Source organism: uncultured Thiodictyon sp., assembly GCA_903837595.1.
Lineage (GTDB): Bacteria > Pseudomonadota > Gammaproteobacteria > Chromatiales > Chromatiaceae > Thiodictyon.
In genome coordinates this window covers 1-56,512 of the sequence record CAILVI010000349.1, presented here as the reverse complement: position 1 = coordinate 56,512, position 56,512 = coordinate 1, and the positions used below count along the sequence as shown (strand labels likewise).

The 56,512-nt window shown below is 65.1% G+C and carries 47 protein-coding genes and 1 tRNA gene; 34 read left to right on the top strand and 14 right to left on the bottom strand.

What is annotated here, in order from left to right; all coding sequences use genetic code 11:
- A partial coding sequence (locus QZY44_RS20085) for a hypothetical protein (RefSeq protein WP_295450768.1) occupies positions 1-494 on the bottom strand: 494 nt, incomplete at its 3' end.
- A gap of 256 nt (positions 495-750) precedes the next feature.
- Between QZY44_RS20085 and QZY44_RS20080 the strand changes: the two genes are divergently transcribed.
- The 3 genes from QZY44_RS20080 (at position 751) to QZY44_RS20070 (ending at position 4,867) form a co-directional block, all read left to right on the top strand.
- Positions 751-1,662 carry a hypothetical protein gene (locus tag QZY44_RS20080; RefSeq protein WP_295450762.1) on the top strand — a complete coding sequence of 304 codons (912 nt, stop codon included), beginning with the start codon at positions 751-753 and terminating at the stop codon, positions 1,660-1,662.
- A gap of 80 nt (positions 1,663-1,742) precedes the next feature.
- The gene (locus tag QZY44_RS20075; protein WP_295450760.1) at positions 1,743-3,650 is read left to right on the top strand and encodes a caspase family protein; all 1,908 of its coding nucleotides are present in this window, start codon (positions 1,743-1,745) and stop codon (positions 3,648-3,650) included.
- Entirely contained in the window at positions 3,647-4,867 is a 1,221-nt protein-coding gene (locus QZY44_RS20070) for a tetratricopeptide repeat protein (protein ID WP_295450758.1), read from the top strand. Before QZY44_RS20075 ends, QZY44_RS20070 begins: the two co-directional genes overlap by 4 nt.
- Before the next feature lie 58 nt (positions 4,868-4,925).
- Here the strand turns inward: QZY44_RS20070 and QZY44_RS20065 are convergent, their stop codons facing one another.
- The 3 genes from QZY44_RS20065 to QZY44_RS20055 all read right to left on the bottom strand — a co-directional run bounded on the left by QZY44_RS20065 (position 4,926) and on the right by QZY44_RS20055 (position 10,375).
- The gene (locus QZY44_RS20065) at positions 4,926-5,807 is read right to left on the bottom strand and encodes a DUF2887 domain-containing protein (RefSeq protein ID WP_295450757.1); all 882 of its coding nucleotides are present in this window, start codon (positions 5,805-5,807) and stop codon (positions 4,926-4,928) included.
- Positions 5,808-6,012: 205 nt separating this feature from the next.
- A complete protein-coding gene (locus QZY44_RS20060; protein WP_295450755.1) occupies positions 6,013-9,165 on the bottom strand; it encodes an efflux RND transporter permease subunit in 3,153 nt (1,050 codons plus the stop codon).
- A 22-nt stretch (positions 9,166-9,187) separates the two neighbouring features.
- On the bottom strand, positions 9,188-10,375 hold the full coding sequence (locus QZY44_RS20055) for an efflux RND transporter periplasmic adaptor subunit (protein WP_295450753.1): 1,188 nt from the start codon (positions 10,373-10,375) through the stop codon (positions 9,188-9,190).
- Positions 10,376-10,491: 116 nt separating this feature from the next.
- Between QZY44_RS20055 and QZY44_RS20050 the strand changes: the two genes are divergently transcribed.
- The 6 genes from QZY44_RS20050 (at position 10,492) to QZY44_RS20025 (ending at position 17,545) form a co-directional block, all read left to right on the top strand.
- On the top strand, positions 10,492-10,977 hold the full coding sequence (locus QZY44_RS20050; protein WP_295450751.1) for a MarR family transcriptional regulator: 486 nt from the start codon (positions 10,492-10,494) through the stop codon (positions 10,975-10,977).
- A 260-nt stretch (positions 10,978-11,237) separates the two neighbouring features.
- Positions 11,238-12,545 (top strand): TolC family outer membrane protein, encoded by a 1,308-nt coding sequence (locus QZY44_RS20045; protein WP_295450746.1) that lies wholly within the window; start codon positions 11,238-11,240, stop codon positions 12,543-12,545.
- 10 nt (positions 12,546-12,555) lie between these two features.
- Positions 12,556-13,659, top strand: coding sequence for a chorismate synthase (gene aroC, locus QZY44_RS20040; RefSeq protein ID WP_295450740.1), 1,104 nt, complete (start codon positions 12,556-12,558; stop codon positions 13,657-13,659).
- Between the two features lie 35 nt (positions 13,660-13,694).
- A complete protein-coding gene (locus QZY44_RS20035; protein ID WP_295450770.1) occupies positions 13,695-14,834 on the top strand; it encodes an MFS transporter in 1,140 nt (379 codons plus the stop codon).
- 267 nt (positions 14,835-15,101) lie between these two features.
- A complete protein-coding gene (locus tag QZY44_RS20030) occupies positions 15,102-16,631 on the top strand; it encodes a sensor domain-containing diguanylate cyclase (RefSeq protein ID WP_295450737.1) in 1,530 nt (509 codons plus the stop codon).
- A 551-nt stretch (positions 16,632-17,182) separates the two neighbouring features.
- Entirely contained in the window at positions 17,183-17,545 is a 363-nt protein-coding gene (locus tag QZY44_RS20025) for a DUF433 domain-containing protein (protein ID WP_295450734.1), read from the top strand.
- A 43-nt stretch (positions 17,546-17,588) separates the two neighbouring features.
- On the opposite strand, the gene QZY44_RS20020 is transcribed toward QZY44_RS20025, so the two are convergent.
- A complete protein-coding gene (locus tag QZY44_RS20020; protein WP_295450725.1) occupies positions 17,589-17,921 on the bottom strand; it encodes a hypothetical protein in 333 nt (110 codons plus the stop codon).
- A gap of 285 nt (positions 17,922-18,206) precedes the next feature.
- Here QZY44_RS20020 and glgX point away from each other — a divergent pair, with 285 nt between their 5' ends.
- The 6 genes from glgX to tsaE all read left to right on the top strand — a co-directional run bounded on the left by glgX (position 18,207) and on the right by tsaE (position 26,754).
- Entirely contained in the window at positions 18,207-20,330 is a 2,124-nt protein-coding gene (glgX, locus tag QZY44_RS20015; RefSeq protein WP_295450721.1) for a glycogen debranching protein GlgX, read from the top strand.
- Positions 20,331-20,430: 100 nt separating this feature from the next.
- Complete coding sequence (locus QZY44_RS20010) at positions 20,431-21,753, top strand: glycoside hydrolase family 57 (protein WP_295450718.1); 1,323 nt, start codon at positions 20,431-20,433, stop codon at positions 21,751-21,753.
- Positions 21,754-21,798: 45 nt separating this feature from the next.
- Positions 21,799-22,968 carry a hypothetical protein gene (locus QZY44_RS20005; RefSeq protein ID WP_295450715.1) on the top strand — a complete coding sequence of 390 codons (1,170 nt, stop codon included), beginning with the start codon at positions 21,799-21,801 and terminating at the stop codon, positions 22,966-22,968.
- 53 nt (positions 22,969-23,021) lie between these two features.
- Positions 23,022-24,488, top strand: coding sequence for a glycogen synthase (locus QZY44_RS20000; protein WP_295450712.1), 1,467 nt, complete (start codon positions 23,022-23,024; stop codon positions 24,486-24,488).
- 272 nt (positions 24,489-24,760) lie between these two features.
- Positions 24,761-26,296, top strand: coding sequence for an NAD(P)H-hydrate dehydratase (locus QZY44_RS19995; protein WP_295450709.1), 1,536 nt, complete (start codon positions 24,761-24,763; stop codon positions 26,294-26,296).
- The gene (gene tsaE, locus QZY44_RS19990) at positions 26,296-26,754 is read left to right on the top strand and encodes a tRNA (adenosine(37)-N6)-threonylcarbamoyltransferase complex ATPase subunit type 1 TsaE (RefSeq protein ID WP_295450706.1); all 459 of its coding nucleotides are present in this window, start codon (positions 26,296-26,298) and stop codon (positions 26,752-26,754) included. The genes QZY44_RS19995 and tsaE overlap by 1 nt, the downstream gene beginning before the upstream one ends.
- Positions 26,755-26,791: 37 nt before the next feature.
- Here tsaE and QZY44_RS19985 read toward each other — a convergent pair whose 3' ends face one another.
- The 6 genes from QZY44_RS19985 to QZY44_RS19960 all read right to left on the bottom strand — a co-directional run bounded on the left by QZY44_RS19985 (position 26,792) and on the right by QZY44_RS19960 (position 35,030).
- Positions 26,792-27,523, bottom strand: a complete 732-nt coding sequence (locus QZY44_RS19985) for a hypothetical protein (RefSeq protein WP_295450685.1) — start codon at positions 27,521-27,523, stop codon at positions 26,792-26,794.
- Positions 27,524-27,680: 157 nt separating this feature from the next.
- Positions 27,681-27,959: a transposase gene (locus tag QZY44_RS19980; RefSeq protein WP_295450683.1), complete on the bottom strand. Its 279-nt coding sequence runs from the start codon at positions 27,957-27,959 to the stop codon at positions 27,681-27,683.
- A gap of 102 nt (positions 27,960-28,061) precedes the next feature.
- Positions 28,062-28,694: an Rpn family recombination-promoting nuclease/putative transposase gene (locus QZY44_RS19975; RefSeq protein WP_295450681.1), complete on the bottom strand. Its 633-nt coding sequence runs from the start codon at positions 28,692-28,694 to the stop codon at positions 28,062-28,064.
- Positions 28,695-28,867: 173 nt separating this feature from the next.
- Positions 28,868-29,863: an HD domain-containing phosphohydrolase gene (locus QZY44_RS19970; RefSeq protein WP_295450678.1), complete on the bottom strand. Its 996-nt coding sequence runs from the start codon at positions 29,861-29,863 to the stop codon at positions 28,868-28,870.
- Positions 29,860-34,140: a response regulator gene (locus QZY44_RS19965; protein ID WP_295450669.1), complete on the bottom strand. Its 4,281-nt coding sequence runs from the start codon at positions 34,138-34,140 to the stop codon at positions 29,860-29,862. Before QZY44_RS19965 ends, QZY44_RS19970 begins: the two co-directional genes overlap by 4 nt.
- Before the next feature lie 158 nt (positions 34,141-34,298).
- Positions 34,299-35,030, bottom strand: a complete 732-nt coding sequence (locus QZY44_RS19960) for a 16S rRNA (uracil(1498)-N(3))-methyltransferase (protein WP_295450666.1) — start codon at positions 35,028-35,030, stop codon at positions 34,299-34,301.
- 510 nt (positions 35,031-35,540) lie between these two features.
- Here QZY44_RS19960 and aprB point away from each other — a divergent pair.
- The 3 genes from aprB to QZY44_RS19945 are packed head-to-tail and all read left to right on the top strand — an operon-like array spanning position 35,541 to position 38,628.
- Entirely contained in the window at positions 35,541-36,011 is a 471-nt protein-coding gene (gene aprB / locus QZY44_RS19955) for an adenylyl-sulfate reductase subunit beta (protein WP_295450663.1), read from the top strand.
- Between the two features lie 12 nt (positions 36,012-36,023).
- Complete coding sequence (gene aprA, locus QZY44_RS19950) at positions 36,024-38,009, top strand: adenylyl-sulfate reductase subunit alpha (protein ID WP_295450660.1); 1,986 nt, start codon at positions 36,024-36,026, stop codon at positions 38,007-38,009.
- A gap of 13 nt (positions 38,010-38,022) precedes the next feature.
- Entirely contained in the window at positions 38,023-38,628 is a 606-nt protein-coding gene (locus QZY44_RS19945; RefSeq protein ID WP_295450657.1) for an SIS domain-containing protein, read from the top strand.
- A gap of 105 nt (positions 38,629-38,733) precedes the next feature.
- Here QZY44_RS19945 and QZY44_RS19940 read toward each other — a convergent pair whose 3' ends face one another.
- The gene (locus tag QZY44_RS19940) at positions 38,734-40,845 is read right to left on the bottom strand and encodes an ATP-binding protein (protein ID WP_295450654.1); all 2,112 of its coding nucleotides are present in this window, start codon (positions 40,843-40,845) and stop codon (positions 38,734-38,736) included.
- Positions 40,846-41,265: 420 nt separating this feature from the next.
- On the opposite strand from QZY44_RS19940, the gene QZY44_RS19935 reads away from it, so the two are divergent.
- Positions 41,266-42,156 (top strand): phosphoribulokinase, encoded by an 891-nt coding sequence (locus QZY44_RS19935; protein ID WP_295450650.1) that lies wholly within the window; start codon positions 41,266-41,268, stop codon positions 42,154-42,156.
- A gap of 82 nt (positions 42,157-42,238) precedes the next feature.
- On the opposite strand, the gene QZY44_RS19930 is transcribed toward QZY44_RS19935, so the two are convergent.
- Both QZY44_RS19930 and QZY44_RS19925 read right to left on the bottom strand, forming a co-directional pair.
- The gene (locus tag QZY44_RS19930; protein ID WP_295450647.1) at positions 42,239-42,556 is read right to left on the bottom strand and encodes a copper-binding protein; all 318 of its coding nucleotides are present in this window, start codon (positions 42,554-42,556) and stop codon (positions 42,239-42,241) included.
- A 32-nt stretch (positions 42,557-42,588) separates the two neighbouring features.
- Positions 42,589-42,804: a CopK family periplasmic copper-binding protein gene (locus QZY44_RS19925; protein ID WP_295450644.1), complete on the bottom strand. Its 216-nt coding sequence runs from the start codon at positions 42,802-42,804 to the stop codon at positions 42,589-42,591.
- A 161-nt stretch (positions 42,805-42,965) separates the two neighbouring features.
- On the opposite strand from QZY44_RS19925, the gene QZY44_RS19920 reads away from it, so the two are divergent.
- The 15 genes from QZY44_RS19920 to QZY44_RS19850 all read left to right on the top strand — a co-directional run.
- A complete protein-coding gene (locus QZY44_RS19920) occupies positions 42,966-43,742 on the top strand; it encodes an ATP-binding protein (RefSeq protein ID WP_295450633.1) in 777 nt (258 codons plus the stop codon).
- Positions 43,739-45,634, top strand: a complete 1,896-nt coding sequence (locus tag QZY44_RS19915) for a potassium transporter Kup (protein ID WP_295450630.1) — start codon at positions 43,739-43,741, stop codon at positions 45,632-45,634. The genes QZY44_RS19920 and QZY44_RS19915 overlap by 4 nt, the downstream gene beginning before the upstream one ends.
- Positions 45,635-45,969: 335 nt before the next feature.
- A complete protein-coding gene (locus tag QZY44_RS19910; RefSeq protein ID WP_295450627.1) occupies positions 45,970-46,623 on the top strand; it encodes a response regulator in 654 nt (217 codons plus the stop codon).
- On the top strand, positions 46,601-48,484 hold the full coding sequence (gene uvrC, locus QZY44_RS19905; protein ID WP_295450624.1) for an excinuclease ABC subunit UvrC: 1,884 nt from the start codon (positions 46,601-46,603) through the stop codon (positions 48,482-48,484). Before QZY44_RS19910 ends, uvrC begins: the two co-directional genes overlap by 23 nt.
- A 15-nt stretch (positions 48,485-48,499) precedes the next feature.
- Positions 48,500-49,072, top strand: a complete 573-nt coding sequence (gene pgsA / locus QZY44_RS19900) for a CDP-diacylglycerol--glycerol-3-phosphate 3-phosphatidyltransferase (RefSeq protein WP_295450620.1) — start codon at positions 48,500-48,502, stop codon at positions 49,070-49,072.
- Between the two features lie 72 nt (positions 49,073-49,144).
- Positions 49,145-49,220, top strand: a tRNA-Gly gene (locus QZY44_RS19895).
- 104 nt (positions 49,221-49,324) lie between these two features.
- Entirely contained in the window at positions 49,325-50,206 is an 882-nt protein-coding gene (locus QZY44_RS19890) for a tyrosine-type recombinase/integrase (RefSeq protein ID WP_295450617.1), read from the top strand.
- Positions 50,203-50,721, top strand: coding sequence for a hypothetical protein (locus QZY44_RS19885; protein ID WP_295450614.1), 519 nt, complete (start codon positions 50,203-50,205; stop codon positions 50,719-50,721). Before QZY44_RS19890 ends, QZY44_RS19885 begins: the two co-directional genes overlap by 4 nt.
- Positions 50,722-50,826: 105 nt before the next feature.
- The gene (locus QZY44_RS19880) at positions 50,827-51,114 is read left to right on the top strand and encodes a hypothetical protein (RefSeq protein WP_295450611.1); all 288 of its coding nucleotides are present in this window, start codon (positions 50,827-50,829) and stop codon (positions 51,112-51,114) included.
- 284 nt (positions 51,115-51,398) lie between these two features.
- Positions 51,399-51,818, top strand: coding sequence for a hypothetical protein (locus QZY44_RS19875; protein WP_295450608.1), 420 nt, complete (start codon positions 51,399-51,401; stop codon positions 51,816-51,818).
- Positions 51,815-52,756, top strand: coding sequence for a ParB/RepB/Spo0J family partition protein (locus QZY44_RS19870; RefSeq protein WP_295450605.1), 942 nt, complete (start codon positions 51,815-51,817; stop codon positions 52,754-52,756). The genes QZY44_RS19875 and QZY44_RS19870 overlap by 4 nt, the downstream gene beginning before the upstream one ends.
- The gene (locus tag QZY44_RS19865) at positions 52,753-54,354 is read left to right on the top strand and encodes a DnaB-like helicase N-terminal domain-containing protein (protein WP_295450604.1); all 1,602 of its coding nucleotides are present in this window, start codon (positions 52,753-52,755) and stop codon (positions 54,352-54,354) included. The genes QZY44_RS19870 and QZY44_RS19865 overlap by 4 nt, the downstream gene beginning before the upstream one ends.
- 268 nt (positions 54,355-54,622) lie before the next feature.
- Positions 54,623-55,246 carry a hypothetical protein gene (locus tag QZY44_RS19860; protein ID WP_295450600.1) on the top strand — a complete coding sequence of 208 codons (624 nt, stop codon included), beginning with the start codon at positions 54,623-54,625 and terminating at the stop codon, positions 55,244-55,246.
- 243 nt (positions 55,247-55,489) lie between these two features.
- A complete protein-coding gene (locus QZY44_RS19855; RefSeq protein WP_295450597.1) occupies positions 55,490-55,978 on the top strand; it encodes a hypothetical protein in 489 nt (162 codons plus the stop codon).
- A 157-nt stretch (positions 55,979-56,135) separates the two neighbouring features.
- The coding region (locus QZY44_RS19850; RefSeq protein ID WP_295450594.1) for a hypothetical protein at positions 56,136-56,512 on the top strand (377 nt) is incomplete at its 3' end.

The window sequence follows — 56,512 nt, the reverse complement described above, 5'->3', positions numbered from 1 at the left end:
GGGCAAGGGTCATTGCGGCCCACCTTGTGTCGCGGCGCGCCCCCGGCCGATCCCGGCAGGGCCGTGAGTGTCGGCGCCGGCGCCGCGAATGGCGCCCCGGCATAGGGATGACCATCGCAGTGCGCCCTGAACATCGCATAGTGACGCTGCATGCGGGGCAGATAGCCCGGGTCGCGCCTCAGCTCCAGTGCGAACAGCTCAAGCAGCCCCGGGGCCTGAGGGGGTTGGGGCTGCGCGGGGTCCAGATAGGGGGCGGGCTGCTTGCCGTCGCAGTCCAGGCGCAGCAGGATGGTCGCCGCTGCCGCCTCCCGGTCAGCCGCGGCGACGACGATGCAGACCCGGCGGCAATCGCAGCCTGCTTCGTCGCAGTAGTGTTCCGCCAAGGTATAGGTGTCGGCGGGCACCCCCTCATACTCGCCCGGCGCGGGCTCGACACGGCGCAGCTCGGCCTCGGCGAGCTCCGGGAAGACCTGATAGAAGTCGCTCATCGGCATGGCGTCTGACTCTCAAGTTGCGGGATCGATGGGGTTTGGCCGATAGTGTAGCCGAGCGCCGTCATTGTCATCTCGGCCGGCTCGCGGCGCGCAGCGCCGGACACCTGGGTGACACCGCCGCAGCGCTGTCACCAGAGGTCAGACTTGCCATTCACGCCGCCGATGTGCGTCAATTGGCCGCCGACGAATCATAATCCGCGGTCTGTCCAGCGACGCCGACGCACCGGGCCGCCGGGGACCGCCGCGAGGAACCGCGATGGCAATCTGGTCGAGACCACGCCTGCTGATCACTCTCCTGCCGCTCCTGCTGGTGCTCGCCGGCGCGGCCGGCACCAGGGCCGATCCGGGGTCCGCTGGCGCTGGACCGCCGGCCAAGCCGTTGCCGCGGATCGAGACCGGGATGCACACGGCCCTGATCTGGCGCATCGCCACCGATGCCGCCGGGCGCTGGGCGGTAACCGCCTCGGAGGACAAGACCGCCCGGGTCTGGGAGGTCGCGACCGGGCGGCAGGTGTTGGTGCTGCGCCCGCCCCAGGGCGAGGGTAACGAGGGCAAGCTCAATGCCGTGGCACTGTCGCCGGATGGGGCCTTGGTGGCGGTGGGGGGATATACCACGCTCGGTTCACACGGTGGGACCGCGATCTATCTGTTCGACCGCGCCGATGGCCGCCTGCGGCGCCGGCTGACGGGGCTGCCGAGCGGCATCAATCACCTCGCATTCTCACCCGACGGCCGCCGGTTGGCCGGGGCACTGGGAGGCAGGGGCGGCGTGCGGGTCTTCGATACGGGGAGTTGGGCCGAGACCGGACAGGACACGGACTACGGTGCCGCCTCCTTAAGCGCACACTTCAGCCCGGACGGCCGGCATCTGGTTACCACGAGTCTTGACGGTCAGGTGCGCCTATACGCGATGGACGGGGGCCGGCTAGGCAAGCCCAAGACCTCCCGCCCGAGTGGGGGCAAAGAGCCCTACGCCGCCCGCTTTTCTCCGGACGGGCGCCTGATCGCAGTGGGCTTCAACGACAGCACGGCGGTAGATGTCCTGGACGGTGGGACACTGGCCCAGGTCGCCCGGCCGGACACTGCCGATGTGGACAACGGCGATCTCGGCAGGGTCGCCTGGAGCGCCGACGGCCGTTATCTGCTGGCCGGGGGCGCTGGAGTGTAAACGGCAAGCGCCTGGTCCGCCGCTGGCCGGTGGGCGACTGGTCCAGCCACCGCGATCTGCCACTGAGTGGCAACACGGTGATGGACCTGGTCCCGCTCCCCGGCGGCGGTCTGCTCTTCGCCGCCCAGGACCCTACCTGGGGGGTGATCGACCCGGCCTTTCGGGTCGGCCGACGCCAGGACGGGGCCATTACCGACCTGCGCGACCAGGGGGACCAGTTGCGCCTGTCCGCGGACACCCGCCGGGTGCGCTTCGGCTTTGCATACGGCGGCAAGGACGCGCACACCTTCGACCTGGCCGGCCGCGCACTGGGTCCGGACGCCCCTGGGCTCTCCGCCGCCCGCACCAGTGCGCCCGGGTTGGCAATCCAGGGCTGGCAGGGTGGCACGAGCCCCAGCCTCAACGGCCGTGCGCTGACCCTGGACCCCTACGAGCGCTCGCGCAGCCTCGCCATCGCCCCCGACGGCCAGGGCGTCGTACTCGGCACCGAGTGGTACCTGCGCCGCTTCGACCGCAAAGGCAAGCAGGTCTGGGAACAGCCGGTCCCCGGCGCCGCCTGGGCAGTCAACTGGAGCCCCGACGGCCGCTTTATCGTGGCCGGCTACGGCGACGGCACCGTCCGCTGGCACCGCGCGAGCGACGGCCGGGAGGTCCTCGCCTTCTTCCCCCACGCCGACCGCAAGCGCTGGGTCGCCTGGACCCCGGAGGGTTTTTATACCGCCTCGGACCCCAAGGCCGAGGAGCTGATGGGCTATCACCTCAATCATGGCCGGGACCAGGCCGGCGAGTTCGTCGCCGCCCGCCAGTTGAGCGAGCGTTTTTATCTGCCCGGACTGATCGCCCGGCGGCTCGATCCGGACGGGGATGAATTGATGGCCGCGGCGGTCCAACAGGGCGGCGATGTGCGTCAGGTGCTGGCCGGACCCGAGGCCCGCCCGCCGCGGGTGGAACTGCTGTCCCCGGCGCGGGTCAGCACCGACGGCGAGGTCCAGGTGAAGGTGCGGGTCAGCTACCCGGGCGGCGGCACCGGCCGGGTGATCTACCGCATCGACGGGGTGGAGCAACAGGGTCGGGCGGTGGGCGTGTTTGCCGACGGCACCGAGAGCCAGACCTTCACCCTGCCCCAGGCGGCGCAGGCGCATGAGTCCGAGATCAGGGTGAGCGCGGTCAACGCGCGCGGGGTCGAGTCCGCGCCCGCGCGAGTGCAGGTGCAGGTGCGCCCGGGGCAGCAGGCCCGGCCGGCGCTCTGGCTGCTGGCGGTGGGCGTGTCCAATTACCGCGACGAGAACCTCAAAGCCGGGGTGCGGTTTGCCGCCGCGGACGCCCGCTCCATGGCCGACCTGTTCAAGGAGCGCGGGCCGCGTCTGTTCCGCGCCGTGACGGCGCGCGTGCTCCCCGACCGGGAGGCGAGCGGGGAGGCGATCCGCGGCGCGCTGACCAAGCTGGCCGGACAGGTCGCGCCTCAGGATGTGTTCGTGCTCTATCTGGCCGGGCACGGCGCCAGCCTGGAGCGTGACTATCACTTCATCCCGGCGGACGCGGTCTATACCACCAGCGCGGCACTGCACGAGCGCAGCCTGACCAGCGACCAGTTTCGCAAGCTCCTGGCCGCCATCCCGGCCACCAAGACGGTGGTGCTGATCGACACCTGTAGCGCCGGGGGCTTCGGCGCCCCGGCCGGGCGCGGGATCGGCGACAAGGACGCCATCGATCGATTGAGCCGGCTCACCGGCCGGGCCATGATCGCCGCCACCGCGGACGAGCGGATGGCGGTGGAGGGCGAGGGCGGCCACGGCGCCTTCACCTTTGCACTGCTCAAGGGCCTGGGCGGTGCCGCGGACCGCAACGGCAACGGGACCATTGAGGTGCGGGAACTGGCCGATTATGTGGAGGAGGAACTGCCGCGGATCACCCGCAAGCGCGGTTTTGAGCAGTACCCGTTCAGTTCGACCGAGGGCAACAGCTTTACGCTGCTGCCCAAGCCATGAGCGGGCGCCGGGGCGGGCGCCGGACGGGGCGTCAGGATCGTTCCGGCGCGGCGGGGGCGGGCGGGGCGGCGCCGCCGGCGGCAGAACCGGGCGTCTTCTTCAAGATCGAGAAGATCGCCGCGTTCGGCTTTGAACTTGGTCCGATCGAGTTCCGCCGGCCGCGGCATTTCTGGCGGGCACTGGGTCTAACCCTGGTGCCGAGCGCCGTCGTCATGGGGGGCCTCTATTTCGTATTTCTGCACCACCCCATGGAGAGTGCCCGTGCCGCGCTGCGTATTGCCCGTTACGACACCGCGCTCACCAGGCTGAAGGCCATCCCGGATTGGCTCTCAGGCTGGCCGGGGCTCGACTCACTGCGCGAGAAGGCCCAGCTGGGCGATCACTTGAATACCCCGCCGCAGGACTGGTCGACCCTGGGGCAGCGGTTGCACGAGCTGAGCGCCCAGGCGCCCGCCGATGCCGACCTGCTGGTGTTGGAGGCCGCCCTGGCCATCAAGGGGGGTGACTTCAGCGGGGCGGGCAAGTCCCTGGAGACCGCCGTGACCGCCGATCCGGCGAATGCCCAGGCGTGGTTTCTGCTCGGCTTGGTCCACGATTTGACGGGCGAGGACGGGGACGCCATCGCCGCCTATCGACGCGCGGTGGACCTGGCCCCTCAGTCGCCGCAGTACCGCAGCAATCTGGCGCGCACCCTGCTGGATGGGGGCGCGGCCGACGCGGCGATCGAGCAGTACCGGCAGATCAGCCAGTTCCCGCTCGCCCGCATCGAGCAGGCGCTGGCGCATTGGGCCCGCGGCGAGTGGGGCGAGGCGGCCGAGGCGCAGCGGGCGGCGCTCGCCATGCTCGACGACGCCAAGCTGATGGACAACCCGGCCAATCGGCTCGGGTGGCGCTTTGAGCTGCGCGATCAGGCGCCCCCGAACAACGGGGTGCAACTGGCGAGCCTGGCCGACAAGCGCTGCTATGCCCTGCTGGGTCAGGCCGTTTCCCGCCGGCTGGCGGGCAAGCCCTGGGTGCTGCCCAAGTGCGGTAGCCAGGAGGTCGCCCCCTTGGCGATCCGCCGGCTGGTGGCGGACGATCTGTGCCGTTTCGTGGATCATTACCAGCCCGCACTGAAGCCCGCCGCCAGCGCGCTGCGGCGGGCCCTGGATCAGCCCGTTTGTGCCCCACCTCCCGCAGCGGGTGCGCGTAGCGCGGGGCGTTTGACACAGGGGTGACGCCTTGCTGCGACTAGGATCTGCTTTTCCGGCGGCTCCCCGCGGCGGCGAAGTTGGGTTAGCGGTCGGCTTCCGGTCCGATCAGGTCCGTGAGACTCGCGGCGTCGAAGATGCCGTCGAGCCAGGCGTCGAGTTGGGTGATAGGCGCAGCGTCGATGCGTCGCTCTCCCCAAGCGGGCAGGGCACCGAATCGGCGCGTCAACTGGCGTTTGAGGGTGCCGACCTTGCCCGCGGTCTCACCCTCGGTCTTGCCCTCGGTTTTGCCCTCAATCTTGCCCTCAATCTTTCCCTCGGCAAAGATCGACTGATAGGCCCGCGTTTCCTGGATGGGAGTCACCAGATTCAACATCGACCAGATCTCCTTCGCGGTGAGCCCGCGAAATCGCTCGAAAAACCAAAACTCCAGCACCTGGCTGAGCACGTCGCGTACCGCGAGTGGTGCCGTCTGAACCGTCCGCCACAGCGCCGGGGCGCGCGCCTGCAACTCCGCGTCATCCTCAATCATCAGGGGTGCGAAGACCGCCACGAACGGGTTCTCCGGCTCGCGCGCCAACCAGTCGGGCAGGATGCGATCCAGGGCCACGCCCGTCACCAGTGAGCGCGCATCGCCGACCCCACTGGGGTAGCGTGGGGTGTCTTGCTCGCGCAGCAAGGCCAGGACCCCGACCACGTCGCGCTCCGGATGCTGCTCGCCGTAGAGTCCGATCTTGGTCAGCAGGTTATACCAGGCCGCAGGCGCGGGCTGGCCGAGAAATTCGACCACATAGACCGGTCCGGGGTGCCCCTCGGGCTCGAATATCCCGTCCAGCCGCCGTTCCAGTCCTTTGATGGTGAGGGAACAGAACCGGTACTCGCCCGCCAGGCTCAGGCCTCCGGTCAGCACCCGGAAGGCCTCCGCGCAGGCGGACAGGAACAGGTAGATGGGATGGTCGGTCTTCATCTGGTCTATCGTACCCATAGGATACGGGTTCGGCAAAGCCCAGTGCCGGTCGCCCTGAAGGGCGACCTAAACCTGCCGCTGGCCTTAACCATGATGCCCTTGATCATCGTCCCGGCCATCGGCGCTCCCGGCGCAGAGCGCCTGACACAGGCGTGACACCGCACAGCGGTGTCACGAGAGCGGGGGGCGGTGGCCGGGATAATGATCAAGGCCGGTGTGGCTGATGAACGACCTCGAACGATTGCACGGCGCTGACCTCGTCAGGTACCGGCTGCCGCTTCCGACCCCGCACCAGCACAAAGAACAGCGGCACGAACAAGACCCCCAGCGAGGTACCGGCGATCACCCCGCCGATCACGCCGGTGCCGATCGCGTTCTGGCCACCCGATCCGGCGCCGCTGCTCAGAGCGAGCGGCAGCACGCCCAGGCCGAAGGCCAGTGAGGTCATCACGATCGGGCGCAACCGCATCCGCGCCGCTGCCAGTGCCGCGCCGATGGCATCCTGCCCCTGTTCCTGGAGGGTCTTGGCGAACTCGACGATCAGGATGGCATTTTTTGCCGCCAGCCCGATGGTGGCGAGCAGCCCGACCTGGAAATAGATGTCACTGGGCAGCCCGAGACTCAGGGCCGCGACCACCGCGCCCAGCACCCCCAGGGGCACCACCAGCATGACCGAGAAGGGCACCGACCAACTCTCATAGAGGGCGGCCAGGGCCAGGAAGACCGCCAGTGCGGACAGGGCATAGAGTGCCGGGGCCTGGGCACCGGCGGCGCGTTCCTCGAATGACAGGCCGGTCCACTCCATGCCGATCCCGGCGGGCAGCTTGGCGACCAGACCCTCGACGATGGCCATGGCGGCGCCGGAGCTGATGCCGGGCGCGGCCTGCCCCATGATCTCCGCCGATGGCAGGCCGTTATAACGCTCCAGGCGCGGCGAACCATAGACCCAGCGGGTGTTCGCAAAGGCGGAGAAGGGCACCATGTTGCCCTGGTCGTTCTTCACATACCAGGCGTTGAGGTCTTCCGGCACCATGCGGTTCGGGGCATCGGCCTGCATATAGACCTTCTTGACCCGCCCCTCATGGACGAAGTCGTCGACATAGGCACTGCCCCAGGCGATCGACAAGGCGCTGTTGATCGCGGCCAGCGACAGGCCCAGTGCACCAGCCTTGGTGCGGTCCACCTCGACCTGATACTGGGGTTCGTCCGCGCGGCCATTGGGTCGCACGGCCATCAGCGCGGGATTGCCGGCGGCCATGCCGAGCAACTGACCGCGCGCGGCCATCAGTGCGTCATGACCCAGGTTGCCGCGATCCTGAAGCTGCAGGTCCCAGCCCGAGCCGGTACCCAGCTCGATGACCGCCGGCGGCGGGAAGGCAAAGACCTGGGCATCGCGGATCCCTGAGAAGGCCTTCATGGCCCGTCCGGCGATGGCCTTGACTTGCAGGTCAGGGCGCTTGCGCTGGTCCCAATCCTTCAGTCGTACGAAGCCGATGGCCATGTTCTGTCCGCGTCCGGCAAAGCTGAAGCCGGCGACCGTGATGAGTTCCTGCACCGCCTCGGACTCGGTTTCAAGGTAATGACGCTCGATCTGTTTCAGCACCTCCAGGGTGCGCTCGCGGGTCGCCCCGGTGGGCAGCATGACCGAGTTGATCAGGATGCCCTGGTCCTCGTCCGGCAGGAAGGCGGTCGGCATCCGCACATAGAGCACGCCCAGCGCCACCACCAGCAAGGCATAGACCGCCAAGAACAGCCGGCGCCGTTTCAACATGCCGCCGACACCCTTCCCATAGAGCTCGACGCTGCGCGCGAAGGTGCGATTGAACCAGCCGAAGAAGCCGCGTTCGCGCACGTGATCGGTGGAGCGCAGGAGGGTCGCGGTGAGCGCCGGCGTCAGGATCAGCGCGACCGTGACCGAGAGCAGCATGGCGGAGACGATGGTGACCGAGAACTGGCGGTAGATCACGCCGGTGGAACCGCCGAAAAAGGCCATCGGGACGAAGACCGCGGACAGCACCAGCGCGATGCCGATCAGTGCGCTGGTAATCTGATCCATGGAGCGGCGGGTGGCCTCCTTGGGCGGCAGGCCGTCCTCGTGCATCACCCGCTCGACGTTCTCGACCACCACGATCGCGTCATCCACCAGCAGACCGATGGCGAGCACCATCGCGAACAGGGTGAGTGTATTGATGGAGTAGCCGAAGGCCGCCAGCACGCCGAAGGTGCCGAGCAATACCACCGGTACCGCGATTGTCGGGATCAGGGTGGCGCGGAAGTTTTGCAGGAACAGATACATGACCAGGAAGACCAGGACCACCGCCTCGCCCAGGGTCTTGATCACCTCGCCGATGGAGATACGCACAAAGGGCGTGGTGTCGTAGGGGAAGACGGCCTCCATCCCGGCCGGGAAAAAGGCCGAGAGTTCCGCGATCTTTTTCTTAACGGCCGTCGCGGTCTCCAGTGCATTGGCCCCGGTGGCCAGACGAATCGCGAGTCCCACGTCGGGCTTGCCGTTGTGGCGTCCGATGACCTCGTATTGCTCGCTGCCAAGCTCCACGCGCGCCACGTCGCGCAGGTAGACGGTGGCGCCGTCGGCTTGCGTGCGCAGCCGGATGGCGCCGAAGGCATCCGGGCTGGCCAGCCGGCTCTGGACATTGACGGTGGCATTGATCTGCTGACCCGGCACGGCGGGGATGGCGCCGAGTTGGCCCGCGGAGATCTGGGCGTTTTCCGCCTTGATGGACGCCGCCACGTCGGCCGGTGTGAGCCCGAACTGGTTGAGTCGGTTCGGGTCCAACCAGATGCGCATGGCGTACTGGGAGCCGAACAGGGTCATTTCGCCCACGCCGGCGACGCGACTGATGGGGTCCTTGACCAGGCTGGACACATAGTCGCCGAGATCGCCGTTCGTCAGGCGCCCGTCCTTGGACACGAATGCCACCACCATCAGAAAGTTACGCACCGACTTGGCCACCTGGAGGCCCTGCTGGCGCACCTCGGCCGGTAACAGTGCCGTGGCCAGTTGCAGTTTGTTCTGGACCTGCATCTGGGCGGTATCGGGATTGGTCCCGTTATTGAACGTCAGCGTGATGCTCGCCACCCCGTTGGATTCGCTGGTGGATGACATATAGCGCAGGCCGTCGAGTCCGTTCATCTGCTGTTCGATGACCTGGGTCACCGAGTCCTCCAGCGTCTGGGCCGAAGCCCCGGGATAGGTCGCCGTGATGGCGATGGCGGGAGGGGCGATGCTCGGATACTGGGAAACCGGCAGGCTCAGGATCGACAGGACCCCCGCCAGCATGATGACGAGGGCGATGACCCAGGCGAAGACCGGGCGATCGATGAAAAAGCGGCCCATGGTGGCGTGTGCTCCGGCTGGCTCAGGGTTTTTTTGCGGTCGCCGGGGCGGCGGGTCCGGGTTGGGCGCTCAGGTCTATGGCCACGGCGTTTGCCTTGTCCCCGGGCTTGACCTTCTGGGTCCCTTCCGCGATGAGCCGATCACCGGGATTCAAACCGCTGTCGATCAGCCACAGGTTGCCTTGCGCGCGGTCGACGGTGAGGGCCCGGCTCTCCACGCGGTCGTCCGCGGTCAGCACCAGGGCGGTCGGCTGGCCAAGCCGGTTGCGGCTCACGGCCTGCTGGGGGACCAGGATCGCGTCGGGGCGCACCCCTTCCTCCACCCGGGCGCGGACAAACATCCCCGGCAACAGGACATGGTCCGGATTCGCAAAGGAGGCGCGCAGGGTCACCGCGCCGGTGCCGCGGTCCACCGTCACCTCGGAGAATTCCAGGCGGCCGATCTGGTTAAAGGTGCTGCCGTCCTCCAGCGTCAGGGTCACCTTGGCCTGCTTGCCGTCCGGGCGTTGCAGGCGGCCGTCTTCCAGGGCGCGCCGCAATTGCAGCAGCTGGCTGTTGGATTGGGTGAGGTCCACATAGATCGGGTCGAGCTGCTGGACGGTGGCGAGCGCCATCGCCTGATTGGCCGTCACCAGCGCCCCTTGAGTGACCATCGAGCGGCCGATGCGCCCGGCGATGGGGGAGGTGACCCGGGTGAATTCCAGGTTGATGCGGGCGGTCTCCACGGCCGCCTCATCGACCGCCACACTGGCTATGGCCTGTTTGAGTGCGGCCTCGGTGTCGTCGTAATCCTCCTGGCTGACCGACTTGGACTTGACGAGATTGGTGTAGCGCTCCGCCTTGATGCGGGCCCGATCCAGCGTGGCCCGCGAGCGGCTCAGGGTGGCCTTGGCGCTGTCGTACGCGGCCTGATAGAGCGCCGGGTCAATGCGATAGAGCACCTGGTTGACGGTGATCGCGGCACCCTCCTGGAAGCTGCGTTCCTGGATGATGCCGCCGACCTGCGGGCGTACCTCGGCGATCCGGTAGGGCGAGGTGCGCCCGGCCAGTTCGGTGGTCAGGGTGGCCGCGCGCGGCGCGACCGTGACGATCCCGACCTGCGGCGGCGCCCCGGGTGGGCCGCCGGCAGGGGAGGGGGCGGGCCGGCCGCATCCGGCCAACAACAGGATTGCGGTCATGATCGAGACCGGCAAGGCAAGGCGACGCAACATGGGACTCTCTCGTGCAGCGCGAAAAACTATCTCGCAAGACAGATACTATTGCCAAATTGGCTTCCAGGCAACATAATTCCGGAATTGCCCAGTCGTTAGCCCAAGGAGCTGCCTGCATGCCGGATGATCCGCGCGACGTTGTTGCCATGCACCGTATGTATTGGCCGGAGACCTTCGATGCCCGAGTGATGCCGTTTGTCGTGGCGCTCCACCGTGCGCGCGACAAGCACATGAAGAGCGCCGAGGCCCTGAGCGCCCGCTATGGGCTCAGCCCGGCGGAGTTGGACGTGCTCGCGACGCTACGCCGCTCGCCCCCGCCCTGGGTACTGACCCCCTCGGTGCTCCAGCGATCCGTGTTTATCACCTCCGGGGGCCTGGCCAAGATTCTGCAGCAACTGGAGGCCAAGGGGCTGGTCGAGCGCCTGACCGATAGCGCCGATCGGCGGGTCAAGCCCGTGCAGCTGACGGCGGCGGCGCAGCCTATCGTCGCGGCCGCCATCGGCGAGGTGGTCACCATCACCGACGCGTGGGTCAGTGCCGCGCTGAGCGATGCGGAGATCGAGCAGGCAACGGCGATCCTGCGCAAACTCGTGGATGCCTGAAAGACGCTCCGGTGATAATATCTATCTCGCGAGACAGTTTGTCGCGTTGCAAGAGGCATCCCTATGGTTCGTCGAGTTGCCTTGCCGGTCTCAGTTGCGACTGGGACGCCATGTCCATTGACATTGAGCCCGGTCGCGCGCGTCGCCTATACTGCCCGGCTTAACGGTCGACGGACCCCGCCGCCCCCTGTACCAGGACTCTTGTGATGCGGAAACTGCGCCCTTCTCTGATCGCCACCCTTGTGGTTGCGCCCGCCCTCATGATCCCGTGTGCGGGGCGCGCCGACGACCTGATCCAGATCTACGACCTGGCGGTGCAGAGCGATCCAACGCTGCGCGAGGCGGAGCAAAAGCTCTTTGCCACCATGGAGACCCGGCCCCAGGCCATCGCCCCCATGCTGCCTAATGTCGGACTGCAGGGGACCGTCGACTACACTAATCTTAAGAGTAGTTCGACGACCCAATTCGGGACTATGAACATTAGGGATAATTACAGTACCCAGAGCGGCAAGGCGGTGGTGACTCAGTCGGTCTACAACCGCGCCAACTGGATGACGCTCAAGCAGTCCGAGACCGTGATCGCCCAGGCCGAGGCGCAGTTTCGCAGCGCCGAAATCGATCTGATGGTGCGCACCACGCAGGCCTACTTCGACGTGCTGAAGGCGTCCGACGCGGTCACCGTGCAGGAGGCCCTGGTGCGGGCGGACGAGCGCCAGTTGGAACAGTCCAAGCAGCGGTTCGAGGTGGGGCTGGTGGCCATCACCGACGTCAATGACAGCCAGGCGGCCTCCGACAAATCCAAGGCCGGTCTGATCCTCGCCAAGACCACCTTGGACAATGCCTGGGAGGCCTTGCGGGTGATCGTGGGACCCATCCATCTGCCCCTGGCCCGGCTTGGCGACAAGCTGCCGCTGAGTCCGCCGCAGCCCAACCAGATCACAACCTGGGCCGACAGTGCCCAGCGCAACAATTTCTCGATCATCGCCGCCGTCGACGCGGCGGCCTCCGCCAAGACCAACATCGAGATCCAGAAGTCCGGGTACTATCCCACGGTCGGGCTCCAGGCGAGCGTTGGCAGTGTCCGCTCTGGGGCCATATACAACACTGACTCGGATACCGGCACCATTGCCCTGACCCTGACGGTGCCGATCTATCAGGGCGGGGCGGTGGCCTCCCGTACCCGTCAGGCGGGGTACAACTTTCGGGCCGCCCAGGACCAACTGGATGCAACCCGCCGCAAGGTGGACCAGCAGGTCAAGGATGCGTTCCGCGGCATCAACTCCAGCATTGAGGATGTGAAGGCCCGCCAGGCGGCCGTGAAATCGGCGCGCTCCTCGCTCGAATCCACTCAGGCGGGTCTGGAGGTCGGCACCCGTACCCAGGTGGACGTGCTCAACGCCCAACGCAGCCTGTTCCAGGCCGAGTTCGACTATCTCGCCTCCCGTTACACCTATATTATCAATGGGGTCAAGCTCCATCAGGCCACGAGCACCCTGAACCGTGACGTTCTGGGCAAGGGTAACGCCTGGCTGAACCCAGCCGATAAGGTGATGCCGCCGGCCTATTAGGACGCTCAAAATGTCTGGTAACAGCTTCGGCAAGCTCTTCGTGGTCACCGGGTTCGGTGAAAGTCACGGCCCGGCGATCGGCGGGATCGTTGACGGCTGCCCGCCGGGGCTAGCGCTGTGCGCGGCGGACCTGCAGCGCGATCTGGACCGGCGCAAGCCCGGTAAGTCGCGCCATACCACCCAGCGGCGCGAATCCGACCAGGTGGAGATTCTCTCCGGTGTCTTCGAGGGCGAGACCACCGGCGCGCCCATTGGGCTGCTGATCCGCAACGAGGACCAGCGCTCCAAGGACTATTCGGAGATCGCCGACCGTTACCGTCCCGGCCACGCGGACTACACCTACGACCAAAAGTATGGCCGGCGCGACTACCGCGGCGGCGGGCGCTCCTCGGCGCGCGAGACCGCGGTGCGGGTGGCCGCCGGGGCCATCGCCAAGAAATACCTGTTCGAGCGCTGCGGTGTCCTAGTGCGCGGTTACCTCTCGCAGCTCGGCCCGATCCGCCCCCGCGGCTTCGACTGGGCGGAGGTGGAGCGCAACCCCTTTTTCTGCCCCTGTGCGCAGACGGTGCCCGAGCTGGAGGCCTACATGGACGACCTGCGCAAGGAGGGTAACTCCATCGGCGCGGCCGTGACCGTGATCGCCAGCGGCATGCCGGCCGGGATCGGCGAGCCCATTTTCGACCGGTTGGACGCGGACCTGGCGCACGCGCTGATGAGTATCAACGCGGTCAAGGGGGTAGAGATCGGGGCCGGTTTTGACTGCATCGAGCAGAAGGGGACCGAGCACCGCGACGAACTGACCCCGGCGGGTTTCCTGTCCAACCACGCGGGGGGTATCCTGGGCGGGATCTCCACTGGGCAGGACATCCGCGCCCGTATCGCGCTCAAGCCCACCTCCAGCCTGCGGCTGCCGGGGCGCACCATCGACACGCATGGCCAGGCGACGCAGGTCGTCACCACCGGCCGCCATGACCCCTGTGTCGGCATCCGTGCCACCCCCATCGCCGAGGCGATGGTGGCGATCGTCCTGCTGGACCATTGGCTGCGCCAGCGCGCCCAGAACGGCGATGTGATCCCACCGACCCCGCCGATCCCGGCCGCGGCGCCCCGCTGAACCGCGGCGCATTGGCCGTCGGCCCCCGGGCGACGCTGCCCTATTGGCGGCTCTCGGCCTGCTACCTCTTCTATTTCGCTGCCCTCGGTGCCCTGGTCCCCTATTGGGGCCTGTATCTCCAATCCCGCGGGTTCGACGCACTGGCCGTCGGCCAGTTGATGGCGATCCTGGGGGCGACCAAGATCGTCGCACCGCTGCTGTGGGGGCACTGGGTGGACCGCACCGGCCGGCGCATGCCACTGGTGCGCCTCGCCGCCCTGGGCACCGTGCTGGTCTTCGGTACTGTCTTTGTCGCCGACGGCTTCTGGACCATGGCGGCGGCGATGACGCTCTTCAGCTTCTTCTGGAACGCCTCGCTACCGCTGGTGGAGGCGGTGACCTTCAATCACCTGGGGTCGCGGCCGGCGCACTATGCCCGTGTGCGGGTCTGGGGATCGGTGGGCTTCATCCTGGTGGTGGGGACCCTGGGGTTGCATCTGGAGAGTGCGCCGCTGGCGATCGTACCGGTGTGGGTCCTGACCCTCTATCTGGCGAACTGGCTCAGCACCCTGCTGGTCCCCGACAGCCCACCGGTCCAGGCGGCGGGTCCGGCCCCGACGCTGCGCGGACTGCTGCGGCGCCCCGAGGTCATCGCGCTGCTCGGCGCCTGCTTTCTCATGCAGTTGGGGCACGGCATCTATTACGCCTTCTATTCCATCCACCTCAAGGAGGCCGGCTATTCGACCGGGTTGGTGGGAGGGCTGTGGGTCTTCGGGGTAGTGGCGGAGGTGTTGGTGTTCCTGGTGATGCACCGGCTGCTCATCCATTTCGGGGCGCGGCGGGTGCTGCTCTGGAGCCTGGGTCTGGGGGCGCTGCGCTGGCTGCTGATCGGCGCCTTTGTTGCGTCCTTGCCGATCCAGATCGTCGCGCAGAGTCTGCACGCGGCCAGCTTCGGCACCTTCCATGTCGCCGCAATCCATCTGATCCACCATTATTTTCCCGGTCGCACCCAGGGGCGGGGCCAGGCCCTCTATAACAGCCTGAGCTTTGGTGCCGGCGGGGCGGCGGGGAGCCTGATCGGCGGGGTCCTCTGGGTGACGCCGGGCCCCTTGGCCGCCTTCGGTGTGGGGGCGTTTGCCGCGCTGCTGGGACTCTGGGCGGTTTGGCGCTGGGTGGATCTCGGGCGGCGATATTGATCGTCATGGAGTCTTGTGCCCAATGTGCGGCTGGCGCCTGGCTCAAGCCCCGGTGACGCCTGACAGCGACAAACCGGTCGCCATACTGATGCACAAGAAACCTTTGCATTTGCCAAGAAACGGGGTCTACAATCGCGATCATGCCGCATATTTGATCGTTTTCGGGAACAGAAACGGCAGAAATGGGGCCCGGTTCAATTGGGTCTGACCAGGAAAGACCAAAAAAGAGTTAATTGCGCCTAGTCAATTGAGCCCCTGTTCACTGCAATGATCATCGACACCCAGACGGCTATTCTGTTTCTCGGATTCGGCCAGCTTATTTTTGGGTTTCTGCTCATACTGTATCAGCGCGGGCAGGGGCCGTCGCAGCGGATTCCGTACTGGGCCGCGGCCAAGATTATGCAAGGCATCGGCTCGCTACTGCTCTGCGGACGGGGCTCAATCCCGGATTTTTGGAGCATGGCGGTGGCCAACAGTTGCTTGTTGGGGGGCTTTGCCTATGAATGTTGGGCGATTTTTCGCATCACTGGACGCCCCGTCAGCCGCACACTGCACCTCTCGTGCCTTGCAGTCATCATCCTGATGGCGGCCGCTTTCCCCTTTTTGTCGGTGACCCAGCGGATCATCGCGGCGTCCGTGGTAGACACGATCTTTTTCGCCTTACCTGGATGGGCGTTTCTGAAACAGCAGGGTACGCGCTCGGCGTTGGCCAGCTATCTTGGGTGGAGTTACCTGGCGATAGCTGCGGTCTTTGCCGGCCGCATGTTATGGGCCTCACTGCCATCCGAGAACCCGACGATCTTCACCTCGTCGCTGGTGCATCAGGTGCTCCACGTGGCAGTCTATTATATGCTGCTGGCCGGCGGTTTCGGTATCCTGCTGCTGGCCAGGGAAAGGGCCGATCATGAACTTCGCGCCAGTGAGGCGCGCTTCCGCAGTTACTTTGAGCTGCCGCTGATCGGTATTACCATCACCTCGCCGGACAAAGGCTGGCTGGATGTCAATGCGAAGCTGTGCGACCTGCTGGGCTACACCAAAGACGAATTGCTGTCGATGACCTGGACGGATCTCACGCATCCCGATGATTTGGCCGTCGATCTGGCACAGTTTGAGCGCGTCATGGCGGGCGAGATCGAGCGCTACAATCTGGAGAAGCGCTTTATCTGTAAAGACGGTCACACGGTCTTTACCGAACTCGCCCTACAGTGTGTGCGTCACCCCGATCGATCGGTACACTATGTTGTGGCCCTGTTGGAGGATATCACCGAACGCAAACGTCTCGAGGAACAGTTGCAGCAACAAGCCGCCATGGACGGGCTGACCGGCGTCGTCAACCGGCGGCGGTTCATCGAACTGGCGACCAGCGAAATCAAACGGGCCATTCGGCTTGACCACCCGCTGGGCCTCTCGATCATGGATCTTGATCATTTTAAGTCCATCAACGATACCCATGGACATACCGTCGGCGATCAGGCCCTGATCGCCGTGACCCGCATCTGCCAGGAACATATCCGCGACATTGACGTGCTGGCGCGATTTGGCGGCGATGAGTTTCTGGTGCTGTTCCCGGAAGCGACGCCAGCGCAGGTGCAGGGGATCATGGAGCGGGTCCGCTTGGCGTTGACCGCGCAACCGGTTGACTTGAAAGGCCAGCCGGTGTCGCTGACCATCAGTGTCGGGATCGCGGGCCTGGCGGGTGAGTCCATGTCGCTGGATGCGCTCCTCGAGCAGGCGGATCAGGCGCTCTACCAGGCGAAAGAAGCAGGACGCAACCGTGTCGTGACCCTCAGTCCATAACAGGCTTGTCGGGGGCTGCCTTTGGCAGGTGGACCGGGACCACCCCAAAACCGGATTTGGAATTTCGGGGATCGGTTAAGACAAAGCAAAAGCAATCATGCCCATCAGTGATCAGACCGATCGGTGTTCCGAACGGCGGCCTCGGTCATGCTTCCGGCCACCGAGCTAGCCGCGAAGTCGTTGGTCCGCACAGCGGACCCTAAGGAACTGTGGGTCTTTGGGGTGGTGTCGGAGGTGCTGGTGTCCCTGGTGATGCACCGCTTGCTCATTCATTTCTGGGCGGGCGGCGGGCAGTCTGATCGGCGGGGTCCTCTGGGTGACGCCGGGTCCCTTCGCCGCCTTCGGCGTGGGGGCGGTCTGTGCGCTCATCGGGCTCTGGGCGGTGTGGCGGTGGGTGGACCTCGGGCGGCGATATTGAGATGCAAACAAACCCCTTACATTTGCCAGAAAACCGGACTTAAGATCTCCCGTATGCCGTTTGGGTGATCGTTTCCTGGTACGGGAAAGGGGCGCATCGTGTCGGGGTCGACTTATGCAAATCGGTCGGCGTGTTGGAACACCTGACCTTCAGGGTGAATATGTCTATTGAGACGGAAACAATTGGCTTGTCAGGAGAATACGCCGTCGCAGCCGAACTTTGCCGGCGCGGCGTAACCGTCGGGCGCAACGCAAAGTGGGAGGTTCAGCATTACACCATGAACGATTGGTCCTCATGTCCTGCCGTCGAGCGCGACCCGCAAAAGGTTAGTGGCGCGTGGGTTTTCCGTGGTACGCGCGTACCGGTCTCCGCCCTGTTTGAAAACCTTGAGGACGGGGCGCAATTGTCTGATTTCGTTGCGTGGTTTCCTGGGGTCACAGTCCAGCAGGCGCGTGCCGTGCTGGAGCACGCTGCGCGTACGTTAGAGGCGGCGTAGTGCGCGTACTTTTCGATCAAGGCACACCTGCACCGCTACGCAATCATCTGCCGATCATCAGGTTTCCACCGCGTACGAGTTGGGCTGGAGCAACCTGACGAACGGAGAACTGTTGCAGCAGGCAGAGCATCATGGCTTTGATGTCTTGGTCACCACCGATCAAAACCTCCGCTATCAGCAGAATCTGGCAGAGCGCAGGGTTGCCATTGTTGTGCTGAGCACAACCAGTTGCGGACGCCAAACCATACTGTCGTCGGGTGGCGCCCCAGATCACCGACAGCTTTTCGGTGACGGCGTGAAGCGCCGCTGGTCCTTCACGAAAACCAAGTAGGGTGCGACCAACCCGAAGCCCTGAACCGCCCGCGGTCAGGCCCACGGACGGTCGGCGCTCCCAGGCGCGCGTCTACCGCCCCCACCGATCGCATCACCCGTCGCGGGTGCGTGTTATGATCAAGATTGTGCTGCGCCGTCCCGCGGACGACGGAGCGAAGTTTACAAAACATTACAATTGCTTGGACGTTTTCACAGCGCGTGTGCCGCGGCCCCCTGCGGCGCACCCGGCAACGGTCTGCGACTGGATTGTGTTCTGCGCGCCTTCTTAAGACCTGTGCGTCCCGGCATTTCCGCATCTCCAGCGGTCCCAAGCATGCAGGTCAGGTCTATGCCAGAGTCTCACGGTCCTTATCGCACACTGCCGGGTCGCCGCTATCCGCCGGGCGCCACCCTGGAGGAGCACGGGATCAATTTTTCGGTCTACAGCCGCCACGCGGTGGGCGCCGAGTTGCTGCTCTACGCCGCGGCCGACAGTGCTGAGCCCTTCCAGGTCATCCGCCTGGACCCGGAGGTCAACCACAGCTTCTTCTCCTGGCACCTGCTGGTGGTGGACCTGCCGCCCGGCACCCATTACACCTGGCGCATGGACGGCCCCAATGACCCGCGCGGCCACGGCTGGCGTTTCGACCCCAGCATCGAGCTCCTCGACCCCTGGGCGCGTGCGGTCAATCCGTGCGCCTGGGATCGCGCGCGCCGCGCTGCCGATGGTGTCAGACCCCACGATTCACCGCGCGCCGTGGTGCTCGCCGATGACTATGACTGGTGTGGGGACACCACCCTGCGGGTGTCCTCCGAGCAGATGATCATCTACGAACTGCATGTCGGGGGCTTTACCCGCCACCCGTCCGCCGCCGTGCGCCACCCCGGGACCTTTGCGGGGCTCATCGAGAAGGTCCCCTATCTCAAGGGGCTGGGCATCAGCCATGTGGAGCTGATGCCGCTCATGGCCTTCGACGAGCAGGACGTGCCCCCGGGTGTGGGGGCGGCGGGTTTAAGGAATTTCTGGGGCTATAGCAGCTACGGCTTTTTCTCGCCGCACCCGGGCTATTGTGTGACGCCGGAACTGGGCAGCCACCGCCGGGAGTTCCGCGACCTGGTGCGCGCGCTGCACAAGGCCGGGATCGGGGTCATCCTGGACGTCGTCTTCAACCATACCTGCGAGGGCAATGGCCGCGGTCCAACCCTGTCATTTAAGGGGTTCGGCAACGAGACCTTCTACTGCTTGGATCAGCTCGACAAGTCCATGTATCTGGACTATACCGGCTGCGGCAACACCGTCAACGCCAATCACCCCTTCGTCGCCCGCTACATCCTGGATTGCCTGGAGTATTGGGTGCGCGAGATGCATGTCGACGGCTTCCGCTTCGACCTGGCCAGCGCGATGGCGCGCGATGGGCATGGACAGCCGATGGAACACCCGCCGGTGCTGTGGGGAATCGAACTCTCCGATACCCTGGCGGCCGCGAAGATCATCGCCGAGGCCTGGGACGCGGCCGGTCTCTATCAGGTCGGCTCCTTTCCCGGCTACCGCTGGATGGAGTGGAACGGACGCTACCGCGACAGCATCCGGCGCTTCGTGCGCGGCGACCCCGGCCTGATCCCGGAGTTGGCCACGCGGCTCGCCGGCAGCAGCGACCTCTACGGGGGCGATCTGCGCCAACCCATCAACAGTATCAACTTCGTCACCTGTCATGACGGCTTCACCCTCTGGGACCTGGTCTCCTACAATGGCAAGCACAACCTGGCCAATCACGAGGGTAACCGCGACGGCACCGACGATAACCTGAGCTGGAACTGCGGGGTGGAGGGCGACACCACTGACACGCAGGTGCTGGCCCTGCGTCGCCGCCAGGCCAAGAACCTGCTCGCGCTCCTGTTCCTGAGCCAGGGTATCCCGATGTTATTGGCCGGCGATGAAGTCCTCCGCGCCCAGTCGGGCAACAACAATGTCTGGTGCCAGAACAATGCACTCGGCTGGTTCGACTGGTCGCTGTTGGAGACCAATCGCGAGCACTTGCGCTTCGTGCGCGGTCTGATTGCACTGCGCAAACGCCACCCGAGCCTGCGGCGGCGGCGCTTCCTGGCCGGCCAGCCCCGCCCGGGGGCGGACCTGCCGGACGTGACCTGGCACGGAACCCGGGTCGGGGAGGCGCCTTGGGCGGACCCGGCGGCCCAGGTACTGGCCCTGACGCTGGCACCGGTGGCGCGCACCGAAGAACCGCTCTATATCGCTATGAACATGGCGGTCACCGCGGCGCCATTCGAGTTGCCGGCGCTCACCGGACAGGTCTGGCACTGCGCCCTGGACACCGGCGCCGCCGCGCCGCTGGACCTCATCGGGCCGGCGGACCAGCACCCGCTCGCGCCTGGGGCGCTGTGGGTGGGCGCGCGCAGCGTGGTCGTGCTGGAGGGGCGGCCGGTTGCCGGCGGCGCCACGCTCATTGCGCCTTGAGCACCGCCCGCCCCGTCTGGCGCCTGGGCAGTGGCCGTGCGATCATCGGCACCGGTAGCGCGGCCCCGCCCGGGGTCGGCCGATGCGCGGTAGGGTGACGATGACAGGCAGCACGATCTTTCATGCCCTTGGGCTGCACATGCACCAGCCGCCGGGAAATCTACGGTTACTGATCGAGGCCAACCCCGGTGAGGCGGAGCAGATCATCCGCTGCTACGAGCGCCCGGTCCGCTACGCGGAGCGCTATCCGGACACGGCCCATCTGCATATCGGCTTCTCCGGCGTCCTGTTGGACCAACTGCTCGACCCTGACATCGTCGATCGTTACCGCCATATCCTGGACATCCCCGAGATGCTCGACCGCTACGCCCGGGCGCAGAACATCGAGCTGATCGGTATGGGTCACTATCACCCCATCTTTCCACTCATCCCCCAAGCGGACTGGCCCGAGCAGTTGGCGCGCGCTCGCGCAGCCATGCTGCGCGCCTTTGGCCGCGCGCCGCGGGGCTTCTGGCCGCCCGAGATGGCCTTCACCATGGACATGATCCCGGCCCTGGTCCAGGCCGGTTACGACTATCTGGTGGTGGACGGGGTGCATGTGCGCCCCGAGGACGGCATCACCGACGTCTTTCGCCCCTATCGGGTCTGCCATGAGGGCGTCTGCATCACCGTGGTGCCGCGGGATCGCGAGGTCTCCATGGCCCAGGAGACCGGTCTCGATGTCAGCTGGTTTCAGAACGATGTGCGCTGGCGGGTCGGGGGCTCAGCGCGTCCGCACGAGTCGCGACTGGTCACCACCTGGTCCGATGGCGAGAACGGGGCCTGGGTCCGCCAGCCACACGAGGGGGCGGGGTTTTTCGGTTATTTCTTTGCGCCCTACATGGAGCAGGTGCGTGGCGGCGCGTACCCGATTATGCCGGTCTCCTTGAATGCCTACCTGGCGGACAACCCGCCGGCCGCCCTGGCCCAGGTGCAGACCGGGGCCTGGAACGTCGGCTCCACCTCGGGCTATGACCGCTCCCAGTGGGCGGGTAGTGAACGCCAGCGTGCGGCGGCGACCGCGGTCAGCGACTTGAGCGCCCGCTATTGGGATCTGCGCGAGCGGCTGCCGGCGCAGTGCGTGAGTCCTGCACTGGAGCGCGTCCGCACCCTGATCCTGGAGGCGCAGACCAGTTGCTTCCTGTTCTGGGGCGAGGCCTGGCTACCCCATCTGTACGCGCGTACTGGCCCGGCCGCCGCGCAGCTGAACGAGGTAGAGGCGGCACTCACCGTTGCGGCAGCGCCGGTCCCCCCTCCCGGTGGCGTCGCGCCCCCACCGGGCGCGCTGCCGGCCCCGGCCGCGGCGGTCGCGACACCGGCCGCCATTCCCCAGACTGAGCCCGGTCCGGGCGTGTCGCCGCTGGCGGCAAGCGTCGGGCGCTGACCGCCGGTGATCGGACCTGAGCGCGCGGGTAGGCGGTCGACCTCGGTGCCGGCGATTGATCCCGTTGCCCGGGGGGCTGCCGCGGCTGTCACTGCGGCAGCCAAGACGCCGAGCGGGGCGCGCGACCCGGACGTGGCGCCCCAACCGGCCGAACTGGTCCCCGCGCCGCCGCTGCTAGCGACCGTAGCGGCGCCCGATGGGCTGCATCCGCATTTCCCCGGCCGGGAGCCAGGAACCGGTGTTGTACTCTACGGCAGCCGTCCGGGCACGTTGCGCGCGCATTGGCGTCTGGCGCCGGATGACCTGCGTCGTGCCGGTGGCAGTTTCCCGAGCGGGGGCGGCCACCCCGTGCTGCGGCTGCGCCGTGCGCGTCCTGACGGGGGCGCCGAGCGGGTGGACGAGGCCAGCCTGTTGGCGGTTGTGCGTGAGGGTGCCGGGGAGACCACATTCCCGGTGGCGGCGGATCACGGACGCTATCACGCTGAACTCGGCCTGACCAATGGGGGTGGGGGCTGGTTGTTGCTGGCTCGCTCCAATGAACTGGACAACGTGTCCCCGGTCGGGGTCGATCTCAGGCGTCTGGAGCCCGCCCCGCACCCGCAACCGCAACCGCAACCGCAACCGGGCACGGGTCTCACCGTGGATGACCCGGAGCCCGCGCTGGTAGCAGTGTCCCCTGGGTCGCTGGTGTCGGTCTTCCCGCTGGTGACGATCACGGGGATGGACCGGGTCGACGATGGTGCGGCAGCGTCTTGGGGCGCAGCGACGCCCGTGGGTCGGCTGCCACTGGGCGAGGTTGGGGTGACGGCCCTGGCCCGGCGCTGGGACCTGCCCGCTGCCGACGCGGGCTCCACGCAGTGCGCCCTGGAGGGGCGCCCGGTGCGCCTGCCGCGGCCCGGGGAGTCTGACGTGGGGCCGGGCTTGGTGTCCCCGGTCCTGTCCCCGGTCCCGACCGACGCGGTGACCTTTTCCCCGCTCACACCCTTGGCCTATGGACATCCCCCGAGCGCGGTGGCGGGTCTCCAGGTCGAGGCCGAACTGCGGATCACTGGACAGGCCGCGCCCGGCAGTCTGATCGATCTGTTCGGTCAGCCCTTCCGGGTCGGGCCCGGGGGCCGTTTCCAACTGGTGGTGCGGGTGGACGACCCAGCGCTGCTGCGCCAGGCACTGGCGCTCAATCCGCCGCCCGAATTGACCCTGACGCGGGACCAGTGAGCCAAAGTCCAAGCATTGGCTATACCAGGACGCACAGACGCTAAAGGAAAACGATGTATATTGCCATGGTCAGCGCCGAGTGCGCACCGATCGCGAAGGCCGGCGGCCTCGGGGACTTCGTCCAGGGGCTGGCGCGCGAGTTGTCGCTGCGCGGTAACCAGGTCGAGGTCTTTCTCCCCAAATACGATTGCCTGCGCTTCGAGTGCATCCAGGGCATGACCCAGGTCTATCGCGACCTGTGGGTGCCCTATTATGACCAATCGGTTCGCTGTGACGTCGAGTATGGCGAGGTCGACGCACTCAAGTGCTATTTCATCGTCGAGCACGCCCGCGAGAATTTCTTCGGGCGCGGTAAGATTTACGGGGAGCCGGACGACCCCCACCGCTTCGCCTTCTTTTGCCGGGCGGTGCTCGAATTCATGCTGAAATCCGACCGGCACCCGGACGTGATTCACTGCCACGACTGGCAGACCGGCTTGGTTCCGGTCTTGCTCTATGAGGTCTGTCAGGGCCTGGGACTGACCCACACCCGCGCCTGCTACACCCTGCACAATATGGGACACCAGGGCGTGGTGGATGAGTCCGTGTTGCGCCAGGTGGGTCTGAAGCCGGACCGGCTGATGACCATGGAGCGGCTGCTCGACCCGGGTAATCCGCAGGCGGCGAATCTGATAAAGGGCGGGATTGTGTTCGCCAATTTCGTCACGACCGTCTCACCCCGCTACGCCTGGGAGATCGAACATACCGATCAGGGGATGGGGCTCCAGGGTCTGCTTCAGCAGTATGACCGCAAATTCGGCGGGGTCCTGAACGGCATCGACTACACGGTCTGGAATCCGGAGTCGGATACCCATCTTCCGGCCACTTACGGCCCTGACACCCTGCCGCAAAAAGCCTTGAGCAAGAAGGCGTTGCGTGAGCGCCTGGGGCTTGAGGACGCAGCCAAGCCGATCCTCGCGGTGGTCAGCCGGCTCGATCGTCAGAAGGGCGTGGATCTGATCCGCCGGGCCATCTATTTCGCCCTGGAGAGTGGTTGCCAGTTCGTGCTCCTGGGGTCAGCCCCGGAACCGGCAGTGAACGACCAGTTTTGGCGCATCAAGCGGGAACTCGAGTCAAGCCCCGATTGTCACCTGGAACTCGGCTATGACGAGGAGCTCGCGCACCTGATCTACGGCGGAGCCGACATGATCCTGATCCCCAGCGTTTACGAGCCCTGCGGCCTGACGCAGATGATCGCCATGAAATACGGCATGGTCCCCATCGTGCGGCGGGTTGGCGGTCTGGCCGATACGGTGTTCGACGCCAATTATTCGGACAAGCCATTCGAGGAGCGCAACGGCTACGTGTTTGATGAATTGACCGAGGCCGCCATGGAGGCGGCGATGGGCCGCGCCATCGGTCTGTGGTTCCGCTTTCCGGAGTATTTCAGTCAGTTGCGGGTAAACGGCATGCGTGCCGATAACTCATGGAATAAGCCCGGACAGCAGTATCTCGATATCTATCATCACCTGCGTGGCTGATGCCGCCCAAACGCTCGTGACACCGCCCCAGCGGTGTCACGCAGGTGTTGGGCGCTGTGCGCCCCGAGGCCGGCGGCTGGCAAATGGACAGGATTAACAGGATTTCGCAGGATTTACAGGATTCTTAGCGTGACTGAATATTGACGGGATGTGCCATTTTCTCATCCTGTTAATCCTGGATAATCTTGTTGATCCTGTCCGCTTATTCTCAGACCAGCTCCGACCTCGCGGTTTGATTCCTTGTTACCCGCTGCAACCGCTAACAGAATCCCATGTCCCACCCAATCCCCGTTCTGCCCTATGAACTCTATCGCGCCGACCAAGCGCGTGCCCTGGACCGTGCGGCCATCGCGGTTCACGCCATCAGCGGCATCGAACTGATGAACCGCGCCGGCCGCGCCGCCTATGACTTGTTGCGCAGCCGTTGGCCCGACGCAGCGCGGTTGACGGTGCTCACTGGCCTGGGTAACAACGGCGGCGACGGCTATGTCATCGCCCGTCTCGCGCGGGCGGATGGTCTGGCGGTGCGCGTGCTGCAAATCGGCGATGCCGCTCGGGTGGGTGGCGACGCCGCCCTGGCCCTCGCCGCCTACCGCGCGTCCGGTGGTCCGATTGAGCCCTTCGTGGATGTACCCGAGCACCCCGGCGTTATCGTCGACGCGTTGTTCGGCACCGGGCTCGACCGGCCGGTGACTGGTCCTTGGGCCGCGGCCATCGCCGCGGTCAACGCGAGTCATGCCCCGGTGCTGGCTATCGACATCCCCTCCGGGCTGGCGTCGGACACCGGCGCCGTGCTCGGGGACGCGGTGCGTGCCGATGCCACCATCACCTTCATCGGCCTCAAGCAGGGCCTCTTCACCGGGGCCGCACCGGACGTCAGTGGCGCCGTCTATTTCGACTCACTGGCGGTCCCGGCGGCAGTCTATGCCGGGGTGGTAGCGTCTGCACGGCGGATCGACTGGATCGCGCAGTCGGCCCGCCTCACCCCGCGACGGCGTGCCGCCCATAAAGGGGACTTCGGCCAGGTCCTGGTGATCGGCGGTGCCCCCGGCATGTCCGGTGCCGCCCGCCTGGCCGGGGAGGCCGCGCTGCGCGCTGGGGCCGGGCTGGTCACGGTGGCCACCCACCCGGATCATGCCGCGCAGCTTAACCTCACCCGGCCCGAACTCATGGTCAGCCCGGTGGATGACCCCGGGTCACTGGATGCGCTGATCGCGCGGGCCACGGTCATCGCCATCGGCCCGGGCTTGGGGCGTGGCCCCTGGGCGCGTCGGCTCTGGGAGCGGGTGCGCGGGTGCGGCAAGCCCCTGGTGGTCGATGCCGATGCGCTGAACCTGCTGTCCGAGTCACCCGCGCCGAATCCGGACTGGGTCCTGACCCCCCACCCGGGCGAGGCCGCCCGCCTGCTCGGATGCACTAAGGCCCAGATCGGCCAGGACCGCTTTGCGGCGGTGCATGAGATCCAGCGGCGCTATGGCGGCGTGGTGGTCCTGAAGGGTGCCGGCACCCTGGTCCAGGGCGACCCCGAGCGCACGCCCGCGCTCTGTACCGACGGCAACCCCGGGATGGCCACGGCCGGCGCCGGGGACGTGCTGACCGGCGTGATCGCGGCCCTGTTGGCTCAAGGCGGTGCTCTGGGACTGGACGCCCAGGCCGCCGCCTGCCTCGGCGTCTGTCTCCACGCCGCGGCCGGGGATCGCGCGGCCCGCGACGGGGAGCGCGGCCTGATCGCCGGCGATGTCTTGGCCGCGCTGCGTCCGATTTCCAATGGAGTCGACAATGGTGAGGCTACGGTGGGGCCGCGGTGATGGACATCCTGCTCCCCGACGCCGACGCCCAAACCGCCTTCGGTGCTCGTCTGGCCGCCGTCCTGCCCAGCCAGGTTGTCATCTATCTGCGCGGGGATCTCGGTACCGGCAAGACCACCCTGGCCCGCGGCATCCTGCGTGGCCTGGGCCACCAGGGCCCCGCCCGCAGCCCCACCTACACCCTGATCGAGCCCTACGAAATCGGCCCCCGCCGGGTCTATCACCTCGACCTCTATCGCCTCGCCGACCCCGAAGAACTGGAGTATCTCGGTCTGCGCGACTTCTTGAGTGACGAGGCCCTCTGGCTGGTCGAATGGCCCGAGCGCGGCGCCGGTCTGCTGCCGGCGGCGGACCTCATCATTGAAATCGCGTACATTGTTGAGGGGCGGAAATTGACCTTGATCCCAAAAAATGAGGTGTCACAGGCATTGATCGAGGCTCTTAACCCTCGATCATGACGGGAGGTCACAGCACTATAGCTTAACTCTCAGTTCGTTATGCCGATGCATGCAACGCCAACTGTTGGTTCATGAAATTGACGGTGTTTATGTATTTTGCTTGCACCTCTGCGGGTAGTGAGGAAAACGGACCAAAGCTGCGTTCAAACGCCTGGTAAAAGTGCGCGACCGATATCGGTGGAGTGATTTTGAGGTCGTGAGCGAAAATGGCGGGCCAGTTGATGACGGAACGTTGTTCAGTGCCCGTGTTTTTTACGGGCACTGGCCATTTCACAATGATGTCGCTAGCGCCGCTTTTCATGTCTAACTTATTAGCCTGTTGCTGGATCGAGTCGGCCAGAGAAATGCCGATCCACTGGGCTGCCTCGCCAATGCGATACGCCTCGATAAGTGCGGGGCCTGCATACATCGAAAGCTCAGTATTGAAGAAAAATTTCCCGCAAGACAAGCCGGCCCGTATCGGGACACATCGATAAAGCGCTTTATGAAAGATTTCGCCCAGCAGTATTATCATATATCGTAACTCGCTATCGGATGCCCCCTTTGTAAATAAAATAATTGTGTCTGAAAATGTGGCGGATTGAATTACTTGAGAAGCTGCGATTGCTTTCTTGGAGTGAAGATTTACCATTCCGAGGTTCATTATGTGATCTCTGGCGGCTACGAGATCGGACAGCATCCCCCATGCTTCCTCTGCGTCGTGCTCCATGATGGCAGACATTCCCAGGATATCTATGTGAGCAACGAATCGAAGATGTTGGCGGTCCATCAGCTAAACCTCTTAGCGAAAATAAGTGCTTGTGTTTATCCGCGGCGATGCGGAGAGAACCATGCAACGTTACTATCTGGGCATAAGCCTTGGGCTCCGGATCGCATACAGCCCTAAGCGATTTTCAAGCTTAGACTCCTTTAGAGCAAATGTATAGTCAACTCTTGATTTCCGGAAAATTCCCTCTAATCGGGGCTGACTGCGCTTTCATACAGCTGTTTTCCTGATTGAAAATCGCCTCCAGACTATCAGCGGTGAGTATGCGATCGGACCAGTGCAGTAGGGTCTCGGTATCGGCCTCCAGAAGCTGTTGCCTTACTGGTTCGCTCTGAGGGCCGAATTTGCTTTCGATCAGCCTCAGGAGGATCTTGGCCTCGCCCCGTTGCTCGCCGCGCTTTTCTCCCTGTTCGATGTAACGTTCGATGAAGGTCTGCATGATGGGGTCTCCGGTTGGGGTCTGTTCCAGCAGCGTTCGGATTTGCTGCTCGTCTACGCGCCGAGTGCCCTGGACAAAGTATCGCAACAGCGACTCGAGGATCTACAAGGCGCTCGCCTTGTCGCTGACGTGCTCAATCAGCGCGAGCAACTCGCTCAGCCGCTCGATGGGTTCGTCGCTGAAGATGCCGCGCATCGCCAATTGGACCAGTCGGGTCATGACATCGCCCTTGATTTCGGCGTTGGTCCGCGCCGAGATGTCGTGTAGGGCGTAGCAAAATTGGGGCACGAAGGGGGCCAGTGCCGGTGGCAATGGGCGGACCAGTGCGTGGAAGTCGGCCGGTACCCGCCAGCGCCGTTCGCCATGGTAGATGACCGGAGGATAGATCGGCGGGAGGTGCCGGGCCTCTGGGTGCTGCTTGCGGAATTGATCGCCTTCTGCCGTGATGTAGCGCAGCAGTTGCAGGAGGGTCCAGTGCTCGGGGCTGCTCTTGTGCTCAAACAGGAGGTAGATCACCAATTCAGCGTCATGAGGTCCCACGCGGTAAACCAGGTCAGAGTAGGTCGAGCGCAGTTCTTTCGAGACGTAGGTGTCCTTGGAGAACTCCAGCGTGTCGAGGTCGATCTCGGCGAGCAACTCCCGCGGCAGATGGTGCCGCAGGAAGTCTTGGGCGATCTCCCGGCGGCCGAAGCTCTCGCGGAAGAAGGCATCGTGAGGGGCGGTGATGTCGTCCATGGGCGATAAGGCTGGTGGCTTCGCTTCCAGAACGCAAGGTGGTCGCAGCGACCGCCAGGATCAGCCGGCGCGGCTGCGACCAGCTGCGCGGTGCGTGCCGCTGATGCACAGCAGTGGACCGGTGGGGGTGCGCCGCACGATCTGGGGCGCAGGATCATCCAATGCGCCGCTTCTCAATCCAGCCTATTGTCCGGTGAGTCCCACCGATCCCGCAAGTCAATAATTTCCGGCAGGATGTCCATGAAGAGCCGCACCAGCCGCGGCTCGAAATGGTGCCCCGCACCCGCTTCCAACAGGCGGATGATCCGCGGCAGCGGCCAGGATTCCTTATAGGGCCGCGGCATCGAGAGTGCATCGAACACGTCGGCCAGGGCGACGATGCGTGCCGCCTCGGGGATGGCCGTGCCGGCCAGTCCCTGGGGATAGCCGCTGCCGTCCCAGTGTTCATGGTGGCAGAGCGCTACCTCGGCGGCCAACGCGAAGACCGGGGCCTGACTGCGACTGAGGATCTCATAGCCAATCCGGGTGTGGCTCTTCATGATTTCCCACTCGGCCGCATCGAGCAGTGCGGGCTTCCTCAGTATCGTGCTTGGAATACCAATTTTACCGGTATCGTGCATCGGGGCGGCCAGCTCGATCAGGGCACAGCGCTCCGGTTCCCAGCCGGCCGCCTTGGCCAGCGCGCGGCTATAGGCAGCCATGCGCCAGATATGCACGCCAGTGTCTGAATCATTGTAGTGACCGGCGGCACCCAGCATGTAGATTGCATCGCAATAGGCCAGTTCGAGTCGGCTGGCGCTTACCAGTGAGAGGTGCGCTCGCACCCGCGCCTTGACGATGGCGGGGCGGACCGGCTTGGTCACATAGTCGACACCGCCGGCATCGAAGCCGGCTTGCTCGTCCTGCTCGCGCGTCTGACCGGTCACGAAAATCACCGGAATGTCCGCGGTGTCAGGTGCCGCCTTGAGCCGACGGCAGACCGCGTAGCCGTCCAGATCCGGCAACTGGACATCAAGTAGAATCAGTGCCGGCTGGTGCTTATCGACCACCCGCAGACAGTCGGCTCCGCTGCGCGCAAAGACCAGTGAATAATCGGTCTTCAGGGTCTCACGCAGCAAGGCCAGGTTGGCTGGTTCGTCATCCACGCACAGGATAGGTCTAATGGTCATCGTGGCACTCCCTCCGGGGCGAGGCTGATCCCCAGGTCTGCCGCGAGCGCGCGTACCTGCGCCTTGGCGGCAAGGAAGTCGAAGGCGTCGACCGGTTCACGCAGCCTGCGCCAAGGGCCGTCCGGCAGTAGCGGCGCGAGCGCGGCCAGGATGGGCTCGGCCTGGTCAGGGTTATCGCGATCCAGCGCGCGCAGCAAGCCTCGCAATAAGGGACCGATGACGACTGAATCGCTGGCCACGGGCGGCGCGTCGGCGGTCTCTGGCGCGACCCCGACCAACGCAGTGATCGCTTGGACGGCCGCCTGGAGCGCCGCCCGTAACTGCTGCTGGCCCGGTGCGCTCGCCCGCCCGGCCTTGATGTCTTGCTCGATCGCTGCGGCAATGCGCGCGACCTTGGGCAGGGCCAAGGTCCCGGCGGCGCCCTTGAGCTTGTGGGCCAGCGCGGCGGCCGCCGGATGCTCGCCCTGGGCCACCAGGGCGGTGATCTCATCCCCCGCCTCCCGGTAAGAGTCAACGAAATAGCGCAGCAGCCGCTGATAGACCGCGTTGTCGCTAATGTTGTGACGCCCCAGTTCCCGGTCCAAGTCCAAGTCCCGGTCCAGCACAGATGCATCCCTACGCGGCGTCGCCAGGGACGCTTCGGGGAGCGTGGACTGCGGCGGCAACCAGTCCAGCAAAATCCTGTAGAGCACCACCGGGTCGACCGGTTTGGTGATGAATCCGTTCATCCCAGCCGCCAGGCAGCGCTCGCGGTCCTCGGTGAAGGCATTGGCGGTCATGGCGATGATCGGCACGGTCTGTCCGCTCGGCAAGGCCCGGATCAGTCGGGCGGCCGCCAGGCCGTCCAGTTCAGGCATCTGCATGTCCATGAGGATCAGTGCATAGGGCTCGCGCTGCGCCATCGCCAAAGCCTCGGCGCCGTTGTTGGCGATTGCGACCTCCAGCCCGACGGCGGCGAGGAGTCCCTGGCTGACCTCCTGGTTGACCGGTTCGTCCTCGGCCAACAGCACCCGGGCGCCGTGGTGAGCCGCGGACAGGGCCGCGGCAGCGGCGGATTCGGAGAAGCTGTCCGGCGCCTCGCGCGACGCGGTTCCCGCCAGCACCCGGCTCAATGCGTCGTGCAGGTCGGAGGGGGTGACTGGTTTGGTCAGGACGGTGGCGAAGCCGACGTCCTGTGCCTGCGCGCGCAGCCGCAGGTCATCATAGGCCGTGACCAGCAGCAGGCGGATGGGCGGCTGGGGCAGCGCTAAGGCCGCGATGCGCCGGGCGGTCTCGATCCCGTCCAGCCCCGGCATGTGACAGTCCAGCAGGACCAGGTGGTAGGGCGGCTCGGCCGCCTTGAGCAGTTCCAGCGTGGCGGCGCCGTTGTCCAGAGCCGTCACCTCCATCCCCCAAGCCGTGAGGATGGCGGCCAGCACCTCCCGTACCGCGGCCTGATCGTCCACCACCAGCGCCCGCCAGCCGCGCAAGCTGATCGGCTGTGGCGGACGCTGCACGGCCCCCGGGACCTTGCCGAGTCGGGTGGTAAAGAAGAAGGTGCTGCCCACGCCGGGCGCGCTGGTGACGCCGACCTCACCGCCCATCAGTTGGATGAGCCGCCGGTTGATCGCCAGGCCCAGGCCGGTGCCGCCATAGCGGCGCGTGGTGGAACTGTCGGCCTGCTCGAAGGCCTCGAACAGCCGGGTGATGTGCTCGGGCGCGATACCGATGCCGGTATCCTGGACCTCAAAGCGCACCAATTGGTCATCCGGGCGGTCTTCCATCACCCGCACCCGCAAGCGGATCGCGCCCTGCTCGGTGAACTTGACCGCGTTGCCCAGAAAATTCAGCAGCACCTGGGTCAGTCGGGTGGGGTCGCCGATGAGCGACGTTGGCGCGATCACCGTGGGGTCCAGGTCCAGGACCAGTTCCAGCCCATTGGCATAGGCCTTCGCGCCGACCAGAGTGCAGACGTGCCGGATCACTGCCTCCAGATTGAGCTCAATGGCTTCGAGGACCAGGCGCTGCTCTTCGACCTTCGCGAGATCGAGGATGTCGTTGATGAGTTGCAACAGGTGCCGGGAGGCCGTGTCGATCTTGCCCAGCTTGTCGCGGCGGGCCGGATCGGGGTCCTCTTGCTGCAAGAGATGAACGAACCCCATGATGGCATTCATCGGCGTGCGGATCTCGTGGCTCATGTTGGCCAGGAAATGGGACTTGGCCTGCGTGGCCAACTCCTCGGCCTCCTTAGCCTTGGCCAGTTCGGCGGTGCGCTGGGCGACCCGCTCCTCCAGTTGGGTGTTGAGGACACGGATCTCCTGCTCGACCCGTTTGCGCTCGGTGATGTCGCGCAGAAAGGCCACGAAGGTGTTGGACTGCGGGTCCGGTGTGGTGCTGACCTCCACATCGATGATGCGACCGTCGCGGGTCCGGTGCCTGGTCTCGAACAGGGCGTAACCCTGCGTGACGATGAGCTGGCTATGCGCGCTGACAGCCGTGTCGTCATGCTCGACATCCAGTTCGGCGATGTGCATGCCGAGCAATTCCTCCCGGGCATAGCCGCTCATCCGTACCCCGGCATCATTCACATCCAGCACCCGGCCGGTGGCGATGTCGACCAGCCAAAAGGCGTCGTTGGTGGTGCCGAGCATCATGGTATAGCGGTCGGATGCCTGCTTGAGCTCCCGCTCGGTCTGTCGGCGTTGTTGCTCACGCTCCAGTGCATCCAGGACGAATGATAGATTGGCGGCGGCCTGCCGCAGCAGGTCAATCTCCTCGTCGCCAAACCGGCCGGGTTGTCGCGAATACAGCATCAGTGTCCCGGCGACCCGTCCGGCGAAGTGGATCGGTAGGCTGATCGCGCTGGCCCAGCCCGCGCGGCTGGCAGCCTGATGCCAAGGCGTCTGCGCATCGCCGGGGAAATCCGCACACACAACCACGCGGTCCTCGCGGATGGCCGTGCCGGCGGGGCCTTGGCCTTCCGGGCGCTCGTCCGCATAGGGGGTGATGCTCCCCAGATAATCCGCGTCATCACCATAAGAGGCGACCGGCAGCACGCGCCGCGTGTCCGCATCGACCCACCCAACCCAGGCCATGGCGAAGTGACTGGTGTCGACGAGGATGGTGCAGATCGACGCGAAGACCTCCTCGCGGGTGGTGCTGTGCAGCAGGGTCTGATTGATCTGGCTCAAGGCCGCGTAGAGGCGGGTGATGCGCTCGATTTCCTGCTCCCGGTCGCGGCGCAACGCGATCTCGGTGCGCGACGCCTGTTCGGCCGCCCGGTAATGGGTTTTCTCCCGGCGCTGCCAGAGGGCCGCGCCGAGCCCTATGAGCACACCCGTCCCGCTCAACATCAGGGCCAGCGTGAGGCCCGCGCGGTTGCGTCCGGGTGCAAAGGCCTCGGCGCTGTCCATCTTGGCGACCAGGAACCAGGGTGAGTCCGGCACGGTTTGGATCGCCGCGACCACCGGCGTGCCGCGGTAGTCCCGCCCGTCGATGATGCCAGTGGCTCCCAGTGCGGCCTTGACCGCGGGAAGCTCGGTGTGGCTCAGTGGATCGCGTCGGCGCAGTTCCGCCCCGGGCGCATAGCGCAACGGGCTCAGGGGTATGACCTGGTCGCCATCCCGATGGCCCAAGAGTATTTCCCCGCTGGTGTTGGGTATCGGCCAACTGGCCAGCAGGGGATAAAGTGATGCGCGCGCGTCGATCAGCAGCCGGATGGCGCCGACCGGCGCACTGTCAGGGGCGGTGTCGCGCCAGAGCGGGGCGATCACGCTCAGATGCGGGAACGGATGCGCCGTGCCCAGGTGCAACTCGGTCAGGACCGCCCGCCGGTCGCGCAACGCCAGGGCCAATGCGGTCGCGTCCTCGCCCGCCAGCGCGCCCTCGGCACCCGTGAGGCTGAGCTCGATCTGCCCGTCCGGGTTCACCAGGCTGACGTCCCGGTAGCGATAATGTTGCTGCAGGCTGCGGAAGTGGGTCAGCAGCCGTTGGGTCGCGGCGGGTTCGGGCTCGGGCGCGGCACGCCAGCGGACAATGGCCTCGGTCAGGAATGGGCTGTCGGTCAGTATCCCGCCATCGCCCAAGCGCTCCGTCCGCCAGGCGACCAGTTGATGGACGGTCAGGTCGCTGATGGTGAATAGATCGTCCTCAAAATCCTGGCGCGATTGATGGAGTTGGAACCGATAGAAGGCGACCGCACCAACGCCGATCGCCATGCACACCGCGATGGCTAACCCGGTGAGCAGCACCCGCCGCGCGCCGGGCGCCAACCGGGTGGGCGGCGGCGCGGCGTTCATGCGTCGGCGCCGGCGAACGGCGGATGACGCAAGACGGGGCGCCGATGGGTAGCGGAGGGCAAGGAGCGGATGGGCGGCATGCTGGTGGTGTTGGGGATTGCTGCAGATACTTGAGTGATACTAGCGCAGACCAGGGCGAACTGCCTGCGTCGGAGTTCTCAGGCCCGCAGATCGCCCCAGAGCGCCTGGAGCACCGCAATGGCGGCCAGCGGTGCGGTCTCGGCGCGCAGGATGCGGGGTCCCAGGCGCACCCCGGTCACCCCATGCCGGGCGGCCAAGTCGCGCTCCCGCGGGCTCAGGCCCCCTTCAGGCCCCACCAGCAGGGTGACTTCAGGCCCCGGCGGTGACCACTGCGCCAGGGCCTGCGGCGCCTGCGGGTCCAACAATAGGGTGTTCGGCGCCGCTAGGCCGAGCCACTCATCCAGGGGCAAGGCGGGCGCCAGGTCGGGGAGGCGGCGACGCCCGGATTGCTCGCAGGCGCCGATCACGATGCCCTGCCAGTGCCCCAGACGGCGTTCGAGGCGTTCGCCCTTGAGCTGGACCATGCTGCGTTCGGTGAACAGGGGCTGGACGGCGGCGACGCCCAGTTCCACGGCCTTCTGGATCGCATAGTCCATGCGCTCGCCGCGCGAGATGCCCAGGGCCAGATGGATGTGCAAGGGGGGCTCGGGCTGCGCTTCACCGACCGCCCCGACCGCCACGGTTGCCCCCGAGCGCGTGACCTCGATGACCTGTGCGGCGCGGTCGCACCCGTCGCCATTGAAGAGCCGCAACGTCTCGCCAGGGGTGAGCCGCAAGACCTGGGTCAGGTGGCGTGCTGGTCCCTCGGGCAGGCGCATTTGTGTGCCTGGGTGCAGGGGGTGATCGAGGTAGATACGGGGGAGGCGCATGGGGTTGGTGCCGACGCTGACGTGGGGGAGGTCACCTTAACCGCAGAAGCCGCGCTTGTCCGCAACGCAAGGCAAGGCAGCGGGCACGCAAGAGCGGTTTGACAGTCAGCCGGCCGAGTCACTACCCTGCGGCAGCGGCAGTTCCAAATTTGGGGAATCGTCGCGTGCTGCTGGTGGATGCGGCGCGCCCGGCTGCTCTGCTCAACCCTTGGAACCGTGCGGCGCGCCTTATCCACCCTACGCCAAGGCTGAACGTGTAGGGTGGATAAGCGCAGCGCATCCACCAGAAATCCGGCTACCGCCCAAATTTGGAACTGCTGCTGCGGCAGTGACACCCCCGCGGTCGGCCCCCAGGTGTGTAAAATGGCGTGCGTCGGCCCTCCAGGGGGCGTGCGTCTGGTCGGCAAGTTCCTGTCTTATTAGTAGATATTTGTGGAACGATCGTTGTTGACCGGTGGAACTTTCCCGGCGGCCAGCCGCCGCATTGAACTGACTGGAGACTCAAGCGCGATGCCAAGCTTTGTGCGGATCGAGAAGTGTGACGGCTGCAAGGGCCTGGCGCGGATCGCCTGCGAGTACATCTGCCCACACGACCTGATGAAACTCGACCGCGACGGCGTCGACACCGGCCACGCCATGAAGGCCTACAATCAGGAGCCGGATCAATGCTGGGAGTGCTACGCCTGTGTGAAGGACTGCCCAACGCAGGCGATCGAGGTCCGGCACTATGCCGATGTCGTCCCGCTGGGCGCCTCAGTGCAGCCCCTGCGCACCAGCGATGCCATCATGTGGACCATCAAGTTCCGCAACGGGACCATGAAGCGTTTCAAGTTCCCCGTGCGCACGGCGGCGGCGGACTCGCTTGACCCCTATGGCGGCAAGCCGGCCGCAGAGCTCGCGAACATCGGCAAGCCCGGTTATTTCACCACCGGGGCGGATGGGCTGCGCGCGGCGGCACCCGATCAGCTCATCCGCACCTAGAGGACATCCGACATGGCAGGTGTATTCGGCAAGCCCGAGGTCGTCGAGGAAACGCTCGATCTACTGATCATCGGCGGTGGCATGGGTGCCTGCGGTGCCGCCTATGAGGCTGGGCCCTGGCTGCGGGCCGCCAAGCAGGCGGGGCACGACCTGCGGATCAAGCTGGTGGACAAGGCCGCCCTGGACCGCTCCGGCGCCGTCGCCCAAGGACTGTCTGCCATCAACACCTACCTCGGCGCGAATGATCCGGCCGACTATGCCCGCATGGTCGCGAGCGACCTGATGGGCATCACCCGCGATGACTTGACCTACGATCTGGGCCGCCATGTGGACGACTCAGTGCATCGGTTCGAGGAGTGGGGCCTACCAATCTGGAAGCAGGCCGGCGACGAAGGCAAGCCACTGGTGGCGGGCGGGGTGCCGGTGCGCTCGGGCAAGTGGCAGATCCTGATCAACGGCGAGTCCTACAAACAGATCGTCGCCGAGGCGGCCAGGCGGGCGCTGGGGCCCGAGTGCATCGCAGAGCACGTTGTCATCGTCAAGCTGATCAACGACCAGCACGACCCCAATCGGATTGCGGGGGCGGTCGGCTTCTCGCTGCGTGAACACCGGATCTATATCTATCGCTGCACCGCGTGCCTGCTGGTGGCCGGCGGTTGTGTGAGTATCTTCCGCCCACGCTCGGTGGGTGAAGGCGCGGGCCTCACCTGGTATCCGGCATGGAACACGGGCTCGACCTACGCCATGGCCGCCGAGGCGGGGGCGGAGTTGACCATGATGGAAAGCCGCTTCGTGCCGGTGCGCTTCAAGGATGGCTATGGCCCGGTGGGTGCCTGGTTTCTGTTCTTCAAGGCCAAGGCGGTCAATGCCTTTGGCGAGGACTACCTGGCCAAGCCCGAGGTTCACCAACTGTTGGAGGCCTATTTTCCCTACAACCGGGCCTATGTCACCCCCTCTTGCCTGCGCAACCATGTGCTACTCAATGAGATCCGGGAAGGGCGGGGGCCGATCTACATCGACACCGTGAGCGCGCTCGGCAAGTTGGCCGAGAGCATGACGCCGAAAGAGATCAAACATCTGGAGGCCGAGGCCTGTGAAGATTTCCTGGATATGTGTGTCGGTCAGGCCGGCGTCTGGGCCGGTGAAAACAGCGCGCCGGAAAAGAAGAACTCCGAGCTAATGCCCACCGAGCCCTATCTGCTCGGCTCCCACTCCGGCGGTTGTGGGATCTGGGTCTCAGGTCCCGCCGACATGGGCGCCCCGACCACCGAGGAACATCCCGAGGCGGAACGCATCCCGGGTCACCTGCCGTCCGGCTGGAATTGGGGCTACCGTTCCATGACCACGGTTGTGGGTCTCTTCACCGCGGCCGACGGCGTTGGTGCCTCCGGCCACAAGTTTTCTTCCGGCTCACATGCTGAGGGGCGCATCGCGGTAAAGGCGATGATCCAGTTTGCCATCGACCACCGCGACCGACCACCGCAGCTCGATACCCCGGTCGATGAACTGGTGGCTGAGGTCTATCGCCCGGTACGCAACTTCCTGGAGCATCGCGACTACAGTACCGCGATCGACGTGAATCCCCACTATATCACCCCGCGGATGCTCCAGTTGCGTCTGCAGAAGATCATGGACGAATACGCGGCGGGGGTCTCGACCGGGTACCGGACCAATGCCAAGATGCTGGAGGTGGCCGAAGGGAAGCTGGCGATGCTCAAGGAGGACGCGCTGCGGCTGCGTGCCAAGGACCTGCATGAATTGCTGCGGGCCTGGGAGAATCAGCACCGCATCCTGGCTGCTGAGGCCCACCTGAAGCACCTGCAATTCCGCGAGGAGTCGCGTTACCCCGGTTTCTATTACCGCACCGACTTTCCCGCGGTGGACGACGCGCACTGGAAATGCTTCGTCAACTCGGTCTATGACCGCAAGACCAAGAGCTGGACACTGTTCAAGCGCAAACACCTGGACCTGATCGATAAGACCGTCTCCTATAGGTAAGGTGAGCAACGAGATGAGCATCGAGATGACCGAAGCGCTGGGCGAGCGACTGGCCGCACGCCTGCGGGCCGCGGCGCAATTGCTGGAACTGGTGCGCACCGATCAGGCGCTGCTCGCGGCGACGGTCCGTGCGGCGGCGCAGACGGCCGCCGCCATCCAGGCCGGCGGGACCCTTTTTATCTGCGGCAATGGCGGCAGTGCCGGTGAGGCGACTCATCTGAGCGGTGAATTGATCGGCACCTTCCTGGACAAGACCCGGCGCCCGCTCGCGGCTATCGCCCTGGGATTCGACCTGAGTGCCACCACCGCGGTGGCTAATGACTCCTCATTCGCCGAGGTCTTCGCCCGCCAGCTCGCGGCCCTGGCCCGGCCCGGGGATGTGCTCTGGGCGCTCTCCACCAGTGGGCGCTCGCCCAACATCCTGCGGGCGCTCACGGTGGCGGGGGAGCTGGGTGTGCAGCGGGTCCTGATCACGGGCGAGCGCGGGCGGAGGCTCGCCGACGCGGCCGAGATCGTGCTCGCGGTCCCGAGCGATGAGACCCCGCGTATCCAGGAGGTCCACCTGATGCTCGGTCATTTCCTATGCGAGGCGGTGGAGGCGATTGCCGGTACCATCTGAGGGCGGCGCATCGTGTCAGATCGACGAGCGAGAGGCGGCAAACTGAGCCCTCAAGACCGGGCCAGCCATTTATTCTCGGGTTGCTCAGATCTTGCAGGGCAGATTTTATCTGCGCACCGCCAGCCGCTCAATGGTCTGGCGCAGCAGCTCCGGGCTGACCGGTTTGGCCAGGAAGTCGACCATGCCGGCCGCGAGGCACTCCTGTTTGACCTCTTCGGAGGCATTGGCGGTCAGGGCGACGATGGGGAGCTCGCGTCCCGCGGCGAGCGCGTGGTAGCGGCGCGTGAAGGCGATGCCATCGAGCTTGGGCATCCGCAGATCAATGATCGCGATGCCGTAGTCCCCCGCCAGCGCCTCGCGCAGCGCCTGCTCGCCATCCTCCACCTGCGTATAGGCGATGGCCATCTTGGTGAGGAAGGTGGTGAGCACCTTGGCGGCGATTTTGTTGTCTTCGGCCACCAGCACCCGGATGCCGGCCAGCGCGGTAGCCGCGCTGCGGGCAAAGCCCGGCGTCGGCGCTTCACCAGGCAAACTTGCCGGCGCCAAGCCGAGCAGTTGTTCAACCGCGCCGATCAGGTCCTCCGCGAGGAAGGGCTTGCCCAGGCAGCGCATGCGTGGAGACTGTACTACCGGTCGGCGCGCCGCGTAGACCAGGAACAGACAGGGCAGGGCGGTGGGCGCAGCGTCGTCTGCGCCGCGCTCCCCAATGATCGCGTCGACCGCACGGCGGGTCGCCACCAGGTCGCCCCCCGGCAGTCGGTCGGCAATTACCAGAAAGTCCAGGTCCGCGGGGGCGATCCCCAAGGCGATGATTTCGGCGGGATCGGCCAGCGCGCGACAACTGACCCCCGCATGCTCAAGCGCCGCGCAGATCAAGTCGCGATGGGTATGGTTTGACTCCAGGATCAGCGCGCGCAGTCCCCGCAGCCGGCTCGCCGCGGCCGGCGGCGGGGGGGGGGCACCCCGCAGCAGTGGCAGCCGCACCCAGAAGCGGCTTCCGTGTCCCTCCTCGCTGGCCACGCCGATGCTGCCACCCATCAGGCGCGACAGTTCCAGGGCGATGGTGGTGCCGAGACCGGAGCCGCCGAAGCGCCGGGTGGTGGAGTCGTCCGCCTGACGGAAGCTCTCGAAAATATGCGCTATTTTGTCGGCGGGGATGCCGATCCCAGTGTCTTCTACCTCCAGTAACAAGTGGGGTTCTCTGATGCCCTCCGCCGGAGGGCTCACCGTGACCCGCACCCGGACTTCACCCTCCTCGGTGAACTTCACGGCGTTCCCGACCAGATTGAACAGGATCTGCCGGACCCGCAGTTGGTCGCCGGTAATGGTCTCGGGTACCTGTGCGGCGACCTCGCACGTCAGCTCTACCCCTTCGGCCACGGCCAGACCCTCCAGCACGCCGCACACTTCCCGCACGACCGCCCGTGGCTTGAATGGCAGGCGCTCCAGCCGCAGTTTGGCCGCGTCGATCTTGGAGAAGTCCAGGATGTCACCGATCAGGGCGCTCAACATCTTGGCAGATTGAGAGATAGCGCCCACATAATCCTGCTGTTCGGTATCCAGGGGCGTCGTCTTGAGCAGTTCAGTCATGCCGATGACACCGGTGAGCGGGGTGCGCAGCTCGTGCGTCATGAAGGCCAGAAAGTCCCCCTTGGCCTTGTTGGCGCGCTCCGCCTCGTCCTTGGCCTGTTGCACCCGCCGCAGCAAGGCATATTGATACACCGGCAGAAACACCAGGATCAGGAGGAAGAAGACGGCCTCAAAGGGGTGCTTGGACCATTGATGCAGGGTAGTCAACACCAGGCTGTAGGCAACGACCGACTCGACCGAGGCCAGCACCAGGTAGCGGGTGCCGTAGCGGGTCCCGGCGGAGATGAAGATCCAGATATACAGGAGGTAAAAGGGGCTGATCGCCTCGCAGGTGATGGAAATAGCCAGGCTGATGACGACGATATCCAGGGACATCGACACATAGCGTCGCGCTGGCCAGACCGGGCGGATCAGGATGCTGACGAAGACCCCGAGCAAGGCGAGTATGAAGACGCCGAAAACTGTCAGGAAATAGGGGATGTCGACCTTGTAATAGTCGGTCCAGGCGGCGAGCCCGATATACAGGGTGCCGAAGACCCAAACGGCCAGCCGGACCGCGGAGGATTGGAACTCCGGATTGCTGGTCAAGTCTGCCGGCAGACCGGCAAACCCCTTCTTGGTCGTCATCGTCGCCTCCCGTGGTGCTGTTATCGATCAGAGGTATCCGCTATGCCCGTCCGCGGCCGCCCGCCCGGGTGCCCCGGCTAAACTCTGCTGGCGTTTGGCCTCGCCGGTCATGGTATATTAGCCAATTGCATAGCGCTCGAAATTCCGCTCCGTGCCGGCGCGGCGAAGCAGCTCGGTCGCCGGCCTGATGGCCACTGGACCGGCAAGGTCTGCGTGGCCGAGGCGAACCGCGGCGACTGAAAAAACACCAAGAATGACGGCTGGTCGGCCGGCCGGCAAGGATGCCGCCCCCGGCCCGCCGCGTACGATCCCGAACGATAAACCCCGCCACTGACCTTGACTCCCTAGCCCGCGAGCCGACCTCGCCGGGTGCCGGGGGCGGGGCAGGTGTCGGATCTGAAGAGCTGAGGGGAGACCACTATGTCCAAGAAACATCCGATTGTCGCCGTCACCGGTTCATCCGGTGCCGGCACCACCACCGTCAAGCGTGCCTTCGAACACATCTTTTACCGCGACGGCATCCAGGCCGCCGTCATCGAGGGCGATAGCTTTCACCGCTACGACCGTGTTGAGATGAAGGCCGAGACCGCCCGTGCCGGGTCGGAAGGTCGCAACCTGAGCCACTTCGGGCCGGACGCCAACCGTTTCGACGCCTTGGCCGAGCTGTTCCACAGCTATGGCGAGTCGGGCACCGGCAAGAAGCGCTATTACATCCACAGCGATGATGAGGCGATGCAACAGAACGCCCGGCTCGGCAGTCAGCTTAAGGCCGGCCAGTTCACCCCCTGGGAGGACCTGCCCGAGGGCACCGATCTGTTGTTCTATGAAGGTCTGCATGGACTGGTGGTGTCTGACGACCACAATGTCGCCGAGCATGTTGACCTGGGTGTGGGGGTGGTGCCGATCGTCAACCTGGAGTGGATCCAGAAGATCCACCGGGACAACGCGGAGCGCGGCTATTCCGCCGAGGCCATCGTCGATACCATCATGCGGCGCATGCCGGACTACATCCGCTATATTACGCCCCAGTTCTCGATGACCGACATCAACTTCCAGCGGGTGCCGACGGTGGATACCTCCAATCCATTCATCGCCCGTGATATCCCGACCCCGGATGAGAGCTTCGTCATCATCCGCTTCCGCCAGCCCGAAAAGCTGGAGATCGACTTCCCCTTCCTGCTCTCCATGATCAAGGACTCCTTCATGTCCCGGCGCAACAGCATGGTGGTGCCCGGCGGTAAGATGGGGATGGCCATGGAGATCATCCTCCAGCCTATCATCGAGCGGATGATGGACGCGCGCCGCGTCTAGGTTAGCCCCACCATGCCGGGCACCCCGTGGTGCCCGGCAATCGACCCCCGTCTGCGCCAGGCCCACCAACGGAAGGTGCCAATCACTTTGCCGCTTCGAGTCGTACAATGGTCATGGTGCCGTTCAGGGTTTCGACCGCAAAGGCGGTTTTCTGGTTTTCTTTCACCCGCTCCAGCCATGCGTGATCTTTGACGCGGAACATCATTGTCATCGCCGGCATGCCATTGGGCAAGCGGTCCTGAGCAACCGTCAGAGTCCCATGGCCCTTATCCAGTTTCTTGACCTGACCTTGGGTCAACGGCGCTGCCGCCGCATCAGGTGCAGTCATGGCGCCATGCGCCATGGGCATCATCGTATCGGCGGCCAGTGCGCGGGCGCTCGCTCCGACGGCCAGCGACACGGCGACACTCCAGACGAAACGTATTTTCCTATTCATAGCGGACGAGCCGGATATTCTTTAATCCGGGCCGTGGTGGGCTGTCCGGGTGGATCGAGCTTTACCCAGACATACTTGTTTTTCATCATGATCATGCGGCCGTCTTGGAGCAGCATCGGCACCTCGTCGCTCATCGCCATCGGCTTGCCGTAGGGGTCGATCATCCGCGTGCTACCGTCCGGGTGGACATAGAGCGTCGCGCCATCCTTCAAATTCTAGCGGTCCGCGGGCGGCTCGTCTGCAATCGCCGCAAACACGGCGGTGGCCAATACCATTGCCGCAAGGCTTCCGGATAATGACATAGGTATTCTCCTGTCTCAATTCGCTCCTTTGGGAGCGAGGGGTTGCTGGGTTCATGCGCTCGGACCACAGTATGGCGCGCGGTACCCGACAGTTCGCTGACCCCAAGATGACGGTCGCCATCGCGCTGGACATCACGCATCGTCAGCGTTTCATGACCGGGTTCCGCCACACCCTGGCCATGCCCCTGGCCGCACTGATCACGGCGGCCCTAGGCTGGGCCGCGACCCACGTGGGGTTGCGCCCGCTCGGGCGCTTTGAGGCCAGCGGGCTAGGGACGCGCCTGCCCATTGGCCCGTTTGCCCGCCGAGGTGCAGACGATGGCGGTGGCGTTCAACGCCATGCTCGCCCGGTTGGAGGATGGCTTCCGGCGCCTGTCGGACTTTTCATCCGATATCGCCCCCGAACTGCGCACGCCGGTCAGCAATTCGATGCCCGGGCAGACGAGCGCGGCGTCACCCTCGCCCTGGATGGCACCGCCTCCGCCGTGCCCGGGGACCGGTTGATGCTGCGCCGGGCCTTGAGCAATCTCCTGGCGAACGCCATCCGCCATACTCCCGCCGGTGGGTGCGTGCGAGTACACTTGGGCGCCGCCACCGGGGCCACCCGGATCGCCGTCGAGAATCCCGGGACGCCGATCCCCGCCGAACACCGCCCCCGGCTGTTCGATCGCCTCGCTCGCGTCGACCCGGCGCGGCGCCGCCAGGGTGAAGGGGCCGGGTTGGGGCTGGCCATCGTCAAGGCCATCGTTGCCGTCCATGATGGGAGGATCGGGGTGACCTCAGATGGCAACACCATACAGATCTTGATCGTCCTACCCAATTTACTAAAGGGTGTTACCTATCCGTGAGCACATCAACCCTTAGCCCAGCGGCCGCACGCAGCCGCCTGCGGGCGCTGTCGCTGGCGGCCTTGGGCGTCGTCTATGGCGACATCGGCACCAGCCCGCTCTATGCCATGCATGCCGTGTTCGCCAATCAGCACCATCCGGTGCCGGTCGATCCGCAGAACATTCTGGGCATACTGTCCCTGATATTCTGGTCCCTGGTGATCGTCGTTTCGCTGAAGTATGTGACCCTGATCCTGCGCGCCGACAACCGCGGTGAGGGCGGCATCATGGCCCTGATTGCGCTGGTGCAGCGGCGTCTGGCAAAGCAGGCTTTAGGTCAGCGCCTGATTGTCCTGGGCCTGTTCGGCGCGGCACTCTTCTGCGGTGAGGCGATCATCACGCCTGCCATCTCGGTCCTGTCGGCCGTTGAAGGATTGGAGATGATCACCCCCGCGCTGGCGACTTGGGTGATACCCTCGACGTTGGTGATCCTGTTCGGGCTTTTCGCCGTCCAGCGACACGGCACGGGGCGCATGGGGGACTGGTTCGGCCCCATTATGGCGGTCTGGTTCGTGATCCTCGGCATCTTGGGTGTACGCGCCATCATGGGGGCACCCGGGGTGCTCGCCGCCGTGTCGCCCACCTATGCCATCAGCTTTTTCGCGATGCACCCTCGCCTCGCCTTTTTTTCGCTCGCGGCCGTGGTGCTGGCCATCACCGGTATCGAGGCGTTGTATGCGGACATGGGTCATTTCGGCCGTGCCCCGGTGCGGGCCGCCTGGACCCTGGTGGTGTTCCCGGCCTTGGTGCTCAATTATTTCGGCCAGGGGGCACTCCTGCTGGCCCATCCCGAACTCACCGACAATCCGTTTTTCCTGCTGGCGCCGGGTTGGGGACTGATTCCGTTGGTGGTACTGGCCACCGTCGCGACCGTTATCGCCTCCCAGGCAGTGATTTCCGGAACCTTTTCGCTCATCCGCCAGGCGATCCAACTGGGCTTTCTCCCGCGCATGACGGTCCTGCACACCTCCAGCCAGGAGCGAGGTCAGATCTATGTCCCGGGAATCAACTGGACGCTCTTCGTTGCGGTCGTCGCGCTGGTGCTCGCCTTCGGGACTTCGGAGGCCTTGGCCGCCGCCTATGGTATCGCCGTCACCGGCACCATGAGCATCACGACGGTTCTGGCGTTCGTCGTCGCGCGGCGCCGCTGGCGCTGGGGCCTGGTGCGCAGCTCACTGGTGCTGGGCCTGTTCCTGGTAATCGACCTGGCATTCTTCGGGGCTAACCTGTCGAAGCTCAGCGATGGGGGTTGGCTCCCGTTGCTGATTGGCGGGCTCATCTTCATCCCGGTGAGTACGTGGCGGCGCGGACGCGCGCTGCTCATCGAGCGCCTGACCAAGGACAAGCTGCCGCTGGCGGATTTCGTGCCGCTGATCGAGGCGGATAATATACCAACCGTATCCGGCACCGCCGTTTTCCTGTCGGCGCGCCCCGGGCTGGTGCCCCATTCACTGCTGCACAGTCTGAAGCATTACAAGTGTCTGCACGAACGCGTGATCGTCCTGCATGTGGCCGTCGTCAGCCAGCCCTATGTTGCGGCGGAAAAACAGGTGCGTCTCTCCCCCATCAATGGGCGCTTCTATCAGTCGCGGATGGAAATCGGGTTCATGGATACACCCAGAGTCACCGACGTCTTGGATGCCTGGGCCAGTCAGGGCCTCCCCGGCGAGCCCGCGAGCACTACCTTTTTCCTGGGGCGCGAGACCCTGATTCCATCCAAGCGAGTCCCCATGGCCCGCTGGCGGCAGCGACTCTTCATCCGCCTTTTTCGCAACGCGAGAAATCCCGCGAGCTATTTCGGCTTGCCGCCCAACCAGGTGGTTGAGTTGGGTGCGCAGATCAATCTGGAATAGCGAACTCCCCAAGCGTCGGGCGGCCTTGATCATCGTTGCGGCCAGCGCCCATCTTCTAGAGTCCAAGGCTTCAGCCTTGGGCCATCCAAGGCTAACGGCCACGGTGCTCGCGCCACCCCAAAAGATGAAGGATGTCGTAGCTGTCCCCTTGGGCAAAGGGCGCCTCCAGCCAGAACCCCTGCGCTGCTTGCTGTGGCCGGTGTCTGTGTATAACCCTTGGGTGCTTGCTGTCAACCGGCCGGTCGGGGGTCGTTCCGGCATACAATGGGCGGTGACGTGAGACCTGCGCGCACAGCACCCGCCCCGACCCTTCGACCGTACGACAAGAAAAGCCCATGATCAAGGTAATTATCGTTGACGACCATGCCCTGTTCCGGGCCGGGCTGCGGCTCATCCTCTCGGAGCAGGACCAGATCGAGGTGGTTGGCGAGGCGGCCAGCGGCGAGGAGGCGCTGCGGCTCGCCAAGCAGTTGCAGCCTGATATCTGTTTGATGGACCTGCAGATGCCGGGGGGGATGGGTGGCATTGAGGCGACCCGCAGGCTGTTGCGGCTGGTCCCGAACTGTCGGGTGATCGCACTCACTATGCTGGGCGATGATCCCTTCCCGGCCCAACTGCACGAGGCGGGGGCCATGGGGTATCTAACCAAGGGGTGTCCGGCGGAGGAGTTAGTGAAGGCGCTGCGGCTGGTGGCGAGCGGCCGGCCCTATGTGGATTCGTCGGTGGCCCAGGCGCGGATGCTGGCGCAGTGGGGGGGGGAGACCGGCAGTCCGTTCAAGGAGCTCTCCGCCCGCGAGTTGCAGGTGGCGGTGATGATCCTGGACGGACAGCGCACCCAGGACATCTCCGCGAGCCTCTCGCTCAGCCCCAAGACGGTCAGCACCTATCGGGCGCGCATCTACGAGAAGCTCGGGGTGCATACCGACGTGGACCTGGCGCGGCTGGCCTTCCGTCATGGGCTGATCAATGACGGCACCCAGGGTGCCTGACCCGGCGGCGCCCGAGTCGGCGCCGAGCGTACCCTGCGATCCCCGCGAACGCCTGGCGCAGCTGCCCGAGGGGCCGGGCGTCTACCGGATGATGGATGCGGGCGGCACCGTCCTGTATGTCGGGAAGGCGAAGAACCTCAAGCGCCGCGTGGCGAGCTATTTCAGTCGGGCCTTGAACAGCCGCCTGTTGCTGATGGTCGCTGCGGTGGCGGATGTCGAGGTGACCGTCACCCGCAGCGAGGGCGAGGCGCTGCTGCTGGAGAGCAACCTCATCAAGTCACTGAAGCCGCGCTTCAATGTGCTGCTGCGCGACGACAAGAGCTATCCCTACATCCGTCTGAGTACCGAGGATGCCTTTCCGCAGCTGAGTTTTTATCGCGGCCCGCGCAAGGGGCCAGGACGCCTGTTCGGCCCCTATCCGAGCGCCTGGGCGGTGCGCGAGACCCTGCAACTGTTGCAGCGGTTGTTTCCGGTGCGCCAGTGCGAGGACAGTTTCTACCGGACCCGCTCGCGCGCCTGTCTCCAGTACCAGATCAAGCGCTGTACCGGGCCCTGTGTCGGGCTGGTGAGCGAGGCGGTCTATGCGCAGGAGGTGACCCATACCATCAAGTTTCTGGAGGGGCGCACCCAGGAGGTGATCGGGGAGCTGGGGCAGGCGATGGAGCGGGCGGCCGCGGGGCTTGATTTCGAGCGGGCGGCGGTGCTGCGCGATCAGATCGGCACCCTGCGCCGGCTCCAGGAGCGTCAGTATGTCAGCGGGGAGGGCGGGGATCTGGACATCATCGCCGCCGCTCAGGAGGGGGGGCAAAGCTGCGTCCAGGTCTTCTTTATCCGCGGCGGGCGCAACCTGGGAAACAAGGCGTTTTTCCCGCTGGCCCCGGCGGACACGGACGAGGGGACCTTGCTGGCCGGGTTCCTCGCCCAGTTCTATGTGGACAAGGAGGTCCCCGGCGAGCTCATCTGCTCCGCGGCGCCGGATGACCAGGAGCTGCTGGAGGCGGCCCTGACGCAGCGTGCCGGGCACCGGGTGCAGATCCGCTCGCGGGTGCGTGCCGAGCGCGCCCGCTGGCTGGAGATGGCCCGGGGCAATGCCGTGGTGGCGTTGAAATCGCGGCTCGGCAGCCAGGCGGGCTATGCCCGGCGCCTGGCGGCACTGCGTGAGGCCCTGGCCCTGCCGGAACTCCCGGGGCGCATGGAGTGCTTCGATATCAGCCACACCATGGGCGAGCGCACCGTGGCCTCCTGTGTGGTGTTCGATGACGCGGGTCCGCGCAAGTCGGATTATCGGCGCTTCAATATAGAAGGTATCACCCCCGGCGACGACTACGCCGCCATGCACCAGGCCCTGACCCGGCGCTATACCCGGGTCCAAACCGGCGAGTACCCGATCCCTGACCTGATCTTTATCGATGGTGGGCGCGGCCAGCTTGGGGCGGTCGCAGAGGCGCTCCAGGCGCTGGGGCTGCAGGGGCTCACGCTGGTCGGCGTTGCCAAAGGCCCGGACCGGCGTCCCGGCACCGAGCAGCTTTGGTTGTTGGGGCAGGGGACGCCCGTTATACTCCCGGCCGACTCCCCGGCACTGCATCTGATTGCGCAGATCCGCGACGAGGCCCACCGCTTCGCCATCACCGGCCACCGTCAGCGCCGGGCGCGGGCGCGTACCGCCTCGGTGTTGGAGGAGATTGGCGGCATTGGCCCCAAGCGTCGGCAGCAGTTGCTGCTGGCCTTCGGCGGCATGCGCGGCCTGGCCCAGGCGGGAGTCGAGGACATCGCCCGGGTCGAGGGCATCAGCCGCGACCTGGCGCAGCGTATCCACGACACGCTGCACGACGCCTTACATCAGCCCATTCCTGCCCCCTGAATCGCGGTCCGACCCATGTGGAATACACCCAATTTGTTGACGTTACTGCGGATCGGCCTGATCCCGGTGTTCGTCGGCGTGTTCTATGTGGAGGCGCCTTGGGCGCCCTATGCCGCCGCCGGGATCTTCGGTCTGGCCGCAGCCACCGACTGGCTGGACGGCCATCTGGCGCGGCGCTGGGACCAGGCCTCGCCGCTGGGGGCCTTCCTCGATCCGGTCGCCGATAAGCTGATGGTCGCGGTGGCCCTGGTCCTGCTGGTGCAGGCGGACCCGCGGACCCTGGTGGTGCTGCCCGCCATGGTCATCATCGGCCGGGAGATCACGGTCTCGGCGCTGCGCGAGTGGATGGCCGAGGTTGGCGCGCGCGCCCAGGTTGCGGTATCATTAGTGGGTAAGTTCAAGACCACCGCGCAGATGATTTCGATCATTTTGATGTTGCTGTGGCACTCACCCCTGGGCCCCTGGGTCTACTGGCTGGGTCTGGTGTTGCTGTATCTGGCGGCGGTGCTGACCCTGTGGTCGATGGTGATCTATCTGCGCGCGGCCTGGCCCAGCCTGTCCGGCCAGGTGATCCACGCACGCCGATGAGGGTCCGGCGAACAGGTGAAAAAAACAGCGCTTGACAGTTTCGGTAGAGGGTCTACAATAGTCGGCTTCCAAGCGGGAATAGCTCAGTTGGTAGAGCACAACCTTGCCAAGGTTGGGGTCGCGAGTTCGAGTCTCGTTTCCCGCTCCATTTTCCTTGTAGGGTGTTGATTTCTCTCGGGTAGTGCGCCCCCACGGCGAACAGATGACCCTGTTGAAAGGGTTCTGATCGTTTTGCACTGCTGAGGAATCGCAATGGCAACCCTCACATCCGTGATTGATGCGTTCGTCGCATCACGCGAACACGACCGGGCAACGCTCGGTCGGCTCGCTTTCTGGGTCGAATGCCTGGGAAGCCGAGAACTGTCCGAGATCACCCCCGAAGATGTTGACGCCGCCCTGGTGCGGCTGGCCGAACGCGGCCGACTCAAGCCCCGCCGCGGTCAAGACACCGCGTCCGCGGGTGTTCCGCTGGCCGGTTCCACCTTCAACCGCTACGTCTCCCAGCTTCAAAGCATCTTCAAGTACGCCCGCCGGCTGCGGCTGCTGCCGCGCGCCCATGTGCCCCCAACCCGGGGGATCGAGAAGGCCCCCGAAACCCAAGACCCCAACCGCTACCTTCGCCCCGAGGAGGTCGAGCGGCTGCTGAAGGTCGCCCGCGTCCTGGATACCCGATGGGGTCGGCTGTCGGCCCTGATCCTGACCGCCTTTCACACTGGCTTGCGGGTCGGCAACCTGCAGGCCCTGCGCTGGCGTGATATCGACCTGGACAAGCGCACCGTCACGGTGGACAAGACCAAGAACGGGCAACCCATCGTTTCCGCCCTCTCAGAACGCGCCGCCGCCGAACTGGCCAAGCTCCCAGGCCAGACCCCTGACGCCCTGGTGTTCGCCGGCCGGCTTGGCTGTCCCCACCACTTCCGCGGACTGTGGGTCAAGGTCTGCACCGAGGCCGGCTTACCCGGCCGGAACTTCCACCAACTGCGCCACGGCTGCGGGTCGGCACTCGCCACCGCCGGAGTTGGGCAAGCGCAGATCATGGCGATCATGGGCCACCGGACCTTGACGGCTTCGGCCCGCTACATGCACCAGAACGCGAGCGACAAGCTTGCTGTGGTGGATCGGGTGTTCAGATGAGTGATTCCCTTCAAGATTTCGCCTCTTTTTTTGCTGACAAGTTCGACCCGGATAAAGCCGCCGTGTTTGCCGCCGTTATGAATGACCTAATGTCGGGTGCCCCATTCAATAGCACTTTGGTCGCATGTCTACTTCAAGACATATTAGGCCGTGCTATTGATGGCGACGATGAAGCCGAGCGAATGATGCGCATCATATTGGTAAGGTTGAGCCTTTTCATTTCCGATCAACGCGCAGACGCAAGGCTCAGAGGAATCATTGGTGCCGATAGAACCAAGATTATCCGCCGCAGAAGGGCCACTTCTTGGCAAGAATGGCTTAATTCGATATTGACGACAGCGTATGAACAGCTTGAAGGCGAGCGCCCGCAAGGCTTCGGCGATGTCAGGTTGTGGAAGCGCGCCAACAAGATCGCTGGCGACGACCCCAGACGCGACAAGATCACAGAACGTAGGGTGAAAGCCTTCCTCAACAAGCGCCGCTCCGGTTCGGCCGAAACCGGGACACTTGCTTAGCATATGTCCTAATAACGCTAAAAAATCAACGTAGTAAGCTGCTAGAGTGCCTTGTGTCACCGTTTGATGACACTAATCGCCGTGGGGGCGACTACCGGAGGCACTATGTCGAGCAATGTAGCAACCAAGGTTGCCGGAGACGAAACCGACCGATTTTCGGGATACCAACCACTGCGGCCCTGGGTGTCCGCGTATGGTGGACACATCTTTTCGAGCTTTTCCGCCGCCGAATGGTTTATTCGGGGGCATCGCGCCGAACTGGTCCGCTCGGGTCAGCTCATTGTGCGCCGCGGTGCGGCTGGGAGCTTGGTCGGCCCGCAGTTCGAGCGCGTGGTGTTGGACATCCTGCGGGGTGAAAGCCTGCGGACCTTGGAGCAGGAAGCCGCAGCATGAGCCCGCGTTCCCAAGATCGCCGCGCATCCAGGCAAGCCAAGGCCCGCCGCCGCTGGCTCCAAAACGAGAGAGCCCAGGCCCCGGGGGCAACCGGCAATCTGGGCAGGGAGGTGACAGACCGAGAACTGAAAGACGTATGCCGTCGCGATAGGCCCTTGCCGGGGCCTACAGCGTAAAGACCGCACTACCGGTCACCGGCGATGCAGATTGTACCCGCTCGGGTGCGGTCCGTCTCGCTATGCCCGCCTGTGTGCGGTCAAACCCTAACCCGAGGAGTTTGACCCATGACCACAATTCGCACCATTAACGACTGCCCCGCCGCTCCTAACTACCGCCAAGGCCAGACCACCGAGGCCGCCGCCGCGCCGCCCGGTGCCGTCACGCAAGACCACATCCGCCGCGCCCTGAACCAGGCCGCCGCCGGCGGGTTCCCCGAGCCAGACCAGACCACCGAGGCCGTCAGATTGACGTCCGTCTTGGTCCCGCCGGCCGACATCCGGCTGATTGATGCCGTCGGCGATGCAATCGCCCAACTTGACGTTCTCGCTCACCTGGAACTAGCCGAACTCACGGGGGATCGCGATGCATACGGCTATTACCTTCTAATTACCGGGATTACTGATAGACTCAAAGCTGCCAATCCTGATTACGCCCCAGGCGGCCCCCTGGGTCCGCGCGGCATCGACGAGGCATCGCCGGAATGACCGCCCGCCCCAAGGATGGGGCGCAACCCGCCCCCACACATCCACCGCGCCGCGGCATCAAGCCGCACGCGCAGATCCCAGAGACCCGCATCCCTGGGACCCCCGTCCGGCCCGAGGTCCCGCCGGAGGTCCACCCTATTTGTCTGCTGCTGCCGGAAATGAGCAGGGAGGACTTAGCGCGCCTGAAGGCCGATATCCAGGCCCATGGCCAGCGCCATCCGGTCTTGCTCTACCAGGGCAAAATCCTAGACGGTCGGCACCGCGCCCGCGCCTGTGAAGAACTCGGGATTACTGCCCGCTTCGAGAATTGGGAGGGTGCCGACCCTGTTGCTTTCGTTCTGACCGAGAACTTGCATAGGCGACACCTGGACGCGTCGCAGCGCGCCGCCGTAGTGGCTGCCGCGGAGTCCTACAGCACGCACGAGGCGGAGGCCGCCGCTCGACAGAAGGTCGGCAAGGTACACAAAAACGAAACCTTAGCGCCACGTGGCGCTAAGGTTAACGAAACGGGTAAGGCCGCCGCCGCGGCTGCCGCCACTGCTGGTGTTTCGCCGCGGACAATGGAGCGCGCCCGCAAGGTGGTGAAGCAAGGCACCCCCGACGACGTGCGCGAGGTCGCAAACGGCAAAGTCACCGTCACCGCCAAGGCCCGCGAGATCGACGCCCGCAAGCGCCCGCCCGTTTCCCGGGAAACGCCCCCCGCCACGCCACCGACCGCCGACCCGGCCCCCGCGCCCGACAAGGCTCCCTCCCGTGCCGCGCATCTTCGGTTTCGAGATGAACCCGACCCCAACACCGAAACCCTGCCCATCATGGTGTCCCCCCGCGAGATCGCCCGACTGGAGGCCAGCGCCGCCCGCTGTCACTACCCGCTCGGGGGCTATGTCCGCTTCCTGCTATTGCGCGCCTTAGACGATGAAGAGGATCGGGCGGGATGAACGCACCGGAGCCAATCCGCGAACCGCCCCATAATCTGCACGCTGAGCAATCCGTATTAGGATCGATCTTGCTCGATAACGAGACATGGGACGAAGTAACCCCTATCCTCTGCGATCAAGACTTTTATCACAGGGCGCATCGGTTGCTATTCCGGGCAATGGCGAAGCTCGCAAGTAATAATCTGCCCCTGGATCATGTAACGCTTGCCCATACTCTTGAACGGACAAAACAATTAGAGGCATCCGGCGGACTTTCATATCTGGGAACGCTAATCCATGATACGCCAACCCCAAAGAACGCCATACACTACGCGCGAATTGTAGCCGACGCTGCGCGCCGCCGAGACATTATCAGGAATGCCGAAGAAGTAATTGATGCAGCATACTCTAGCGGAAATCATGCGGATGTTTTAACGGATGCTCAGGAACGATTTAGCGAGATTGGCAATCGTGGGGTATCGGATGAAGCCACGCCTCCCCCACGTGCGGCCCTGGTCGCTACCGAGGAAGAGCTTTCAGCCGCTTGCCTAACACCGCGTTGCGTCGTGTCCGAACATACTTATGCGGATGTAGCGCAAGTGGTTGGGCCGGGGAGCACCGGTAAGACTACGATCATGATCCACGAAGCTGTACATATTGCGATCGGTCGCCCAGTCTGGGGGCTTGATGTCCAGTCGCCTGGCTGGACTCTATTTATTACTGCGGAAGATCAACGAGAAAGGCTTTTGGCTCGTTTTCGGGAAATCGTTGCGGCCCTAAACCTGGACCCAGACGAAAGGTCAAAAGCAATAAACGGGTTTGGGGTTTGGGACGTTACCGGTGCCGAAGTAAAGTTGATTCGCGCCGAAGACGGAAACATTGTTCTTACGGCCTTGGCCGATAGAATCGTTAGAGCCTATAGGGACGACCCACCGGTAGTGGTGAACTTTGATCCACTGGTATCATTCGGCGCCAGTGAAGCCATGGTAAACGACAACGAACAAGGCATCATCACTGCCGCCAGACGCATGGTAAAGGGCCTTAACTGTTGTGTTCGCGTAATCCACCATACGGGAAAAATGAACGCGCGCGAGGCCACGCTCGATCAATATAGCGGGCGCGGAGGTTCCGCCCTTCCTGATGGGACGCGCATGACCACGGTATTGCAGCGATGGAACCCTGACGACACCGCCGGCCCGCGGCCGCCCATGGGATGCCATCCTGGCACGAACTCAAGCATAACGATCATGGCACGCGCCAAGCTGAGTTATGCCCCGCCAAACCTCCCACGCATCTGGATAAAGCGCACCGGGTTTTGCTTTGAGCATTTCACCGAATTACCGCCGGACCCCCCCGAGGTATTACAGATTCGGCAAGCCAACCAACTTGAGCGGTTCTTGCGTTCCGAACTGGACCAAGGCCGACGGTACACCTTACGCGATCTTGAGGAGAAGAAAGGCATTATCAGCATGACCCGCGCAGAAATCCGCGTAGCCGTCGCAGAACTCAGGGTTAGCGGTAGGATCGTAGACGATGCGTTACCAAGGGACCAATGCCAGGGGAGCAGGAAAACCTACCTTTGCCCGGTCCCTACTGCGCCGCTACAGTCGGCGCAGTAGCCATCCAGACGCCATGATAATGAACACAAAATGATGCGTACCGCGCCGCCCTCTACTACTGCGCCGCCCTATAGGGATAACGACTCCGGCGCAGTAGTAGCCGGAGTCATTACCCCTTGTTTCCTGAACTGCGCCGCGCCCGGTTCGGCGCAGTTCGGCGCAGTCGGCGCAATAGCGCCCCCCTTGGGTCCCTCTGGAGACCCCCAGCACTGCGGTAGTTAAAGGCGCGGATTTTCGCTAGGGCGAAGTGAAAACGGAATGTGAAAAGTTGAAAAAAACACCCGAAAATGAGGCCCAAGCGAGCCTTTTACCGCCCGGCCGGAAGATCGGCACCAAGTCCGAGTATGCCCGGCACCGGGATTGCTCCCCGTCCGCGGTTACCCGGGCACTGGCCGAAGGCAGGATCACCACGATCAAGGTGAACGGCCGGGATCTGATCGACTTCGAGGCCGCCGACGCGGCTTGGTCCGTCTCAACCCGGCCCCGGATCGACGCGCACCCGCCGCCGCCGCGCGGATCGCGCCAAGACGACGCGACCGCCACCGCTCGCGATGAACTCAGGGATCTGCGGATTGCCCGTGAGCGCCTGGCCGTCGAGAAGGCCGCCATGGAACTGGATATCAGGGCGGGTCTGTTGTGCGAGCGGTCCGAGGTTGACTTTGTTCTTGCTGACGTTGGAACGCGGCTGCTTGCCGCCTTCGAGGGTCTACCTGATCGACTGGCGCCGCTGTTGTTCGGCTTGGCCACCATGGGCGCCATGCACAACGCCCTTGAGACCGGACTGCGCACCGTCCTGGATGACTTCGCGGACAGCCTAAGCCGCGCCGCGAGAACCCTGAACGCCGCTGCACAGACCTACGAGCCCGAGGACGGGAGCCCGCCCCATGGCTAGACGCTGGCCGATCCACATCAAGAACACCGCGCCGCCGGTCCGCTGTCCCGAGTGTGCACACTTCGGCGGTCAACGGTACTGCGATCATGGCGGCCGGCTGACTTCGCCGACCAAGGCGCACCGCTGCCGGGCCTTCAGGGACCGCCGCACCCATGAGCCCTTTCAAACCCTGGTAGTGACTGGCCGTGCCCCGCCTTGGCCGGATGCACCACCCAAACCCAAGACCAAGCGGAGGCGCCGCCCATGATGACCGACACCCCGACCGACAACCCCGCCGCCGCCCTTGCCCGCGTGGCCGCCGCCCTGGAAGTCGGCAACCTCCCGGACCCCGACGACCGCCGCCGCTTCGCCGATGGGGTTGCCCGCTGGCTGAACGAAGGTGCCGCCGATCTGGAGCAGGCTTTGGGCTTGGCTGGCAGCGTTGGCCGCGACAGCGCCCGGACCATCTACCGCCGGCACCTTCGCGATATGGCCCTGAGAGAGGCGCACGGCATGATGACCGGCCCGGCGCCGTGGTCGCGTAGCGTTGCCCTGGCTGATGAGATCGCCCGGTTCAATAGCCTTGTCTGGCCGCGCGTGTGCCACCTGAGCGCGTTGCCAGAAACGCCCAAGCCGAGCAAGTTGCGCGCGACATTGTTCGCCGCCGCCCGCTGGCGTCCGCTGCCTAATAGCGTCCGCGCCGTTCATGACATCTGCGCACCGCAGTTAATGGGGGCTATTCGTTGCGGTTAGTCGCTGGCAAGCTGTCCGTGTTGTGATGCTGAAAGGGAAGTCACCTGTTACAGTGGGTGCGCCACCGGCAACAGACCCGCCCCGCCTGACGCGCCGTTAGCCTTTACCGGCTAATGCAGCGCGGGGCACCTTTACATCGTGAGAGGAGACCTAACCGATGACAGGACTCGAACCAACTGGCTGGCTAACCGAGGATGGCTTTGTGCCGAATCCCAAATATCGCCCGCCCCCCGTTGTGCTTGATCCAACTCCCCCGGCGGTGCCCCACGCCGCGCCCGCACCTGCGCCCCAGACCGCGCCCGCACCTGCCCCCCAGACCGCGCCCGCAACCGCTCCCGTCAGTGGCGTTCATGTGCGCCCGGTTCCCCCTTCGCCATCGCGCGCTGCCCAGGTCGCCGAAGCGCGGGAACGCCTCTTTGGCCCCCTGTACGGGGTAAAGCCGCCCATGACCGTTGCCGATGCCCGGCGCCTGATCGCCCACCAAGTCGATGGCGGACGCGGGCCGGTACCCCCGCCGCCGCCCAAGACCGCCGC

Bases quoted from the DNA above. Each gene is read 5' to 3' on its own strand.
- QZY44_RS20080 (WP_295450762.1), top strand. From the start codon at position 751: ATGGCAATCTGGTCGAGACCACGCCTGCTGATCACTCTCCTGCCGCTC.
- QZY44_RS20075 (WP_295450760.1), top strand. From the start codon at position 1,743: ATGGACCTGGTCCCGCTCCCCGGCGGCGGTCTGCTCTTCGCCGCCCAG.
- QZY44_RS20070 (WP_295450758.1), top strand. From the start codon at position 3,647: ATGAGCGGGCGCCGGGGCGGGCGCCGGACGGGGCGTCAGGATCGTTCC.
- QZY44_RS20065 (WP_295450757.1), bottom strand. From the start codon at position 5,807: ATGAAGACCGACCATCCCATCTACCTGTTCCTGTCCGCCTGCGCGGAG.
- QZY44_RS20060 (WP_295450755.1), bottom strand. From the start codon at position 9,165: ATGGGCCGCTTTTTCATCGATCGCCCGGTCTTCGCCTGGGTCATCGCC.
- QZY44_RS20055 (WP_295450753.1), bottom strand. From the start codon at position 10,375: ATGTTGCGTCGCCTTGCCTTGCCGGTCTCGATCATGACCGCAATCCTG.
- QZY44_RS20050 (WP_295450751.1), top strand. From the start codon at position 10,492: ATGCCGGATGATCCGCGCGACGTTGTTGCCATGCACCGTATGTATTGG.
- QZY44_RS20045 (WP_295450746.1), top strand. From the start codon at position 11,238: ATGATCCCGTGTGCGGGGCGCGCCGACGACCTGATCCAGATCTACGAC.
- aroC (WP_295450740.1), top strand. From the start codon at position 12,556: ATGTCTGGTAACAGCTTCGGCAAGCTCTTCGTGGTCACCGGGTTCGGT.
- QZY44_RS20030 (WP_295450737.1), top strand. From the start codon at position 15,102: ATGATCATCGACACCCAGACGGCTATTCTGTTTCTCGGATTCGGCCAG.
- glgX (WP_295450721.1), top strand. From the start codon at position 18,207: ATGCCAGAGTCTCACGGTCCTTATCGCACACTGCCGGGTCGCCGCTAT.
- QZY44_RS20010 (WP_295450718.1), top strand. From the start codon at position 20,431: ATGACAGGCAGCACGATCTTTCATGCCCTTGGGCTGCACATGCACCAG.
- QZY44_RS20000 (WP_295450712.1), top strand. From the start codon at position 23,022: ATGTATATTGCCATGGTCAGCGCCGAGTGCGCACCGATCGCGAAGGCC.
- QZY44_RS19995 (WP_295450709.1), top strand. From the start codon at position 24,761: ATGTCCCACCCAATCCCCGTTCTGCCCTATGAACTCTATCGCGCCGAC.
- tsaE (WP_295450706.1), top strand. From the start codon at position 26,296: ATGGACATCCTGCTCCCCGACGCCGACGCCCAAACCGCCTTCGGTGCT.
- QZY44_RS19985 (WP_295450685.1), bottom strand. From the start codon at position 27,523: ATGGACCGCCAACATCTTCGATTCGTTGCTCACATAGATATCCTGGGA.
- QZY44_RS19980 (WP_295450683.1), bottom strand. From the start codon at position 27,959: ATGCAGACCTTCATCGAACGTTACATCGAACAGGGAGAAAAGCGCGGC.
- QZY44_RS19975 (WP_295450681.1), bottom strand. From the start codon at position 28,694: ATGGACGACATCACCGCCCCTCACGATGCCTTCTTCCGCGAGAGCTTC.
- QZY44_RS19970 (WP_295450678.1), bottom strand. From the start codon at position 29,863: ATGACCATTAGACCTATCCTGTGCGTGGATGACGAACCAGCCAACCTG.
- QZY44_RS19965 (WP_295450669.1), bottom strand. From the start codon at position 34,140: ATGAACGCCGCGCCGCCGCCCACCCGGTTGGCGCCCGGCGCGCGGCGG.
- QZY44_RS19960 (WP_295450666.1), bottom strand. From the start codon at position 35,030: ATGCGCCTCCCCCGTATCTACCTCGATCACCCCCTGCACCCAGGCACA.
- aprB (WP_295450663.1), top strand. From the start codon at position 35,541: ATGCCAAGCTTTGTGCGGATCGAGAAGTGTGACGGCTGCAAGGGCCTG.
- aprA (WP_295450660.1), top strand. From the start codon at position 36,024: ATGGCAGGTGTATTCGGCAAGCCCGAGGTCGTCGAGGAAACGCTCGAT.
- QZY44_RS19945 (WP_295450657.1), top strand. From the start codon at position 38,023: ATGAGCATCGAGATGACCGAAGCGCTGGGCGAGCGACTGGCCGCACGC.
- QZY44_RS19940 (WP_295450654.1), bottom strand. From the start codon at position 40,845: ATGACGACCAAGAAGGGGTTTGCCGGTCTGCCGGCAGACTTGACCAGC.
- QZY44_RS19935 (WP_295450650.1), top strand. From the start codon at position 41,266: ATGTCCAAGAAACATCCGATTGTCGCCGTCACCGGTTCATCCGGTGCC.
- QZY44_RS19920 (WP_295450633.1), top strand. From the start codon at position 42,966: ATGGCGCGCGGTACCCGACAGTTCGCTGACCCCAAGATGACGGTCGCC.
- QZY44_RS19910 (WP_295450627.1), top strand. From the start codon at position 45,970: ATGATCAAGGTAATTATCGTTGACGACCATGCCCTGTTCCGGGCCGGG.
- uvrC (WP_295450624.1), top strand. From the start codon at position 46,601: ATGACGGCACCCAGGGTGCCTGACCCGGCGGCGCCCGAGTCGGCGCCG.
- pgsA (WP_295450620.1), top strand. From the start codon at position 48,500: ATGTGGAATACACCCAATTTGTTGACGTTACTGCGGATCGGCCTGATC.
- QZY44_RS19890 (WP_295450617.1), top strand. From the start codon at position 49,325: ATGGCAACCCTCACATCCGTGATTGATGCGTTCGTCGCATCACGCGAA.
- QZY44_RS19885 (WP_295450614.1), top strand. From the start codon at position 50,203: ATGAGTGATTCCCTTCAAGATTTCGCCTCTTTTTTTGCTGACAAGTTC.
- QZY44_RS19880 (WP_295450611.1), top strand. From the start codon at position 50,827: ATGTCGAGCAATGTAGCAACCAAGGTTGCCGGAGACGAAACCGACCGA.
- QZY44_RS19875 (WP_295450608.1), top strand. From the start codon at position 51,399: ATGACCACAATTCGCACCATTAACGACTGCCCCGCCGCTCCTAACTAC.
- QZY44_RS19870 (WP_295450605.1), top strand. From the start codon at position 51,815: ATGACCGCCCGCCCCAAGGATGGGGCGCAACCCGCCCCCACACATCCA.
- QZY44_RS19865 (WP_295450604.1), top strand. From the start codon at position 52,753: ATGAACGCACCGGAGCCAATCCGCGAACCGCCCCATAATCTGCACGCT.
- QZY44_RS19855 (WP_295450597.1), top strand. From the start codon at position 55,490: ATGATGACCGACACCCCGACCGACAACCCCGCCGCCGCCCTTGCCCGC.